Consider the following 57,671-nt stretch of genomic DNA (forward strand, 5'->3'; position numbering starts at 1 on the left):
AATCTCTATCTCTTAGTGTAACCGTTTCATCTTCTAATGTTTGGTAATCAATTGTTATAGCATATGGTATACCTATTTCATCGGCTCTAGCGTATCTTCGACCAATGCTTCCTTCTTCATCATAGTAAGCTAGTATGTTGTTCTCTAATAAGGCCCTATATACCTGTCTAGCTATTGAAACCATTTTTTTATGTTCAGGCTTATTACCTGTAACTAATGGGAAAACAGCTACTTTATATGGAGCTATTCTTGGAGGTAATTTAAGAACTATTCTTCCATCTCTTGCAATACTTATAGAATTCTCTAAGACAACATAAAATATTCTCTCCAAACCAAACGAGGGCTCTACAACGTGGGGTATTATTTTTTCTCCATGAATAGTTTCTTCTTTCTCACTTATTATGAAGCATTCGCGACTAAGTTTATAATTGCTGATTTCCACATAATTGTTCTTATTAAGCTCTTCCAGTATTTTTTCAGCAGGTATTTCATTGAGTTTTTTCATAACAGTTCCAATATCTTTTCCCACTATTTCTCTTATTTTCTTGGGGTTAGGAACAATCTTAACAATTTTTTTCTTGATTGGTTTATCGTATTTTTTGAAATATGTAAGGTCAGCTTTTGAATACTTAATATGTCTGCTTAGATCATATGTTGTTCTATAACTATATCCTGCTACTTCTATCCAGCCATACTTCTCTGTATATACTTCTTGGTCGAATGTTTGCTCTGAATAATGAGCTTTTTCCTCGGGAAGTTTCTCGTCGAAACGTATTTTTTCAGACGAGATTCCCAGTTTTCTTAGGAAGATATTTCCTAGCGCCATCCAATAAGCCATCCATGGATTCTTGACTATTTTATTCTCAATTAATTCAATAGCTGTATATTTCCTAGTTTTTTCTTCTCCTCTCAACTTGTCCTCAGCGGTGATAATGTTTAGTTTTTCATTTCTTATCTCATCCGTCATATACTTCATTGTTTCTTCAAAGGCTTTTTCAGGATCAAAGAAGAATTCCAGCTCCATAATTGTGAATTCTCTAAGACGCAATAAGCCTTGACGCGGTGAAATCTCGTTTCTACCGACTCTACCTATCTGCGCTATTCCAAGAGGTAATTTATTTCGTGCAATATTTAATACATGTTTAAACGATACAAACATTCCTTGCGCTGTTTCAGGCCTAAGATATGCTGGGCTCCCCTTATAGGGGCCTATTTCGGTTTTAAACAATAAAAGTGCTGGTTTAGGCTTTGTTAATTCTCCTCCACATTCTGGGCATCTAATATTATGTTCTTTAATGAGTTTCCATAATTCATCCATCGATAATCCTTCTGCTCTAATTCCCAGGGCTTCTTCGATAAGATGGTCCGCTCTGAAAACTCTTCCGCATCTAGTACATTCTGTGATCGGATCTGTAAAGTGGTCTTCGTGGCCACTAGCTTTTAATACTATTCTAGGAGTAATTATTGGAGTTTCGATTTCTAGAACAAGCCCAGTATTATAGACAAGATTGTTAAGCCACTCATTAATGATGTTTCTCTTGATTAATACCCCGTTAGGGCCGAAATCGTAGAATCCTGCTACTCCACCATATATTTCGTAGGATAACCAGAATAACCCCCTCCTCTTACCCAGATCTAAAAGTATTTGGTATTTATCAACTTGTTTATTTACCAATATTTTAATACCTCGTTTTATCTGGTTTAAACTATAGTTTTATCTTCTAAATGTGGAATATATTGTTGATGCTTATCAATAAATTAATGTGGAGCTGTATCCAAGTTGACTCTATGGAGGCATTTACTAGAGGAAACATGTGCATTTGCATGTGTAAGAGATGAGAATTCAAAATATATAGTTGTAGGTATCCCCCTAGACTCGACAACAACCTATAAGCCTGGAACCAGAATGGCTCCTAATAAGATAAGAGAGGTATCTTGTAATATTGAATATTATTCGCTGTTTGAAAACCTTAGTCTTGAAAGAATAGGTTTTAATGATTTAGGTAACATTGTTATGGTTCCAGGGTTTATACATGAAAATATTGATCGAATAAAGAATGTTGTTAGAGGAATTAGAGAAGAATATCCTGGTAAAACATATATTTTCCTAGGGGGAGAACACTTAATCACATACCCGATTATACATGAATTAATTGACACTATTGATACGTTAATAGTTTTCGATGCACACCTAGATCTGAGAAATGATTATTTAGGTTCAAAGTTTAATCATGCAACTCATCTCCGCAGAATACTTGAGGAAACAAGTATCCCTATAATTCATTTTGGTGCCAGAGCAATCAGCGAAGAAGAATTAGGATTTGTTCAGAAACAATCCAATATAACAATGCTTTCTCCACTAAATCTCGATAATTATCAACGAATAATAAATAGTGATCTAGGAAACGTCTATATTAGTATAGATATAGACTCAGTGGACCCTGCATATGCTCCTGGAACATCTAATCCTGAAGCCTTAGGTTTACATCCAATCGATATCTTAAAAATAATAAGGAGTATAGTTAGGAATGCAAGACAAGTTATTGGATTTGATATTGTAGAAGTTAATCCGCTAGGTGATATCAATGATATTACAAGTATATTAGCGGCTAAGATAGTATTTGAAATAATAGGTATGATGGAGAAGAAGAGCTCGGTTTAAATAGCTTTTACTAATCGATAGCTTCGAGCAATCTTATATATTATCTCATATCCACAATGCGGGCATCTAACACGTTGCCTACCATAAATACTAATCATTTCCTCTAGATCAAATTCTGCACCACACCTAGCACATTTATACTTAACCATACTCTCACACCACAAGCATTATACAACAGTTTCTTCAATCATATAAGTGGAATATAAATTTTATAAACTACCAATAAACAATAATGTATAGAAGAATAATAAGATTGAATGGTTGGAAAAAGGCATGGAGGAGGACTTTTCATCAATATATGGTGGGCTCCCTCCTGAACTAGTTGAGCAATTGGAGAGGGAACAACAAATAATTAAAATTAGGCTAGATAGGCGAAAATTTGGTAAGGAAGTAACTGTTATTGAGGGATTGACGGGCTCTAAAAATGAATTAAAACAATTAGCTAAAAAATTGAAGTCAAAACTTGCAACGGGGGGAACAGTTAAAGATGGTAAAATAGAGCTACAAGGAGATCATAGACATAGAGTCAAAGATATACTAATAAACGAGCTTGGTTTTCCACCAGAAAACATAATGATAATAGATTAGACAATACAATAGCGGAGAAAAATAGAAGAGTTAAGTAAAAAATATTTATTTATGTTAAGTTATGTAGTTGGAAGATCTATTCCTAACTCTTTTGCAAGCTCTTTATATCTATTTCTTACAGTTACCTCGGTCACCCCAGCTACATGTGCAATTTCTTTCTGCGTTCTGCGTTCACCTGATAATTGCGCAGCTATATATACTGCAGCTGCTGCTAACCCTGCTGGATCATTTCCTGCTGTAACACCTAATGATCTAGCTCTATGAAGGATCTCGGCTGCTTTCTTCATTACACTACCGCTTAAATTTAAAGCATGTGCTATTCGTGGTATGAAATCTATGGGATCGCTTGTCTGCACTTTTATATCGAGTTCTTTGAGGAGTAATCTATAGCATCTAGCGATATCTTTTCTACTACTCTTGGTATGTTTAGCTATTTCATCCAGAGTTCTTGGAATTTTTAATTCTCGGCAAGCAGCATATATTGCAGCAGCTATGACGCTTTCAATGCTTCTTCCGCGTACAAGGCCTTTTTCAACAGCTCTTCTATAAATTCTAGCGGCTTCTTCTTTCACATTTCTAGGTAGGTTGAGCTGGTCTGATAACCGGTCTAGCTCGTTCATTGCTTGTGCTAGGTTTCTCTCAATACTGCTCTGTATTCTTGATCTTGCTTGCCATCTTCGAAGCTTCTGTATTTCTAGTCTTCTACGTGGTTCTAGTCTTTTGCCTGTAGCATCTTTGTTTGAATAATCTATCGCGGTAGCTAATCCTCTATCGTGGACAGTGCTTGTTAATGGTCCTCCTATTCTGCTTCTTCTCTCCCTCTCTTCTGGAGTAAAAGCTCTCCACTCAGGTCTATCATCAATAACTTTTTCTTCGATTACTTCGCCTGTCAATAAACAAATATATTCTCCCATCTCTGGATCATAAATTATTTGATCTTCTGGACATTTTTGTTTATCTTTGGGAGAAGTATTTACTGGATTAGACATATTGTTCACCATAAATAGTTTTAGCTATTAACAGGTATGTTAGAACCCTTATAAATTTTTCCATAAATTATATAAATCAGACAATGAGGGGGTTTATAACTTTAATCACATATTATTTTAAAAATTTATCATCAAATCGGATCCGGCTAGATATCAAAATATAAAAACCCAGAATAATTAATTAAACAAATATGATGAAATAAGTAGCCGGGTCGTCTAGCGGCCAAGGATGCGGGGCTCTGGCCCAGTTGTAAATGCTGGGGAGAACCCCCGTGACCGGGGTTCGAATCCCCGCCCGGCTACCATTCTATTTACAATATATGGGTGTGATGCTAAATGACTACAAAGCTCTTGTACCAATATGACTCGTATTTAAAGGAGAATACTGCAACAATAAGGGAAGTTATTGGTAATAAGATAGTGTTTGATACAACAATTTTTCATCCTAGAAGCGGCGGTGTCGATCACGATACTGGTAAATTAGTTAAAGATAACAAAGAATATAGAGTTGTCCAAGTTTTGTTTGATAAAAATATTGGTGATGTAGTTCATATTGTTGATGGAGAACATGATCTTAAGGCGGGTGATGTCGTTAAACAAGTTATTGACTGGAATAGAAGATATAAGCTTATGAGACTACATACAGCAGCTCATATATTGGCTTCTGTTATGTATAGGGATTATGGAGCATTAATTACTGGCGGCAATATTTCCGAAGAATACGCCTATGACGATTATAGCCTCGAGGAATTCAATAAAGAACTATTTCTAGATGTTGTTGAAAAAGCGAATCAGATTATTAAGCGCAATATTGAAGTTAAGGTTTATTGGTTACCAAGGGAGGAAGCCTTAAAAATACCTGGCATTGTGAAACTAGCTAAACGCATGCCTCCAAATATTGATATGTTAAGAATAGTTGAAATACCTGGTGTTGATATACAAGCTGACGGCGGCCCCCACGTTAAGAATACAGGTGAGATCGGCGAGATTGTTCCATTGAAGATTGTCAATAAGGGTAGAAAGAGGAAGAGGTTATACTATACAGTTAAACCTTAAGGTTAGAATAGCTTGGATAGCCTAGTAGATTATATTTTACAGGGAATAATAGGGCTGCCTCCTACATATCAGTTATTCTTCATTGGACTTATACCGGCCGTGCTGACTTCTATTGGTTCTTTTCCAGTAATTCTAGGAAAGAAGATCAGTGAAAAATACATATATGCTGGATTAGGTTTTTCAGGTGGAGTAATGCTTGTTGCTTTATTCACCAGCTTATTAATTCCCTCATTAGATATGGGTTGTTATCTATGTGTTTATACTGGATTTATAGTTGGCGCTTTAACAATTTATGTACTAGATAAATCTCTTCCGCATTTACATTTTATTAAAGGGTATGAGGGGCCTAAGTGGTTTCGTAGAACATACATGCGGATGCTTCTAGTTGTTCTAGCAATAATTATACATAATATTCCTGAAGGTATGGCGGTTGGTGTATCAACTATTTATGGATTAAAAGATGGAGTACTAGTAGCCTTGGCTATTGGTATACAGGACATACCGGAGGGCTTAGCTGTATCTCTTCCTTATTATAGTGTTTCAAAAGACATGCGGAAATCATTGGCTCTAGGAGTGATTAGCGGTTTTTCCGAATTAGCGGCTGCATATATTCCTCTAGGCGTAGTTGTCTTGTTCAGCAATGTTCTAGAACTACTCATGCCTTTCCTAATGAGTTTCTCAGCTGGTGCAATGATATATGTTGTCGTCCACGAGCTTATCCCGGAAACATATAGTCACGGCCACGATGATTTATCAACGCTCGGCTTCTTTACCGGTTTTATTATAATGTTTCTCCTCGACACTTTTCTCGGCTAATATATAACTTCTATTTTTTGGCCCTTAATTGTTATTATAGAACCCGTTCTAGCCTCACAGTATTTCTCCGGATATTTTTTCTTAACATAGTCCTTGGTTGCTTCGCCGCTACAATGAGTAGGACATATATGTTTTGTAATACGTGCTAAACTATCAATAACACTTCTCGGTGGAGAATGGAATCCTCCGATCACTAAGAATAAGTTTTTACCAGTGATCTTCTTCGTGATCTCCGATAGTTTATCTACACCTGGATGACTACATCCAACTATAAGTATCGGATTTGTTTCTTCATTATAAATAAATAATCCATGCTCATATAGATAACCGTGTTTGAGGGGGCCAGTGCTCCACGTATTTATTGACAATTTTGTTGGTTCACGTATGATTATTGGTATAAGATTATAGTTTTTCAAATAATTAACATCACCAGGTGGTGCATAGATTTTTAGTTTACGTTTCAAATTAGTGAAATATTTGAATCCACCATAATGATCACTGTGGTGATGGCTTAAGAAACAATAATCTAGTTTCTCTAAATTAACTCCTAATTGTTCAGCATTAAACCTTATTATTTCCGGAGAAGTATTGGCATCGAAAAGCAGTTTTTCACCCATAACTTCAATATATATGCTCCACCCCCAATCATTGAGTAGACCAAGCTTACCAACATTATCATTTAACACAATCAACTTAACCGAGAAACTCATCTAGCTTACCTACATATTGTTTTAGGGAAAAATATATGCGGGCCCGCGGGGATTCGAACCCCGGGTCTCCGGCTGGCCCTGCTAAAACACTGTGCTTAGGAGGCCGGCGCCCTATCCTGGCTAGGCTACGGGCCCTTTATTATCTCTACGTTATTTTTGATTAGTTTATGGGAGATATATAGTTTTATCTTATATATCTAATACTTTCACCCACCTCTCTTTAATTGATCAAGTATTCATGTTTGTCTACACTAAAACATTGTGTAAACAATTATTCAGAAAAATGTATTTGAGATGATATAGTATGGTTTTAAAAGTAGTCACTTTTAAAGCGGATGAAGATTTAGTTGAGAAAATAGATGAATACGCATCAATCCTAGGTATTTCACGTAGTGAACTAATAAGAATGGCGCTTGAAAGACTAATACTGGAAATGACGAAAATAGAAGATAGAAAAATCAATAAGGAAATAAATAGTGAAGTAGTAATTGTAATATAAATATAAGCTTTATCATCTAATATTTATAAATCCCATAAATATAATCAAAAAATTGAAGCCGCCGTAGCTCAGCCTGGCAGAGCGCCGGACTCATACGGAGCCACGGGTCCGAAGTCGACTAAGCTCAGGGGAGATCCGGTTGTCCCGGGTTCAAATCCCGGCGGCGGCATTTTTCATCCAACTCTATCATTAGCTAGTTTATCCTATCATGGAAAAATCTTGATAAAGAGTTTTAAAGGAAAATAACATGGATAAATAAGTGATATTGGGGGGCCGTAGTCTAGCCTGGCTAGGATGCGGGGCACACTAGGCTCCAAATAGGACCTAGTGCCCGAGTTGGGCCCCCGTGACCCGGGGTTCAAATCCCCGCGGCCCCACTACTAACTAATCCTAGTATCCACAAATCAATCTCTTAATTTACTCAAGTTGTTTTCAACAATATTTTTAGTCAGAAATAATATGTTGATCACTATATTCTTCATCTTGGTGTAGGTGTATTGGATATAAAAGTATTCCTTACAGGATATTCTCATATCGATAGTGAGTGGCTCTGGCCTCTAGAAGAATCTCTACGTGTTGTTAATGAAACATTTTCTCAAGTTATAAATTTAATGGAGAAATACAATGATTTATTCTTTGTTACGGGTTCTTCTCTTTACTATGAATATGTCGAGAAGAACGATAATGTCTTGTTTAACAAGATCAAACACTTCGTGGAGAGAGGCCGCTGGGAGCTTTCCGGAGGATTTATAGAGTTTGACGCAAACATGGCTTCGGGAGAATCAATTGTTAGACAACTTGTTATGAGCCAGAAATATTTTTATCAACATTTCAACAAGTATGCTGAGATATTGTTTTTACCTGATTCCTTCGGCTTCCCCTCCAGCCTTCCACAACTACTTAGAAAATCCAGAATCAAATACTTTGTTACATCGAAGCTTAGATGGAACGATACAAATGATTTCTCATATCCTATTTTTATTTGGCGTAGTAATGATGGTAGCAAGGTATTAGCGTATATTACTCCTCTAGATTATAATGAGTTCTTAACCAATTATGGAAGAATAATATTTGTTGTTTATGAACAATTAAGAAAACAAGAGATCCCAGCAGTACTGATAATTTATGGTAAAGGAGATCATGGTGGCGGAATAGATGAGGATACTATAAAGAATATAATAGAATGGCGTAGACGAAAAGAAAGATTTATATCAATAAATCCTTCACGAATAAGGGATTTTTTCAAATATGTCGAAAAACACTACACTGATAAACTCCCCATATACATAGGGGAGCTCTACTTAGAGTTTCATAGAGGAACATATACGGTTGGTTCGTTTATTAAGAAGCTTAACAGATATAATGAAGAATTATTGTTAAGCATAGAGAAACTCTACACGATACTCAATATTTTATTCAATATAGAATATCCAAGCATTGTCGAGAAGTTCTGGCGCCTACTACTGATAAATCAGGGACACGATGCTTTATCAGCTACATTATCACCTAACGTATACATAGAAGTTAGGACCAGGGCATACATGTTATTTAAGCAATTACTAAAACTATATCGAAGAGGACTCGACAAAATATTGGAGAAAACTAATGGAAAATATGTATTGTTTAACCCGAATAATTTCCCATTAACTACATATATGAGGGTTCGTGGAAGCATAGAAGGTATATTCCAGGATCTAGGAGATAATGAAAAACTAGTATATGTAAGAAACATTCCGCCCCTAGGATTTAAAGTTATAAATTCATTTAATGATATACCCAGCGATGCCGTCAAGATAAATGAAGATAAAGATTTCATATTTCTTGAAAACAACTATTTGAAAATAATAATCGATAAAAAGAAGTGTTTGGTAACAAACATTTTTGATAAGCGTTTAAACCTTAATATTCTCAGAAAACCTATTCGGTTAAGAATGTATAGCGACCTACCCATGCCTACTAGAGGAAGATTATTTGCTGCAGGATTATTTGATGCTTGGGAAACATATTATCTTGACGGATTAAACAAGTATTTATACAAGGATTTAGAGCCCGTAGAAGTAGAGATAAAACATCGCGGACCACTATATGCATCAGTTTATTGTAGGTACATCTATAAACAATGGTTTAGAAGGGGATATGCTGATATATCGGCTGAGATCGGTTTATATGCTGACAAACCATATGTCGAGATATATTTAGACATGATATGGAGAACAAAACATAAAATGCTCAAGCTTCTCATACCATTAAATATCGATTCAGAAACCGCGGTATTCGAAGCTCCTTACGGAGTTATAGAAAGAAAAGACCCTCTAAGATCAAGTGATCCATTTGATAAGGCAAAATACGAAGTACCAGGGCATTCATGGGTAGATGTATCAAACGGCGAATTCGGTGTATCCATTATTACTGATTCAAAGTATGGATATAGCTGGATGAACGGTGCAATAGGAGTGAGCTTGCTTAGATCACCATTATTCCCTATTAGAGAAGCGTATGCAGGCTATGTGGAAGAATATAGACATGTTCAGAATAAAATGCTTGACTTAAAGTTTTCAAAGCTTAAAGGCTTAACAAAGAAGATACTAAACTTCTTATTAATGATAAACACGTACCTATCATATTTGAGATTTTCTAAAAGACCCCTCTACATGGATCAAGGACGTAGAACAGCGCGGATATGGATATATCCACATAAGGGAACATATGTGGAGGGCAAAACATATCGTGTTGCTAGAGAACTTCTAACAATCCACATGCTTGGTTATAAGAATAATTCAGCGAATAAAAACACTAGTATTTCAGTGATGAATGTTGAGCCAGACAATATAGTGATTACAACTGTTAAACAATTAAAGCCAGGCAAGATATTGTTGAGAGTATATAACCCCATAAACAAAACAATTATTGCTTGTTTAAGAACAAGCTTCAAGTACAATAAGGTCTACGAGACAGATTTCCTAGGAAATACGCTTAATTACTTAGAAGAAGATAATGGATGTATAAAATTATGTTTTAAACCATACGAGGTTAAAACAATTATTTTTACGTAATAGATTAGCTTAAACTATGAAATCAAAATCATTTTATAACATAGATAATTACATGAGTAAATAATTGAATATGGTTTTTTAATAGCTCGAAAGAACTCTATTATAAATGTTCAGTATTGTTTAAATATTCAATAATAGTTAATAATATATTATTTGAAAAAGGAACTATATTGATTATTATAGAAACTATGTGTGAGGTTTTGGAGGCTGTTGAAGAGTCTCCTAGAAAAACTTGATTTTAGCATGGTTCTAGACGATGTAATTAATAAGGCAAAGATTGTTTTATCGGAAAGCATTGTTGAGCGACTAAGAAATGCTAGTAAAGGAGAGCTTGACAATATTACTGAAAAACACAGTACTGGTGTTTATAAACTCGTACTTAAACCTATTGACGGAGAACAATTTATTTTCTACATATATAATGGGTTCTTGATCGGAGCTATTTATGAGAATAAAGAGAAAAAACATGGCATAGAAGCATATAACATTTTTAAATCTGGTCCCGAACAATTATTCTCCTCTATTGAAATATATAGTGTTCCCGAAAACGTTCTTGAAGAAATAATTGGAAAAGAAAAACTAGAAGAACTTAAGAAAACTATTAAACAAGAAACAAGTGTTTCCCAGCAAAGAGAGTCAATTGCATCAACTTCATCTCAGGTTCTAGAAGTAGGAGCTAAGCAAGCTTCCCCGACTACAGAAGCAGTTGTTAAGCCTGCACCAAAAATAGATTTTGAAAGTATTAGGAAAGAAATCTATGAATTAATTGAGAGACTTGGTTTTGATATACTAGATGTTAAACTCGAATTACGCGAAGATATTGTTTATTTAACAATTGAACTCGCCCCTATGTATCAGACAGCTATGATGCTACTAGATCTTGAGAGCACGCTTTCCGCGGCTTTATCATTATATATTGAGAAAACAAGGATGGATGATAAAATAGTTAAGTCACAGATAAGAATGGCTGGTGAAACCAAGACTAAACTGCTGGTTAAAAAAGAGGACTTTATAGCAACCACTATTCTAGGCAAAATAGTTAGAGCACTAAACGAGAACGGTGTACCAGTTACTAAGTCAACATATAAAATATCTAAGGATAAACTAGAAGTTTTTCTCGAGGTTAAAAAACCAGTATACCCAGGTATAGATACCAAAGCTGTTCTACAAAAAGTATATGATGAAGTAAAGAATGAATGGAATGGAAAATCAGAGATATATGTGAAAGCAGGTAGATTCTCCAAATACAAGATCCCATAAACATAAATATAAACCCGTAGAAATAACCACAAATATGAAGAGCCGGGGTGGCCGAGCGGTCTAAGGCGGCGGGCTGCAGGGCCCCATAATTCACATGGACTTTACCCTGTAGGGGGTTCATGGAAACCCGCTTTACCGCGGGTTCGAATCCCGCCCCCGGCTCCAAATTTCTAGTTCGAATCTCATCTAATCCACCACCTCATAAGCTCCAACCCGTATAATCCGAGCTCGCACATTGTTGATAATCTGTTAACTAATTATGCAACGCTTAATCATATATCCATTACTATGCTCTTCTTTCTTTTCTTCTTGGTGTAATAGAATGGTTAGGGAGGTTAGGGTTTTAGCTGTTGAGGATAAGTCTTGGTGAATACAACCCCTCTTCAGCTTTCCATTCATCGGGGACTTAAGCGCTAGACAACTACTAATTATTATATGCTTTGTCATCGCATCTGCATTGGTTACACTATGCAATGGTTTAGGTTTTGGCGGGACAGCTGTTACTGTACTTGTATCGGGCTTTATTGGCTTAGGGATTGCAAAGAAGCCTGTTAAATCAACACTCCAGAGAAACAGTTCTTAGTATTTTTAAGCGGTAAATATAGGCCTGGGATCAGTCGAGCACTTGGAAAACCTGGGGCCGTAAAAAAGAAGTCTCTGCAGGTTCCCGAAACCGTGGAGATAGCTGCACGCGACTCAACAAGGATCCCTACTGTTAAGATTGTCGGGGTTCTCCGCGACCCCCTCGGCATCCCCCTGGCTAACCAGGAGCTTGAAGTATACATTAACAACCGCTTATACTCCAAGATTAAGACGGAGTCTATGGGAGAATATACAGTATATTATTCGCCTGAAGAACCACGGCTGTACGAGGTAGAGATCAGGCTTCAGGGCAACGCTGTTCTTAAGAGAAGGGTAAAGGTGGGTGCTAGGGGTTGAGCAGAAGGACTTCATCCTAGACACATTAATTTATTAGAAGGGGCTTAGGGGCTTCTATGACTATAAATATTATTTGGAGAAACAGGGGGGTTTAGGTAGGGAGCCAATACCTGCGCAACTCTTGAACCCCTCAACACGAGGGGCTTTACCGAATTGTGGACTTGAAGATTTGATCGGAAACCGGGGGCTTCTCGCCGTCCCATGATCACGTTTCACATGCAGAAAGCCCCCTCCAAGCCCCTCAAAAATTCTGTAGCATGCTTTTGCGGTGCAGGGTTGTTGCAGAGGGGGCCTTGGTGAGGAGGTGTTTGCGGTGCTTGTGGTGTGAAGCCCCCTGGTTCCCCTAGAATATATTGAGCGCAGATGAATTAGGAAACAAGCTTACCGATAAACAAGCGAAAAACAAGGAGGACAATGCTGGATATCCATGGTTTAGAACACCAGAATGGATCAGAGAACTATGCATATTCTTCAAAACACTATCAAAACTCGAAATAGAAGCTATGGCAAGCAAAGGCCTCAAATTCCTCGCAGACAAATACATACCTGAAAAAATCAATATAGGAGACTGGATAGATTAGCTTCATAAGTACGCAATTTATTCTTAATTAAATACAATGAAAAGAATCAATCTTAAAAATTATGAAGCGAACGATACTATGAGATTTTGAATATAATAAAATATTCCAAACAAGTATTTTTGAAACAGACTATAAATGATCGAAACGTAGTATAATAATTACATAAGTAGGAAGAAATTAATTTGAATTAGGATTGTTATTCATATTATCGTTTTACCGTTTTTGAATATATGGATTCTATTAATCTGGGGTCTTATTAGGATTTTCTCCCCTATTCTATATTCAAGTTGTCCTTTCATAAGAATTTTGAATATGTAGTCTCCGATTTTCACGTCTATTACTGTTTGTGCTCCTAGGGGCTCAATAACGTATACTTCGGCTTCAATCGTATTCTCTTCTTTTTCATTAACTATGTCTATGTGTTCAGGTCTTATACCTACAATTACATCTGTTTCACCTAGTTTTTCCAAGATAATCCTACCTATTTCCTTATCTAGTTTCAGTGTGAACTCGCCAGCATCTAGTATATATTCATTATTTACCACTTTGAAGGCAGCGTCAAAGAAGTTCATTGGTGGTGAACCAATGAATCCAGCAACGAAGAGGTTTGCGGGTTTATTGTAGAGATCATAAGGTCTGCCAATCTGCATTATTTTGCCTTTATTCATGACTGCTATTCTATCACCCATAGTCATAGCTTCTGCTTGGTCATGTGTTACATAAATAGTTGTTATTCCTAGTTCTTTCTGCATTCTTTTAAGTTGTGCCCTCATATATACTCTTAGTTTAGCGTCAAGATTGCTGAGAGGCTCGTCCATTAAGAAGACGCTTGGTCTTCTAACAAGTGCTCTTCCCAAAGCAACTCTCTGCTGTTCTCCTCCTGATAACTGAGATGGTTTACGATCAAGTAGGTGGCTTATATGAAGCATCTCCGCAACAGCTTTAACCCTACGATCAATTTCTGTTTTGCTTAAACCCATGTTTTCTAGTGGAAAAGACAAGTTCTTATAAACAGTCATATGTGGATATAATGCATAGTTTTGGAAAACCATAGCAATATCTCTCTTATGTGGCGGAACATCATTTACAACTTTACCATATATTAAAACATCTCCTTCATCAGGATCTTCGAGCCCAGCAATAATCCTAAGTGTTGTTGTTTTACCACTACCACTAGGACCTAACAATACAAAGAATTCTTTATCATATACTTTAAAGGATACGTTGTCTACAGCAATTGTTTTTCCAAACCTTTTAGTCACATTCCTTAACTCTACATCGGCCATTTAAAACCACCCTAAGCACCCTTAAGTGCTCCAGCTAAGAGACCGCTCACAAAAAATCTCCCCAGAAGAATAATAATTATTGTTGGAGGTAATATAGCTATTATAGAGCCAGCCATTAGAGTATTCCATGAAACGGTAGTTGTACCTCTCAAATTAGCTATTTCCGGCTGAACAGGCCTAACTACGGGAGTCGTGGATAATGCAACAGCTATGAGGAACTCGTTCCAAATATTCATGAAGATTATTATCGTAGTAGATATTATTCCCGGAATAGCTACTGGGAAAACCACTTTAAAAAATGTCTTAATAGGCGAAGAACCATCAATAAATGCTGCTTCTTCAAGCTCCTTGGGTACAGTCATGAAAAACGCTGCAGATATGAGAGCAGCCCACGGGCTGAAGAGTAAGGTGTAAGCAAGTATTAAACCGGGAATTGTTCCCATTAAGTGGATAGTAGAAAATATTCTAACTATAGGTATCAATACAATCTGGTAAGGAATAAAAGAAGCAACCGCTATTGAGAAGAATAATGCTTGTGCACCCTTAAACCTATATCTTGACAAATAGTATCCAGCCATAGTACCAATAATAACCGATAAAGCAGTGGCGGATAGAGATATAATTATGCTGTTAATGAACGCTCTACTTATCCTATTCCATGCCTCAACCCAAGGATCTACTGTTGGATTCATAGGTGGTTGTAATACATTAGTGGAATAAATCTCTCTATTACTCTTAAAACCCGCTATAATGGCAATATATACAGGCATTATCCATGCAATAGCTAGGATTACTAAGAAGAAGTACAGAAGAATTCTTTTAATAGATGATTTTATCTTCATCTACCAAACCACCTTCTTAACGCTGTTAAGGCATAGGGGATAACTATTACAAGCGATAACCCGAATATTACAACAGCTATAGCTGCACCATACGCGAAGAATCTCATAGAAAATGTTGCATCCCACATATAGTTTGCGAGAACATCAGTTGCAAGACCTGGACCTCCACGAGTAGCAACAAATACTAGATCGAATAGTTTGAGAATAGCTAGAGAAAGCAATGGTATAGAGACTAGAAAACCGGATCTAGATAATGGTAAAATTATTCTATAAAATATTTTAAAATCAGATGCTCCATCAATTTTAGCTGCCTCTATTATAGATTTATCAATACCTTTAATTGTAGCCTCGAAAATTACAACTGCGAAGCCTAGATAAAGCCATACCGTTACAAATATTAATGCATACAATGCCGTTCTAGGATTATCTATCCATCCATATGAAACCTTAAAACCTAAAGCATTAAGTATGGTATTTATAGCTCCCTCCCTACCATACATCCATATCCATATAGTTGCAGATACAACCATCGACATAGCTGTAGGAATTAAAAATATGGTTCTAAAAATCGTTTCTTTACCTGATATCATCATTAAATACGCTATTACTAACCCGAGAAAACTGGTGGGGATAACAAATATAAGTATCCAAATAACATTATTTCTAAAAGCGATCCAGAAGCGCTGAGTACTAATCACTCTCCGAAAATTCTCTAAACCAACAAAGTTAAAACTCGGCTTCATACTCCACCAATCACTCATAGAAACATAAATCGTTTCTCCAATCATATAATAGAGAACAGCTGTTATCAAAATTATTGGTCCGAGAAATAAAATGAAATCCTTAATACTGACTAGCTTAGGCATTCATATTCACCTAGCTAGACAAAATCATGTATAAAAATTTTGTTTTTGTGATTAAAAAAAAATTATCTCTTAGTTATGAAATAGTCTATTGTGTATCCCTTCCAGAATGAGGCTAACCCGCTAGTTTTGACAGACTGTAGAATCTGTGCCAAAGCAGTGTTTACAGCGTTATCCACGGGTGTTCCAACACTTACTGCTGTCAACATACTTGTTAATATATTATGTAGATCAGTCATGAAAGCTTCCTTAGCTATACCTCCATGAACCGCACTTGGTATGAGCGTTGATTTCTGGAAGTCTTCAGCTGTCTCAGGCCTATATGGGTCAGGATATTTGGGCGATACATCGGTTCTAGCAGGTATTGAACCTTTTATTAAATTAAATTTCTCCTGTGCCTCCTTTGAACCAACAACCATTAACCAGTCTTTAGCGGCTTCAGGATGAGGTGCATTCTTTGGAAGCTCGAAGGCATCCGATAATAATATGAATATGTTCTTGGGGAATGGTGCTGCAGCCCAGTCTTTTCCATACTTATAATTATTGGCTATATAGTATCCTGCAACCCAATCTCCATGAATAAACATAGCAGCTTTTCCTTCAGCAACTAATGCGGCTGCTTGATCCCATGTTAGCTCGGGGTGGTTTGAATTAAATAATCCCTCTTTAGCCATTGTAGCCATGACTGTTAATACCTTTTTTACTGTTTGTACAACTGGATCGTTTGGATCATTATAGTTGAATTTACCTGTGAAGAATTTTACATAAGTTTCTGGACCGCCTGCGTTCGCTAATAATACTTCAAATAAATGAGTCACAGGCCACTTATTTCTAGAAGCTAATGCGATCGGGGCTATATCGGGTCTTTGTTGTTTAATATATCTTGCAACCTGTAATAATGTATCAACACTCCAGTTTCTAGGATCACCAAATTTATTGATTATTCCAAGCTCATTAAAGATCTTTGGATTATACCATAAGACATTAGATCTATGGACATCTATTGGAACAGCATAATAATGTCCGTTAAATTTACACATAACCTGTAATGTTGAAGGAATAACTTTGTCGAGACCTAGCTTACTCCATATATCATCTATTGGAGCTAAGTAGCCTGCATCAACATATTCTTTAAGCTCGGCTCCGGCGTGAACTTGGAAAGTATCAGGAGGAGTTCCCGCTGCTAATAATCCTATAATGACAGATTTCATTACACTTCCTGCACCACCTGCAACCGGGTTCTCAACAATCTGAATGTTGGGATACTTCTGTTTAAACACTTGAAACACAGCATTTATAGCTTCACGCTCTCCACCAGCTGTCCACCAATGATATATTACTAGCTCAGCTTGGGGAGGAGTGGCTGTGGTCGTAGTAGTGGTCGTAGGAGTGGTTGGTGGTGTAGTAATGGTTGTGGCGGGTGCAGGTGTTCTAGACCAGCCCCACCAAGCAATTCCAGCAAGGATGCCTATTATAACTAGTAGAGTAATAATAATAGCTGTGGATTTAGTTATAGCTGAATAGGACATGTAATCTCACCGACCCACTTATATTCTATACTAATCATATATGATACTATGAAATATATATTTTTTTATTCATATAAAGACGCACCCGCTGAAATGCAGTTGCACCATTTACGAAGCCCCCTGTAGACCGTTTTCTGCTTAAAAAGAAGAGACTCGAACTCGGAAGTTATAACCCGCCCCGGCTCCACTCTTTATTCTAACTGCTATTGCTCTACTAAACTATTGTACAGTATCTATAAGCCTGTAAGAAATAATTAAAATCATGATTTCACTGTTCTCTCAACTAATAAGAGAATAGGTATTGCTGATAAGAATAGTATTAAACTTACTAGGTATGGTAGTGTTGGATATATTGAGGCTAATGCTCCAGCTATAAGTGGTGCTACAAGACCTACTAGTGGTTGCCCATGCTTTATTTTTTGGTTATTTTGGATATTATGGATACTTGCATGGGTTTCCCCCTCTTTGGTTGGGTTTTCATCCCTTCATCGTGGGGGCTATTGGGGCTCCACATAGACCACCTGGAGCCCTTCATCTGCAGGTATTTGAGTGCTAGGTTCCATGAAGCAACAATGTCGCGTGTAACAATAAAGCCATTTGGTAGTTTAACGTATTTATAGTTTAAGAAAATTAGTTTTCCTCCTATAGGTGATTTCTTAGATGTATATTTTGGATCAATAAATACTACAGGAATACTCTTCATCAATGCTTTATAGTAGATGTATTCTTGTATTCTGCGGTAAGCCCAGAAATGTATTCTCCAATTAAACTTTTTACTTCTATTGTTTTTCTTAATGTTTTCCAGATCCTCCAGTACTATTACTGAATCATGTTCATCAGCTATCCCTACAATTTTCTTGGCTACATAGTGTGATGTATCCCTCAATATGTTTTTGGCTCTCCTCAACCACCTACCCCTAACCCTTCTAACCCACTTTACAAACCTCCAATTCCTAGGATATCTTCTCTGCAATTTCTCAGCAAGCTTCTTATAATGCAGAGCCTTCCTCAAACCTTTAAACGGTATAGTACCCATAGACATTAGTCTACCGTTCATGTCCAGAATAGTATATGTTATGTTGTCAAAATTAATATCAACACCCATAACAGTTCTAGGCTTCCTAAAAACAACTTCTCTCTCAAAAACCAAGTATATCCATATATTATTGTTTCTAAAAGATACAAGTATTTCCTTAAGCTTCCAATCACTATTAAGATACTTGTTTATGTAACTATACCATTTCAGTTTCAAAACAACACATTCATTATTTAGCATAGCTATTTTTAACACTTTATTCTCAAGATCCAATTTGTAGTCTTCATAGTCTATCCTGGCTGTTAATTTTCTTAATACTGGTTTTGAACCATTATTCTTCTTAACACCTTTAACAATTTCTTTGGCACGACGCTCAATTTTGTGACAGTGATGTGCACGAAAACCCATGCTCCTCAACAAACCATAGAATCTACTGTGTAGCTCTCTCATAGATGGAGTCTTATCTTCAAACCATATCTGATCTATAACATACTGTGTCCAGTCACGATATGATTTGAGGAACAAGTATAGTCTATGGTGGGAGCTGGGATCGGGGGCAACCGCTTCAACCTTAACGGTTGCATAAACCCTCACCCCCAACCCTCACCAATAAAACACTATTTAAAAATATATAAAGAGAACACATAAATATAAACACTACAAAACAATTATAGTTTTCACAGTTTCCAAAATAACCATAGTATCCAAATAAGTGAATAGTCTCTCAAAACTTGAGACTCCAGCTAGGATACTGCTCGCCTTATTACTGGGTACTTTGCTGAACAGCCATGACCTGTAGAATGGTAGTGATAGTGTGTTGCCGAATTCTGCTAGAATATTAGCTAATAGTATGGCGTAGAAGTTTGGGATTAGGAACATTATGAGAGCCCATAGCATCATTAATACAAAGTATAGGGATATGGCTTCAAATCTATGCCTAGGATCTATGTGTTCGGATAAAATAGTTGCCGGCAGCGATGCAAGTGTTGATAGGGCTACTACAAGCATTACTTGGAAGAAAGACATCTTGAGAACTATCATCATATAATTTATCAATACTATACTAGGTGCTAAATATAATGCTAGAATATCTAGAGCCTCAAGAGCTAGTATGGCCTTAAACTCCTTATCAAACTTGAATGAGAATGCATCACTTATTCTCTCTCTAACATCAAGTCTAGGCAAACACTTCACTAGGTATGTGATTGTGAAGATCGATGATGATCCTATAACTATAAAGCCTAAACTATAATGTATAGGCTTAGAATACAGCACTCCGAAAATGTAGCCTAGTATAATGAATCCTAAGGCTTGGCTTAGTAGTGGTAGCCTCATATGCCATGAATAGACTTCTTCAAACTTATCCTTAGGATATAAGAGTTTCTCAGCAACTTGGTATAAGGGATAGAAGATCCTAGAAATCCTACTCACGAGTAGTCCCAGAGAAATCATTAGGGGGCTAAGGAAGCTATATGATAAACCATAGAAGATATTCTCAACACCATCTAATGCATCAATTAAAACAAGCCCGTGCCTAATAGCTATTCGATCAAACAATTTACCGATAAGATAGGTTAGTGGGACTGATAATATGTTTATAACTGTAAAGAATAGTCCTACCTCGAGTATAGAGTATCCGGTTAATAACATGTATGCTGGCAACATATACCATGTTATTAGGAGTGGAGAAATAATTGTATGGTATAGAATATATTTACGAGCATCTAAAGATATATCTCTCCATTTCATCCCTCATAACCGTATTGAATGAGATATTATATGATCCATACTCGTATTATGGGGGCTTGTCAAGTATTTTCTCAACTATTTCTACTACTCCATATCCGCTTGGTTTTGTTGTTACTATATCTGCTTTCCTTCTCAGCTCCGGGTCTGCATTTGCTACTGCAACTTTTATCTTTGTCTCTTTGATGAATTCCCAATCCATAATGCTGTCTCCTACTCCCATTGTTTCTTCTCGTCTTATCCCGTGCTTCTCCATTATTTGTTTTAATGCTTTTCCTTTCCCGGTATCTTTAGGTGTTAAATGTATTGCGTATCCACTGTATCCTACTTTTATATATGGATACTTGTTTTCAACATATTCTTTTATTAATGAATATATTTCATTGTCTTTGCTCAAATATTGTTTTCGTATCTTTAAAGCATAATCGTGTAGGCGGAACATGTTCTGCCATGATCCATAAACGTATTCATTATATTTCTCTAATACGTCGAGATATGCTTGTTTCGCAGAATACTTTGTTGTAGCAACTATTTCTTCTTCACCATAATATATTAGTGCGCCTGTCTCACCAATAGCTGGTCCCGATAAACCAATATATTTCTTCAACCCAACAACCACAGGCAATGCATTACTAGAAACAAGAACTACTATAACACCGTTTTTCTCAAGCTTCCTTAAAGCATCAATAGCTTCTAAGCATAAAACAGTGCTAGACCTATTAATTGTTAAAGTACCATCTATATCGAAAGCTGCTAAACGAATCATAGGCACTGCGAACACCTATATAAACTACTAATATAGCTCTGCATCATACATTAAACAACAATAATAGCTCCATGAATATTCTAGCTAAAAATATATAAGTACACAGGTTTTTATCAGATATTATCGATGAATAAAAACGTTGCCGCCGTAGCTCAGCCTGGTTGGAGCGCCGCCCTGGTAATTATCTCCTGGAAAGGCGGAGGTCCCGGGTTCGAATCCCGGCGGCGGCTTTTAACTTCTAATTATGAATCAATATTTATAATTGAATGATAATTAGCTATGTAATTCTCTATAATTCTAGCTCTTCTCTTATCAATGAGCATACAGTATTCCTAATATACATTGTGTTCGAAGACAATGCTATAAGTTATCTTTGGAGCTGGCTTGTTAAGCCTGTGCTCGAGCTTATACGTGTTCATGCTAATAGTTTATGGGATATAATGTAGGCGGTACTGATTAATAGGCTTGAAATAATATGTTTAGAGCCTATTAATCCATGCTGGAAACATTGAGGAGAGCGCCATCCGAAACTGTTAAATATTATATAGGCTTTTATAAATGTTAGTAGGATAAATCTATATCTAAGGATGTGGGGTTTTCCTCCCTCTCCAAGCACCTTCTACCGTGTGGTGATTAGGAGGATGATCCCTCGGTTGAAGGTGTGGATGAGGAGAGGGAGTGGGGTTACCCTGAAAGGGTGCGAGACCGATGATATGCTCTCCGATGAAAGGGGAGCTGAGGTTGATGTGCACCAAGGCTTACGTAGGTCTTGATAGACCTACGTAGGCTGAACCCCTTATATTAGGCTGGTTATCTAAATATTATTTTATGGCCCCGCGGCTTCCCGGCGGCGGCATCGCCCCGACTCCGGGCTTAGCCCGGGAGGGTGGATGAGGGGGCGGTCTCCTGCCGCGGGGACATTCTCGTTATTTTTTATGGGATAAACATATTTTTCTGTGTAGCATATGTTTATTATGGACACGGTTATCCCACTTGTACCATTATGTTTTAACATATGATTAAATGATCATGAGGCATAATATATATAAATCCCGAAACACCCAATAATCATACAGACGCTTACCAATCACCAATGGAGACCCAAGCCCCCCAGGGGCATAGCTGATAAATAGAATAGTTAAGCTTACACCTACCCCTGGGACGCTTGGGTCTGACGAGGGGTCGAAGCCGAGGAGAACAATACAACTCCCTCCCCGGAAAACATACCCCCTTCTCAACACGGGGGGTTGGGAGAACACCTGCCCCCGAACAGCATATGATATGCTCTACGGGGAGAGGGGCTCCACAAACTCCACGACCCCTAAAAAGGAGCCCCGCCCCCTTGCGGCCGCAACTCCGGTTGATCCTGCCGGACCCGACCGCTATCGGGGTGGGGCTAAGCCATGGGAGTCGTACGCTCCGCCGCTGCGGAGCGTGGCGGACGGCTGAGTAACACGTGGCTAACCTACCCTCGGGAGGGGGATAACACCGGGAAACTGGTGCTAATCCCCCATAGGGGAGGATGCCTGGAAGGGTTCCTCCCCGAAAGGGTGCGGTGGGGGTTATCGCCGCCGCGCCGCCCGAGGATGGGGCTGCGGCCCATCAGGTAGTTGGCGGGGTAACGGCCCGCCAAGCCGATAACGGGTAGGGGCCGTGAGAGCGGGAGCCCCCAGATGGGCACTGAGACAAGGGCCCAGGCCCTACGGGGTGCACCAGGCGCGAAACCTCCGCAATGCGGGCAACCGTGACGGGGTCACCCCGAGTGCCCCCTATATGGGGGCTTTTCCCCGCTGTAGGAAGGCGGGGGAATAAGCGGGGGGCAAGTCTGGTGTCAGCCGCCGCGGTAATACCAGCCCCGCGAGACCGGGGGATCTTAGGCCTGGTATATCGATGTTTAATCCAGGCTAGGACCTCCCGGCGCGGATGGTCGGGACGATTATTGGGCCTAAAGCGCCCGTAGCCGGCCTGGCAAGTCCCCTCCTAAATCCCCGGGCTCAACCCGGGGAGTGGAGGGGAAACTGCCAGGCTAGGGGGCGGGAGAGGCCGAGGGTACTCCCGGGGTAGGGGCGAAATCCTATAATCCCGGGAGGACCACCAGTGGCGAAGGCGCTCGGCTGGAACGCGCCCGACGGTGAGGGGCGAAAGCCGGGGGAGCGAACCGGATTAGATACCCGGGTAGTCCCGGCTGTAAACGATGCGGGCTAGGTGTTGGGCGGGCTTAGAGCCCGCCCAGTGCCGCAGGGAAGCCGTTAAGCCCGCCGCCTGGGGAGTACGGCCGCAAGGCTGAAACTTAAAGGAATTGGCGGGGGAGCACCACAAGGGGTGGAGCCTGCGGTTTAATTGGAGTCAACGCCGGGAACCTCACCGGGGGCGACAGCAGGATGACGGCCAGGCTAACGGCCTTGCCCGACGCGCTGAGAGGAGGTGCATGGCCGTCGCCAGCTCGTGCCGTGAGGTGTCCGGTTAAGTCCGGCAACGAGCGAGACCCCCGCCCCTAGTTGCGACCCGGAGCTCTGGCTCCGGGGCACACTAGGGGGACTGCCGCCGTATAAGGCGGAGGAAGGAGGGGGCCACGGCAGGTCAGCATGCCCCGAATCCCCCGGGCTACACGCGGGCTACAATGGCGGGGACAGCGGGATCCGACCCCGTAAGGGGGAGGCAATCCCTCAAACCCCGCCGCAGTTGGGATCGAGGGCTGCAACTCGCCCTCGTGAACGTGGAATCCCTAGTAACCGCGCGTCATCATCGCGCGGTGAATACGTCCCTGCTCCTTGCACACACCGCCCGTCGCTCCACCCGAGGGAGGGGGTGAGTGAGGCCCGGTCCCCCGGGGAAACCCGGGGGGTCGGGTCGAACTCTCCCCTCCCAAGGGGGGAGAAGTCGTAACAAGGTAGCCGTAGGGGAACCTGCGGCTGGATCACCTCCCGCCTGCGGGCAAGGGCCGGGGCTCCGATAAGGGGTCGTGGAGGTGGATAATTCCCCTCTTCCCATAATAGAAATAGTATTGTTACGCTCATTCTAGATGAGGGGGCCTAGGTGTTCTCCTGTATAAATACTCCTCGAATGGGGCTTGGGTCTTTAACAAGACACTTAAATAAAGGGGGATGGGAGTTGTATTGTTCTCCTCGGCTTCGACCCCTCATATATTTGCCCGATGCAACACGGAACCATGAATTGGTTCCGTGTGAAGGGCGCGAGCCCCCGATTGCCTAGATCCCCTGTGATTCAAATATTTAGGCGGGGATCTAGGCGGGAATAATATGTTATAATTAATGGGGGCGATGCGCGCCATGGATAGGTAGCCCAGGGGCCCTGTGCCCATAACCCCCATTATAGGGGGCACTGGTCGAAACCGGGCAGGGGCTCCGCCCCTCGTCCCCGGGCCTGCGGCACCGACGCCGCCCGGTGGATGGCTCGGCTCGGGCGCCGAGGAAGGCCGTGGCAAGCTGCGATAAGCCCGGGGTAGGCGCATGCAGCCGTTGAACCCGGGATCGCCGAATGGGACCTCCTGCCACGGGCGAAGAGCCCGTGGCGTCCGGGAAACCATTCCTCTCCCCCTCGTGGGGGGAGGGATGGGAGTACCGGACGGGAACCCCCCGAACGGAAACATCTTAGTAGGGGGAGGAGGAGAAACCACCACGGGATCCCCTGAGTAGGGGCGACCGAAAGGGGGAGAGCCCAAACCAATCCTCCACGGGATAACCGTGGAGGGATGAGGGGTTGATGGGTCTCCGGCTAGGGGCCTTTGAGCCCCAAGAGGGCCTATCCACGGTAGCCGAAGTGGCCTGGAATGGCCCGCCGTAGAGGGTGAAAGCCCCGTAGGCTAAACCGTGGAGGCCCTCGCCGGAGACCAGAGTACCACGGCTTGGTTTTGCCGTGGGAAGCCGGGAGGCACCGGCTTCCAAGGCTAAATACGTCCCGAGACCGATAGCGTACTAAGTACCGTGAGGGAAAGCTGAAAAGTACCCTGGAAAGGGGGTGAAAAGAGCCTGAAACCGGGCGGCTACATACGGCGCAGCCTGGAAGAGATGAGGTCCTCCAAAGGAAACCGGGGCGACCCGGGAGTACGAGGAGGACTGATCAGGGTTGCGCCGTCCGTCTTGAAACACGGGCCGGGGAGTCCACGGCAGTGGCGAGCCTAAGGGGGACAAAGCCCCGTAGGCGTAGGGAAACCGACAAGCCCGCAACCGGGCCGCAAGGCACCGGTGAGGGGCGGGGTCCTCATAGGGCCCGGAGTCACTGCCGTGGGACCAGAAACCGGGCGATCTAGGCGGGGGCAGGGTGAAGCCGGGGGAAACCCCGGTGGAGGCCCGCAAGGGTTCTGACGTGCAATTCGTTCCCCTGACCCCCGTCTAGGGGCAAAAGACCAATCTAGCCCGGTGATAGCTGGTTCCCGCCGAAGTGGCTCTCAGGCCAGCCCCGCCAGAGGCTGGCTACGGGGTAGAGCTACGGATTGGGGGTGCAGGGGGCGAAAGCCCCCGGCCCCCTATCCAACTCCGAACCCGTGGCCGCCGCAGAAGGCGGGAGTGGGGCTCCCCGGGGTAAGCCCGGGGGCCGAGAGGGGAACAACCCAGACCGGGGTTAAGGCCCCAAAGTGCCGGCTAAGTGCCAAGCCCAAAGGGCGTCCCGCGGCTTAGACAGCGGGGAGGTGGGCCTAACAGCAGCCATCCTCTAAGGAGTGCGTAACAGCTCACCCGCCGAGCCGCGGGGCCCCGAAGATTGGTCGGGGCTCAAGCCGGCCGCCGAGACCCCGGGGCACGGCTCCGATGGAGCCGTGATCCGGTAGGCGGGCGCCGGGTCGGGGCAGAAGCCGGGCCGAGAGGTCCGGTGGACCCGATCCGGGTGTGGATCCCGGCGGCAGTAGCAGCGAAGAGGGGTGGAAATCCCCTCCGCCGGAAAGGGCCAGGGTTCCTCGGCAACGGTCGTCGGCCGAGGGTTAGCCGGCCCTAACCCGGGCCGTAACACGGACCCGGGGAAGGGGAAACGGGTTAATATTCCCGTGCCGCGGGGGTAGACGCGGCAACGCAAGCCCGGCCTCCGACGCCTCCGGATAGGCGGACCGGGGGCACCCGAATGGGTGCGACCCGGCTAACCGGTGAAGGCCCTGGAGAACCGTAATGGTGAGAAGGGGCCGAAGCCGGGAATGGGACCCCGTATGGGGTCTTCCGCTGACTCCGGGGGCCCATGAAAAGGGGGCCGGGAACGATCCCCCGCGTCCGTACCGAGAACCGACACAGGTGCCCCTGGGTGAGTAGCCCCAGGCGTCTGGGGGATAACCCGGGCCAGGGAACTCGGCAAATTGGCCCCGTAACTTCGGGAGAAGGGGTGCCCGCGGTCTGGAGGCAAAAACCCTCTGGACCGCGGGTCGCAGTGCCTAGGGGGGCCTGACTGTTTAATAAAAACATAGGTCCCCGCAAGCCCGAAAGGGTGTGTACGGGGGCTGAATCCTGGCCACTGGCGGTCCGTGAAACCGGGGTACAACCCGGCGAAGCGCCGCTGAAGGCCGGGAGTAACTCTGACTCTCTTAACGGGAGAATCCCGTTGACCCATATATATGCTGGGCAACGGGACCTCCCGGGAGAAAGGTAGCCAAATGCCTTGCCGGGTGAGTTCCGGCGCGCATGAATGGATCAACGAGGTCCCCACTGTCCTGGCCCGGGGCCCCGCGAATACACGGAGCCGGTGCACAGGCCGGCAACCCCCCGCAGGGCGATAAGACCCCGTGGAGCTTCACCGCAGCCTGGCGTTGGCCTCCGGGCTGCGGCGCGTAGCGTAGGTGGGAGCCAGTGAACCCGCCCCTCCGGGGGCGGGGGAGGCGCCAATGAAACACCACCCACCGCAGCCCGGAGGCCTTACCCCCGGGGAGATCCCGGGGGGACAGCGTCAGGTGGGCGGTTTGGCTGGGGCGGCACGCCCGCGAAAAGGTAACACGGGCGCCCAAAGGTCGGCTCAGGCGGGTCAGAGCTCCGCCGTAGAGTGCAAGGGCAAAAGCCGGCTTGACCGGACCCCGGAACACAACGGGTCCGGCCGGGAAACCGCGGCCTAGCGAACGCTCGTGCCCCCCTCGGTGGGGGCCGGGCATGACAGAAAAGTTACCCCGGGGATAACAGAGTCGTCGCGGGCGAGAGCTCCCATCGACCCCGCGGTTTGCTACATCGATGTCGGCTCTTCCCATCCTGGGAGTGCAGCAGCTCCCAAGGGTGGGGCTGCCCGCCCATTAAAGGGGAACGTGAGCTGGGTTTAGACCGTCGTGAGACAGCAGGGACTGGGGTCGGGGAAATTAAAAACCCCGACCCCACCCCTGCCTCAAAAGGTCGGACTCTACCCGCGGGGGGTGTGGGCCGCCTGAGGGGAAGGTGCCCTCAGTACGAGAGGAACGGGGCGCCGCGGCCAATGGTGTACCGGTTGTCCGGCAGGGCATAGCCGGGCAGCCACGCCGTAGGGGGTAACCGCTGAAAGCATCTAAGCGGGAACCCCTCCCCGAAAAGAGGCGGCCGTCCGCCGAAGGGGTTTCCTCTTCGGCGGGTAGGGCTCCCGTAGAAGACGGGGTTGATGGGGCGGGGGTGTAAGCCCCGAGGGAGCATTGTCTCCCAAGGGGTTTAGCCCGCCGCTCCCAAAAGCCCGACGCCGCAGGCTACTCACCCGGGGACGAGCCGGGCAATAAATGATTGCATTGCCCGGGACATTGAGGCGGAGCCCCTTGACCCGGTTCGAGTGTAAACTCCTATAATGGGGGAGCAGGGTTTCTGGGCTACCTATCCATGGCGCGCATCGCTTAGGAATATATGTATAAATATGTGTTCTCCTTATGTAGAAACTTATGTGTTCAGAATTATCTTTCCCTTCTCAGCCCAGAATCTATATCAACAATCCATCCGCGAACAGCTCCATTGTTCAAAGCATTACTCAACACTCTCCTAGCAGTTTCTCGATCCCTTGTGAGAGCTATTAGTGAACCCCCCAATCCTGCTCCAGAGATCTTGGCTCCTAAAGCACCAGCTGATAATGCTACATTACGTATTTTCTCTATTTTAGGCAAGCTAACATCGTATAGGTCCCTTAATAAGATGTGTTGATAATTCATAATTAGTCCTATAAGGCTTAAAACAGGATCACTGCTTCTCATAGCCTCTAATATTTTATCTCTCCACTCCAAGCCAAACACTGAAACCCATTTCTCAAAACAGGGAATATTATTTCTCAATACTTCTAATGCGAGACTAGTTGAATCATTCATTTTAAGTGTAAATATTATTCTTTTCCTAGGAATATCGGGTAATCTGTTCAAATAAGGTTTTATTTCATCATATTTTATCATATCCCATTTAACAGCATAGTATGTACTGGCCAGTTTCTCTCTAATCTCTCTACTTAGATCATTCATTTGGAGAAGAAGCCTTAAACCCATATTTATTTCAGCTTGTCTTCTAGGATGAATATCTCCTGTACTATGCTTTATTCCTGAATCTAAAACAACAAATACACCGTTAATACCTGGTAACTCCTCAATATTATATGGTGGCTTAGTCTCTATCTTAACTATACCCCCATAAGCTGATCCATACTGGTCTAATCTACCACAAGGTATATTCATAACATCATGTTCTGCATGATAAGCTAGCTCAGCAACATCTTTCTTATCCAAGCCTAACCCATAGAGCTCGTTTACACTACCAATAAACGAGACAAGTAATGCAGCACTACTAGCTAATCCAGCAGCAATAGGTACATCACTATATATTAAAGCCAAAACATCCCCGATGCCTTCACAGCATTGTTTCAAAGCAATTATTGATGCTCTAATATAGTTTCCAAACCATTTATTCTCTCTTAAATAGACGTTTTCGACACTGAAAATATCTTGGAAACTCCTTCTTTCCCTCAACATGTTTAATGATATAACTCTAGAATATTTATCGGGGGATCTAGAGATTGCAACATATGTTCTCAAATTTATACCGACAGATACAACAGGTAATCCCTTATAGTCTTGATGAGTATTTAGAAAATCTAGTCTTCCTGGAGCAGACACTATTACTTCAGGTTCTACATCATAGAACCTCTTATATTCCGAGACTATATATTTAATTAAATCATTATCAACCAATGCATTCACCTAATACTTTATCTAAGCGTTTATCTATGGCTTCACTACATGCTTTTTTCAATTCAGCGGCTTTCTCTTCTGGGACACCATCATATGTGAAAACACCAAAACCCCACTCTATCCCAGCAGCATATTTCAGTTTATTCTTCTCCCTATATGGTTGATAAAACTCTATATGCATATGATAATAATCAAACTTCTTCTTAGTAGGATTCTGGTGGAAAACCATTATGTATGGAGCATCTTTTTCAAGCAAAACATTATATGTAGCAGTAACAATTCTCAAAGCATCAGCTAAGTATAGAGAATCTTCACCACTGAAATCCATCAAGGAACCCAGGTGTTTATGAGGAATAACATGTACTTCATACGGCCACATAGCATAGTAGGGGAGTAGAACAGTAAACAATTTATTCACATAAACAATTCTCTTACCAAGTCTGCGCTCCTCAGCTAAAATATCACATAGTAAGCATCTACCAGTTTCCTCATAATATTCCCTAAAAGACTCTATTTCAGCAATGATTTTCGGAGGAATAAAGGGGAGAGCATATATTTGTGAATGAGGATGAGTCAGTGAAACACCTATTTCTTTACCTTTGTTCCTAAACTCTGCAACATACTCAACATATGGTAGTCTAGATAATTTCTCATATTCCTCTCTAAACATATTAATTACTTTAACCATATGCTCCAACGATAAATCATATAGGTCCCCTTCATGTTTAGGAGTCTCAACAAGAACTTCGCAAACACCCCTAGCTTCTCCTACTCTGAACAAAGAACTCCCAGGATCTCTGGGTTTTGGAGGATTAGGTGTTAGAGCAGGGTACTTGTTAGGTAATACAATAATATCCCATTCTCCCAGATCCTTTGTTTCGGGAGCGCCTGGACAAAATGGGCAAAAATGTTTTCCGCTCTCTTCTGGTCTCCAAGGTCTTTTACTTCTATGTCCAGCAACAATAATCCATTGCTTCAATAAAGGATGCCATCTTATCTCATTTATTCCCAATACATGTCACCCTGAATAAATTAAAACCTAACATAGCATATGCGGCGAAATAAATCATTTAAGTAATATTTTTCGTATTTTATAAAAAATAATATCAGGTAGGAGAACGGTCCTCATCCCCGCTTTGACGAGTATGGTTTACCGTCGTTTCATCATCTATTTAGATATGAATTGTTTTGAGAGAATTATTTTATTTACTCAAAATATTTATTGTTTCATTGATTAAGAATTGCTAAGTTAATATATTATAGGGTGCTCTATATCTTGGGTTGGCTTAAAGAATTATTTATTACGACTAGACCCATTAACTCGTTCATGACCAGTATTGGTGTTGTTTTCGCATATCTCGTATTTACAAATTATAGTTTAAACTGCCTACAATGTATAATTATTGGTTTCATAACTGGTTATTTAGGAACAGCATCATCTATGCTGATAAACGATTATGTTGATAGAGAAGTGGATGCTGTTAATAAGCCTTGGAAACCAATACCTAGTGGGAGAATCGATCCTAGGATAGTATATTATTCCAGCATATCCATGCTAATCATTATACCTCTAATCAATATTTTCTTAGGCATAGCCCCCCTAGTTACCGCGTTAATATATAGTGTAGTGGGATACATATATAGTTATTTGAGAAAATACTGGTGGAGCCACTTCATAGTATCAATAAGCACTACTGGACCAATAGTTTATGGCTACGTATTAGCTGGTATGCCGAATAATAAGCTTGTCTTCACAATCCTATTCTCCACAACAATATTCATAATAACTACTGGGCGAGAAATATTGAAGGCAGTAATGGATATTGTTGGCGATAAAAAATATGGATATGTAACAATACCTATAAAATATGGTGTGGAAACTGCGAGAAAAACTATATTATTAGCTAGTATACTAGGCTCATCAATAGGTATTTCAGCTGGAATACTTGGAGGAGCCAGTATATTATATATCATATTGATAACTATTGCCGCAACACTCTATACAGTATGGGCTTATAAGAGTTATAAGAAAATAAATGATAAAACAATATTGGAGAAAGCCAGAAAAAACATGTTATATGCCATGATGATCGGGTTACTGGCTTTTTGGTTATCAGCGCTCTAACTTCTACCAAATATTTTGGGAGCATCCTTCTTATATAATGTAATATTCTCAGTAACCAATGGATCAACTCCTCTAATCCTAGCCAACTTAACACTTGCAAGACCAAGTACTAGGCTTCCATATAGTAGTTTTTCGAGAAAAGTTTTACCATGTAGTTCCAACTCATATATGGGTATGTTATTGTTAATATAGATCTTCTTCATGAAATCAACTAGTTTAGAACCAACATCATCGCTTGGATCACGAATTATTATTGCTGAATATTTGTTCTCAAATGGTTTCTCCCATCCAACAATATCGTTATGCATCCATTCAGGAGCAACCTCTACTTTAACAGGGATCTTAGAGTTCTCGTTGAACTCGTTCTTTCCCCTCACAACTAATGCTTCAAATGGTGTATGAGTTGCTAGAATAGGTAATCCTTTATGTTCATCGATAAAACTTGATAACTCATATGCTTTATCAACTGCTTCTTTCATATTATTCTTTAAATTCTCATATGCATCAACAGCTTCATCGCGACTCACTATACTGTACCCGGAAGAATCGAGAACTCCTAGTATAGCATATAACATGTGCGGCAACGCTGTTCTCGGAGCAATACCTTTAACTATTGGGATAAAAGGCAGATTGTTTTCGGTAGCAATACTTTCTAATAAGCCATTGCTTGAAACAATAACTATTCTTGACTTTTTCTCAGCAATTTTTTCATATGCAATCCTGGTTTCCAATGTATTTCCACTATAACTAACAATAAAGACTAAATCGTCTCTGCTAAGGAAATTTGGGACTAGATGACTTTTAGAAACAAGAACAGGTATAGAACCCTTAACATTGCTTAGTGCAGCAACATAGTCTCCAACAATACCGCTACCACCCATGCCAGCTATAAATACTAGTCTATACTTGCCTGGAACCTTAACACTACCCCATTGCTCCAAGCCTTTTCTTAATTGCTCGATCCATCCAAGATAAAGATCCTCCATCTCTAATACACCAATCAAAACTTATGTGGGACACGAATAAAATATAGTCTGGTCAAAAATAAAACTAGTATCATAGCGAACTATAGGGTTCTTAGAAATGATTACAGAGATATATGAGAAATTATTAACTAATAAAAAAGCGTTAATCAGCCATTATATGAATGCAAAAATCATACTAGTGTTGAACGCTGTAAAACATGTATCTAGGAATAAAAAGATCCTATTAATTGATCCAGGAAATATTCTTAGAGAAGAATACTTAGTCGATATCCCTGAGAACATTATTATAACATATAAATTCCTGGAACCGCCACATGATACGGTAGTGATTGTATTTGAACCAGAAATACTTCCATATAGATCAAAAATTGAAAATGTACTGATAACACTAACCCCGGGCAATTATAGCTTTAAAATACCACGTGAATACACTAAGATATTCCTTAAGCAAATACAGCATAATATTTATGAGTTATTATTTACTGGTAGCAATGAGAGATACCGTGTCAGGATTGAGGGGAACAAGGTATTCTTGGTTGAAAAACCGTCTGGAATACTTGGTAAAGCATATGAAATTCTCAGAGAATCAATGATTGAATACGGTGAATTAACTGTTAAAGACGCAACTATTATTCTCACAAAAGAGCTGGGAGTAAATAAGGTGGAGGCTAGAAAAATATTGTCTGAATTAGTGATGAGAAAATATATTAGAATTATTCATGGATTCATAAATTTATACTAGAAACTAGAACTTATTCTTTAATTCTTCGACAAAGTATATTTTTAGTAATCCAAGCTTCTTCATAACAATATTAATGTAATCCATAATAATTTCTCTACTAACACCCATTCTCTCAGCTTTATTCAAAACAATATTCTCTACAATACTATACCTCTTATATCTCTCATTCAAATCCTTCCATGGAACACCTGTGACTGCTTTCATAACTTCTTTATCTATAGGTATAATACCTTTAATAATTAGAAAAGCAATTATTGGATAACCAATGTAGCCTCTGAAAATTGTTCCATTATCACTACTATATGCATGGTAAACATTATGCTCAACCGGTTCAACTATAACTTTGTAAACCTTGTCTCCACGACTAGAAACAACTTCTGCTCTATGATCATCTAATACCTTGACTCTCTGATCACCTATACTACCAATAGCTTCTAAAACTTTTATACGAGGAGGTTTACGTAGGAGACGTATATTACTCATTTTATTCTTCATCTCCAATCAATTTTATTACAAGGGGTTCGGATGAAACAATTACGCCTCTACCACTAATTATTTGTCCAACTCCTAACCTCATGTATTCGTCGTGCTTTTCTCTTGGAACCAATAGGTAAAAAGATGTTGTTTCATTATTTACGGATCCCTGAATAAACAAGGCTGGATCAGAGTATCCCGGCGGAGATTCAAACCCTACAATCACTCCCTCAAACAATACTTTCTTACCGGACACTTTTCACCACACTATAGTTTTTTCTTATGAAATACTATAGTCTTTTGGAGAAATAAATTGTTTTATATAAATCATAATATAATAGTATAATAGTAATGGTCGGGTGTATATTTATGAGTGAGGAAATAGGAAAAATTGAGAACGAGTTAAGTACTGGATTAGTAATAGCTGGTGCTTATGCAAATAAGCTTAGAAGAACGCTTTTCGCACAATTAAAGGATTTAGTTAAAAAGAATAAGGAGTTTGCAAGAGAAGTTGCTAGAGCATCAGCCGAGATAAATAGGCTACTATACATTATACTCGTAGAGAACCTTGGCTGTGATAAAGGCGATGTTGTTAGAGTAAGAGTTAAATATGTTGTTGATCCTTCTGAGTGGAGAATAAAATGGGATTATGATACACTTAGAATAGAGTATTTTAAGAGACAACCAGACGAGAAAGTGTTGGAAGTTGTTAAGAAAGTATTAAAGGAGAAACTAGCTGAGATACAGGAGCAGTACCGGGAAGCACCTACACGTGAAGAAGCAGAGAAGATTCTTAGGGGAGAAATAAAAACACCTGAAGAAGAATGGGCTGAGGAGAAGGAGGAGAAAACACTCGAGGTAATGGGGTCTACTCAGCCAATAGTCGAGAAAGCGGAGAAACCGGGTGTTGTAGATGTAAGAAACGAAATAGTAACAGTTGATCCTATAGGAGAAACATTGATGGGCGGAGCAATATTTAGGATAGCTAATGATAAAGGAGAAAACATTGGTATTGCTTCTTTAGAACCACATGCTGGAGGATGGATAATTGATGCGATAATTATTAAAGAAGGAAAAGCCTATCGTGCACATTTAAAGGCTCAACACAATAAGGAAGAATACATGAGCAAACCAGATCTCTTAGCCGAGGAACTGAGAAAAGCATCACTTATAGAAATTTCGAAGAAAGACGCAGAATCAATTATTAAGGCTAAAATGGAGGAGATCACCTGAAAAGAACCATTAATCTAAACAAGAATACTTAGGTTTTTCCAGAACCATTGTTTTTGTTTATATACTTATTTAATAGTTCTAGAAACTCATTGAACCTATTAGCTGGAATCCTAGCACCAGCTGCAAAAGCATGTCCCCCACCTGTCCCTCCTAATAAGACTGTTATTTTCCTCAGAATAGTGTTTAGATCAATTCCCCTAATAGCTCTAAGACTCATAATCAACATATTACCTTTGGTCTCATATGCTAAACCAACTTTGCAACTACCATAAACTCTAGCATAATTAGCTGCACGACCAATGCTTCCCGGAGGATCAGCTACATACGAGATTTCTCCTATAATACGTTTATTTTTCTTAACCCATATTCTAAGTTCTTCATCATTATGGCTTTGTATAAGTGCTCTTAACAATAACTCTGAGTTCTCACTAGGCAACCTATTATCTGCTAATAAACGAATAATTCTCCTTTTGAAATCATACATTTTACGTGAACCCTCTAAACCCTGTACAAGAACGCCTGCTTCGAAATAAATGCTTCTCTTATCCCACTCATCAATTGTTTTCTTTACCCATTGGGTCTCATCCAAATAATCGCCTATAGCACCATACAATGCTATGCGACTATATTCTTGTATAAGGCCTTTTTCTTCGAGAAACCTATATGTTAGTTCTGAAGCTGAACAACATGTATCATGAACTATTATACCTGGTAATTCATGTGGTTTAAGCCTTAAAGGTTCTGGATGATGATCTATATATATTATTTCACCGTATCTGCTTCTCTCTTGTAAAATCTTCTCAATATCATAGAGGTGATGTTCGCTTAAAGCTATATCAGCTATAAATATATTGTCTCCATTACTGGTAAACTCCGCTAGATCATTTGCTAAACCTGCTGGATGTGTAAAAAATATTTCTACAACATTATTTTTCAAGGAAAGATATCTATATATGAGTGCTCCGCTACAAACACCATCACTATCTCCATGAACTAGAATAACCCATCTAGACAACATTATACACCATCAGATCAAACAGATCAAATAATAGATGAAGAGGGGGTCGGTCCCGCGCGGATACCCCATCTCTATAAGTAAGGGTTCTGCCTAGCATCTTCATCCCCCCTACATATATATGTTGTTGGGAGTATTACGTCTACTCCCCGAATATAAACTGTATCTAATACTATAATCATAGAAGGGAATAGTATGCCTCCAAAAATAGATTTGGGCAAAGCTCCAGATGGTATTTTGGAACTAGATAATAAGGATATTTTAGAAGAATTTATATTTACATTGGAAGCAGCTGGAGCCAGTGAAGATACAATAAAAGCTTATAGATCAGCTATTAAGGATTTCTTGGAATTTCTAGGAGAGAAACCCCTACGCGATATAACGTTGAGAGATATTATATTGTGGAGGAATTATAGGTTAAAACATGGGTTTTCCAAAGCTAAAACAAAAGATAAGAAAAAATGGCAGACAACTCTTCATTACTACTCAATGTTTCTGAACAGATTCTTTGAGTGGCTTGGATTAAATTTTAGGATTCCACGTATTAGAAAACCTCCTAGAAAAATCCATGTTTTAAACGATGAAGAAGTACATAAATTGCTGGAGTCAATAAGGGATCCGTTGGATAAGCTGATATTATCTATACTACTAGATACAGGTCTAAGAAGTAAGGAGCTCTTAGGTATTAGGGTTTCAGATATTGATTTCGAGAATAGAACGATAACGATAACATCAACAAAGTATGATAAGGAAAGAAAAGTTCTAGTAACATCTAGAACTATGGAGCTTATTCGTTCATGGATAAAACTAAATAATCTGGAGAAGGAAGATAGATTAATTCCATTAACATATAGTGGATTATATAAGCGTATTAAGAGGCTCGGTAGGAGAGCCAGTATACCGGCTTGGAAGATCAGACCACATATATTAAGACATACTTTTGCAACACAAGCTTTAAGGAAGGGATTGAGTCTACCTTATCTTCAAAGATTACTGGGTCACTCGGATATTAAGACTACACAAATATACTTACACGTTACAATTGAGGATATTAGGAGCGAATACGATAAGATAATGGAAACAAACACGTATAGATGCCCTAATTGTGGAAGAGAAATACCAGCTGATGCACATTTCTGCCCATACTGTGGATATGTTCTCACTAAAGAAAAGAACTCAACTTCTATATCTACTTAATTCATCTAGTATTCTAGCAAGTAATAGTCTTGGAATATATTTGTATTTGGGATTCCTGCTTCTATAATGATCTAGTAGTTTATCAGCGTCTTTAACAGGATAATCATCTTTGTATTCATTGATCATTCTAATCAATTCCTTCTTATCAGTCATGACGACCCCAATTACTGGATTAACCGGTATTTTCCATTTCTCACCGCTATGCTTGATTTTAATAAGTTCTTTCAGATACTCGTCTTCATCACTAATATTCATTGTTTCAGCTCTATAATATGGTGTTATGTAATGGACAATAAGTATTAATTCTATAGAGTCCTCTTTCTTAACAGTAATACTTGTCAACTCGCTGTGATCGAGGAGAACGCTATGAGCGCCAAATTCTATACTATAGCCTAGCTCTTTAAGCTTTTCCAGAAAACTATCAAGATTTCTTATATGAAAACTTATGATCTTCAACTCTATTAACCCTTAAAGACATGAATTGTTAGTAGACCTTAATAAAACATTATGAGTTGAAAACAATATGGAGTATTATGTCTTACGCAAGGATAAGTTCCATAGAGAAGCTATTGCCGGCTCCGAAGCAGAACACCAAATAGCTAGTGCTATCAAGGAATATTTTAAAGAATATAGCGATTGGGTAAAGATACTAAAAGTTCCCCTAGATACATGGGAGGAAATAAACTGTACTATAAGCTTTCATGATAATGTATTAGATTGTAAATCAATGCCGTTTACATTATCTGGAGAAGTAGAGGGAGAACCCGTTTTTGCTGATTATTTAGGCAATAAAATAGTTTCTAACAAACAAGTTTCAGACAGTATTGTTTTTATACCGTTCCCAGATGATCCTGATGATTCAAAATATGTTGTATTAAAACTTTACGAACATGGTGCTAAAGCTGTTGTTTTCTATGATATTCTTCCAGGAAGATATAGGAGAATGGTGATTATAGGAGATGAAGATTATAGTTTTAGTCATGGAGCACCATCGCCTATACCAGTTGCTTCTATAAAGAAGGAGGATTATCTTAGAATATATAAGGAAATGCCTCGGAGAATAGTTTTTAGATCCAAGACAAAGATAACACATAACGTACATGGCTATACTGTAGTTGCTGGTATAAATGGGCGTGGAGATAGAGAAATACATGTAACAGCTCATCATGACCACTGGTTTAATGGATTCAGCGATAATATGGTCGGTGTTGAACTCCTTATCCAACTCATGAAGAAATATAGGAAAAGCTGGAATGGATATAACCTTGTCTTCATCTCTTATACTGCTGAAGAATCAGGCTCACCCTATTTTACAAGCTGGTACTGGATATGGGGTAGTAGATATTATCTTGAATTATTAGAGGCTAGAAACGATACCTCGAAAATAATTGCCGATGTAAACGTGGATGCTATATATACTTATCCACTACATTTTAACGCTAATCCATCGCTTACGGATTGTATAAACAAACTAGTAGAGGGTGGAAGAGGAATCTATGATGGATATGATTACACCGATTTCGACAGCTACTCTTATACTCTTCACGGTATACCAGCAATGACACTTCACACCTTTAAGGAGATGAAACACATCTATCATACAAACCTTGATGACGGTAGCGAGGTCTACGATCATATAATAACTAATGCTTTAGAAACATTAGATGACACTGTGAGATGCATAAATAATAATATGCCAAAGTATAAGCACATAACTAAGTATATTAAAGAAAAACTCGGTGATAAAGCACCTCTTGAAGCAAGGAACCTGGTATCAAAACTTGAAACAATAAATAACAAGATAAATGAAGAAGCTTCTATACGGATTATTACTCGAGAACTTAGCTCAATAATATATGTTCCCAGCCTAGATGGATTATTCACATCCGACCTCCTCGCAGACATTATTGAGATAATAGATAAACTAGATAAAATAGATCAATATATTGGGAAAAGAATTAGAGTAAAAGTCGTTGATCGAGAACAGTTCCTAGATATATCGCCAACTAATCATAATAAAGAAGAATTATTGAAAAGCTTACAGTATGCATTAATTCAACGAATTAATTCGTATAATAGAAGAATTGAAGATGTTATAAAAAATATTGTTCTACGCAAGAAATGCGAGAAACAACTTTAATTCAGAAAATTAGCTGTTAAAAACATATTTATTCTATAATTATTGAACTAATGTTAAGAGAAATAAGTTTGTTTGGAGAAATGGGTGGGATTTTGAGTCTAGAAAGATTTAGACTAGATAAGTACGCTGATTTTCCTAAATGGTATCATGAAATATTGAAACATGCAAAAATAGTTGATACAAGATACCCTGTTAAAGGAATGAATGTGTGGATGCCTTATGGATTAAAAGCTTTGAGAATGATCCAAAAAATAATGATTAATCTTCTCGAAGAAACTGGGCACGAAGAAGCATATTTTCCAACAATGATACCTGAATCAGTGTTTTCAAAAGAGAAAGATTTTCTCCAAGGATTTGGTGGTGAAACATTTGTTGTTGAGGGAACAATGACTAAAAAATTTAATGAAAAACTCTTTGTTCGCCCTACTAGTGAAACAGTCATGTATTATATGTGGAATATATGGATTAAGGGAAGAAAAGATCTTCCTCTGAAAATGTATCAAGTGGTCAATGTATTCAGATATGAAACAAAAATGACGCATCCTATTCTAAGGGTTAGAGAAATAATGAGTTTTATAGAAGCACACACAGCCCATGCCACCAGTGAAGAAGCTGAAAAACAGATCAATGAAGCCTTAAGCATATATAAAAAATTCTTTGACTCTCTCCTACTACCCTATTTCATTGTTAAAACCCCGCCTTGGGACACCTTCGCTGGTGCAGAATATAACTACGACTTCATAACAGCTATGCCGGACGGTAAAGGTTTAGAACTGGGTTCAGTTATTAATCTTGGACAGAAATTCGCTAGGGCATTCGATATAAAATTCATGGATAGTGATGGAGTGACAAAGCATGTTTATCAAACATGTTATGGTGTAAGTGAGAGAACATTAGGAGCTGTTATTGCAATACATGGTGATCAAAAAGGATTGTTTCTTCCACCTATAATAGCTCCTATCCAAGTTGTTATAGTGCCTATAGCTAGAAGGGATGAACAAGATATAATAGAATATGCTAAGAAGATCAGTGAAAAACTCAAAAAAGCCGGTATAAGAACGTTTTTAGATGATGACCCAGAGCATACGCCTGGTTGGAAATATTATTTCTGGGAAATGAAAGGTGTACCTACAAGGATCGAAATAGGTAGAAGAGAACTCAACAATAATACTGTCACAATTGCTAGAAGAGATGGTGCTAAAAAGATTACTGTAAGCATTAATGACATGGTAGATAAACTAAGAAGCATTTGGATAGAGATCAATGATTATCTAAGGAAAAAAGCAATAGAACATTTGAAGAAAATGACCATTATAACTTATAAACCAGAAGAGATAGGTAAAGGTGTGAAGGGATTAATTATTACGCCATGGGATGGAACAAAGGAGTGTGCAGATAAATTAGAAGAAATTACTGGAAAACAAGTTTTAGGCGAAATAATTGAGTCACCTATAAAACTGCCGAGTCTTCAAGGAAAAACTATTTGTAATAATAAACCTGATAGATATGCGTTAATCGGCACAACATATTAACGGTTCTTATTCTGAACGAGTAGTTTTTAAAGGGTTAAAAATGTATTTGTAGGTATTGATTCAGTATTTATTCGAGGTGTGGATAAGGAATGAGCGACTATATTAAACAGCTTAAAACAATGTTATTAGCAAAGCTAGCTGGATTCAAAATATTAGAGAAGAGCCCTAGTGTTTTCGCTATAGTTAAGGATAACAAGATTCATGCACTAGTGAAGGATCAGGGAGAATATGTTATTGTAACTATAGCTGGCAAAGACTATAAATATGATAAATGGTATACTAAGCCAGAGCATTTAACCAATGTCCTAGTAAATTATCTATCTCAACAACAATAAATAACAGCAGTATAGCAGTAACTATTGCTATAAAACAAGGTTGTTTTTTAAGGGTTATTGGAAACCATAATTCTCAATAATAAAAAAACCCTCATACGGGGACTTAATTATCTTTCTTCCAGCAACTCTTATTTTTTTCCTAAACAATGGACTGTTTACAACAAGTGTTTCTGCCTCTCCTCCCTCAAAAGCGGGATTAAAACCATATTTTCTTGACCTATTAATTATTTCGTAGACATCTTTCTCAGTTATAATTTCACCCAGAAGCTTCATTGGTAATCCATAAGTATTAATACTGATTAATATGAATTCAATACCATGCTCGACGAGTTCAAACATATATTTTGACTGATCAATTCTCCAGAGAGGAGTATAAGTCTTTAATCCTAGTTCATCACATATCATTGAATACCTCATTCTCTGATAATCGCTGAGAACAGCTCCTGAAACAACTACTTCTACACCATAATTTTCCTTCACTCTCTTCAACAACTTATAAAGAGCTGAAAGCTCATGTTCTGGAGAATAAACAGCTATACTTTCTAGGGGTAAACCTAAACTTTTTGCTTGAAGTCTTAATAAATCAAATATTGGTTTATGATATAGCATTGAGTATTCATATAATGGATAAATAGTGGATAAAACAACTATATCAAATCCTTGAAGATAAGCTAGATGTAAAGCGTATGTTGAATCTTTACCTCCAGTAAACAGTATTGTTGCCTTCATAATGACCTTGTCTCCTCTTAGCCCTGATCTAAGGGTTTATACCTATATATTCCAAATAAACATTTTATATAAAGTATAAAGATTATGGGGGTATATTTGATTAGAATAGCTGTATTAGTTGATGATCGACCTTACATGGAAGGTTTAAAGACGCGTAGAGGCTTATCTATATATGTTGAAATAAACAATAATTTCCTCCTATTTGATCTCGGCCCTGATAGTGGTATTTTACAGTATAATTCTGATAAATTAGATATTAGCTTAGACCTTATCGATGCAGCTATAATTTCTCATGCTCACAGTGATCATATGGGTGGATTACAATTATTGGGGTGGGTAGCTCCTTTCCTGAAAACATTCATACCATATGATAGCATGGATAGTGTTGGACGCATAGTTAAAAACAATGGTTTAACTCCTGTAGAAGTAATTGATTGGGTAAAGCTGTGGGAAAACACATATATTACAAAACCCATACATGGTCCTCCATGGGAGCATTTCCTCGTTATAAATACTTCTAAGGGCATTATTGTTTTCTCTGGATGTATGCATGCAGGTGTAGATAAAGTATTAAAAATAATATCTATGTATCTAGGCGGCCGTATAAGAGGTGTTATAGGGGGTTTCCACTTGGAAAATGCTCCTAGAAAAGTGGTTGAGGCCTCAGTAAAGTTGCTAATAGAGAAGTATGGAGTGGATTTCGTTATACCTCTTCATTGCAGTGGCGAATTGTTTAGAAGAATTCTTAGAAATAACTATAGTGATAAATATATTAATGCAGGTGCGGGTTTCATATATGAGTTATGAAGCTTGTTAATGGTGGTATTTAATGAATGAAGCCGAAATGCTTGTTCATTCTATGAAACTCCTAGTTAGTCTTGGCTATACTAATCCGAAAGGTGGGAATGGAAGTATTAGGGTTGATGATCACCATATATTGATAACTCCTAGCAGTATTCCTAAGCATTTGTTGAGAACAGATGATCTAGTATTATATAATATTGTAAATAATTCGTATACTGGTAAATACAAACCAAGCATAGAGGTTAATGCACATGTAAAAACATATAGGGTTCGAAACGATATTCACGCAATACTACATGCACACTTACCATTAGCTACATCACTAACAGATATAGGTTTAGAAAACTGGTGGCTTGCAGGCACCGTTGAAGCAGAATATAGTCTTGAAAAAGTATACGTATCGGAGTATGCGCCTCCAGGCTCCATAGAACTTGCTGAGAAGATTGCAGAAGGTTTTAGGAGTGGTGCAAAAATAGTTATTATACCTAAACATGGAGTATTTGCCGGCGGTAAAGATGTTGCAGATGCTTTAGATGCTATAATAGCTTTAGAGTCGACGGCGAAATATGTATATGTAAAACTTGTTGTTGAGGAACTAAGGAATATAAAGAATAAACTAATACATTGAAACTACCTAGATGTTTTTCCTCTATATTTTGGATGATATTTCCTTATATGCTCGATTCTTACATGTTTTAATTCATCTTCTGGGAGAATAGCTAATAGTTCCCATCCTTTATCGAGTGTTTCCTCAATTGTTCTCCGCTCATATTCTCCTTGCCCAATAAATTCTTTCTCGAATCTATCAGCAAACTCTAAGTATTTACGATCCCTAGCAGATAAAGCTTCTGTTCCAACAACAACTGCTAACTCTCTCAACCTGACACCTTCAGCATATGCACTATACAGTTGCATAAAGACTCCGCGGTGGTCCTCTCTAGTTTTACCGGGTCCGATACCGTCCTTCATTAATCTAGACAGGCTCATCAATATATCGAATGGTGGATAGATTCCCTTTAACCATAGTTGCCTAGATAATACTAGTTGGCCCTCAGTAATATATCCTGTAAGATCAGGGATTGGATGCGTAATGTCATCGTTAGGCATGGTTAGTATAGGCATTTGTGTAACACTGCCCTTCTTCCCCTCAACACGTCCTGCACGTTCATAAATTGTTGCTAAATCTGTATACATATATCCTGGATAACCTCTCCTACTAGGAACTTCTTCTCGTGCAGCACTTAGTTCTCTTAGTGCTTCACAGTAATTAGTCATATCAGTAAGTATTGCTAGAACATGCATATCATGTTTCCATGCTAGAAACTCAGCAGCTGTTAAAGCAATTCTTGGAATAGCTATTCTCTCTATCACCGGTGAATCAGCAGTGTTGATAAATGCTACTGCGTTTTCTAGAGCACCATAGTTCTTGAAGTTCTCGATAAAGAACATTGCATCATCATAACTCACACCTATAGCTGCGAATACAACGGCAAATTTTTCCTCCTTACCCCTAACCCTTGCTTGCCTAACAATTTGTGCAGCTATACGGTTATGTGGTAGTCCTGAACCACTAAATATTGGAAGCTTTTGTCCACGAACAATACTGTTTAATCCATCTATAGCTGAAATCCCTGTTTCAATGAATTCGGATGGTGGAAGCCTAGATGCTGGATTTATAGGGCTACCATTTATGTCTAAGTAATCTTCTGGAACTATTGGCGGCCCCCCATCTATTGGTCTACCAAGTCCATCAAATATTCTGCCCAACATATCAATACTGACAGGTAGTTTTAGTGTTTCCCCACGATATCTAACCTTGGATATCTTCAGATCAATATCGCTGACTCCGCCGAAAACCTGTATAATGGTAGCATCTCTACTGACATCAATTACTTGTCCAAGCCTTGTCTCTCCCGAACCCAGAACTACTTCGACAACTTCTCCATAACTAACCCCCTTCATAGGCTCCGCTATTAATAAACTACCCTGAGCCTTAAGGAGTTTGGGAGATTCGCGGATAGCTAAGCTAGAGCTCGGCAATAGTCTCAGCCTCCTTCATTAATGATTCGAAATCTCTCCGAATATCTTCGAATAAGGATTTAAATGCGTCTTCAAAATCAATATTGGGGATCTCCTTCATTCGAGCTATTTTAACACGTGATTTTAATTCTCTAATCTTCTCCATACTAATACCTCTCTTAATAGCCTCTAATCCTAACTCGTAGAATAGCATTATGGCTTTCATCATTAATACTGCTTTCCTGGGTGGACAATAAGTATCTATCTCGTGAAAAGCATTTTGCTGGAGAAAATCTTCCCTAATCATTCTCGCAACCTCTAACAATAATTTATCCTCTTCAGGCAATGCTTCTGCACCGACAAGCCTCACAAGCTCTTCGAGCTCAGCTTCCTTCTGCAATATCGCTAGAGCTTTTTCCCTCAACTCTCTCCAGCTTGGATCAATGTTTTTATGCCACCAATCAGTTACATTATCAACATATAAGCTATAACTTATAAGCCAATTAATGGCGGGGTAATGACGACGATAAGCAAGATTAACATCTAAAGCATAAAGTGCTCGTACAATTCTCAATGTTGCCTGCGTTACTGGCTCACTAAAATCTGCGCCTGGAGGAGATACAGCACCCATTATTGTTAGACTACCTGTTCTATCCGGTCTGCCCAGAGTTTTCACATAACCACTTCTCTCATAGAAACTTGCAAGTCTAGAACCTAGATATGCAGGGTATCCTTCTTCTCCCGGAAGCTCTTCTAATCTACCACTAATCTCCCTCATTGCTTCAGCCCATCTACTTGTCGAGTCAGCAACCATTAATACATGGTATCCCATGTCTCGGAAGTATTCCCCAATAGTTGCTCCTAGGAAAATACTTGTTTCACGAGCTGCTACAGGCATGTTGCTAGTATTAGCTATGAACACACTTCTCTCCACCAATGCTTTACCCGTTCTTGGATCAACCAGTCTTCTGAAACTATGTAGTGCATCAGCCATTTCGTTTCCTCTCTCACCGCATCCAACATAGATTGCTATATCTACAGCGCTCCACTTCGTTAATTGTTGTAATGTAACAGTTTTACCTGTTCCAAATCCTCCGGGGATAGCAGCTTTACCACCCTTTGCTAGTGGGAAGAAGAAATCAATAACTCTTTGCCCGGTTAATACTGGTTCTCGATGTTCTAGTTTTTCTCTGTATGGACGAGGTTTTCTAACGGGCCATTTCTGCAGCATAACTATTTCTTTTCCATTAATCCGAGCAATAGGGTCTACTATTGTATATTCTCCCTCACCAACTATTTCTTCAACAACACCATGAGTATCAGGAGGAATCATAATATAATGTTTAATAACAGGGGTCTCTTCAACGTATCCAATAACATCGTCAGGCCCAACTTTCTCTCCTTGTTTAACAAGTGGTTTAAAATGCCATTTCTTATTCCTCGGTAAAGGTTTAGCTTTCACACCCCTCTTTACAAAGAATCCTACCAGCTCCTGTAGAAGAGGTAATGGTCTCTGAATACCATCATAGATTGAGCCAACGAGTCCTGGCCCAAGCTCTGCTGCTAACGGATAACCTGTACCATATACGGGGTCTCCTACTCTTAACCCGCTTGTATCTTCATAGACTTGTATAATGGCTTTATCTCCCTCAACACCTATGATCTCGCCGATTAATCTATCACTACCAACCTCTACTACTTCATAAACTTTCGAGCCACGCATGTTCTCAGCTATTACTAATGGACCCGACACCCTATAGATCTTTCCAGTAATGCCCAAGCTCATTTTTAATCCTCCGAATATATACTTCTATAAACATGCTGTGTAAAAACCTTTAATCCACGTTAAAAATTATTGTTTTGTACATGTTTTTAGAGAGGAACATGTATATTCACCTTATTACTATAAATTGATTTTCATTCCAACATATTTCATCATAAGTTCTTCATAGTATTCCTTGGGCTTAATCTTTTTGAGTGTTTCTGGAGAATCAATAATAACTATTAACGCATCAAGCTTGTTAAGTTCTGAACTAATATCTTTACATTTATTGATTACGTTACGGGATACAATATATACACCATAAATACCTATATTTTCTCTAATATAATTCAATAGTTCCTCACAGTTATCTCTAAAAATGTAAAAATCCGATCCCGCTGCGGCACCGATTAAACAAATCGCGGGATCTCCTATTACTAGAACCTTTTCTTCTTTAATAGCTGTCATATAATCCACCATTTATTCACAATATTTTTCAAGTATTCAATATTTGTATTAAACCAAAGATTCGTTAACACAGTCTTTAGCATTAAAGCTTCAGTAATCATTAGAATGTATGTTCTAGCAATAACTTCTTCATAAGAATAGATCAGATCTCTCGAAATATGTGAAGCATACAATAATATGGCGAAATCAACTATTCCCAAATTCTTTGATATATTATATGCTTCACTAAATAATTCGCTGAAACCTTTATATAACGGATTAATTTCACCCAACATTCTCATTAACTGATCCAGATCTTTTGATCTGCATAGATTAATAAAGTCTTCATGACTCATAGTCAGTAAGGATGGTAGCTTAACAGGCTCCTGCTTCATTAACAGACAGGTTTTAATCAAGTTAGAATCACGTATAAAACCATATATTCTCTTTACTTTATAAGGCAATAATAAATGATCTTTTAATGTGTTTATTGCTGAAAACAATAGATTATAGTCTCTGAAACCATCCATCATCACTAGATCTAAGAGTTTACCCAGATCCTTTCCAAGAATGTTCTTTAATTCTTCTAAACTACTTATACTGGAGAGATCTAGGATCGCCACATTACCTACAGGATATATTATGGAGGGCTTACTTCCATTAATAAGGTTTAAGACAATATATGCGATATTTATTGAATCAAATAATTTCTCAATAGAATCTATTATGTAGACCTTGTCTTTTCTACATGTTTGCTTAAAAATACTTAGTCTCTCCAAGTTAAACCGATCTATTTCTGATTCTAAATCAGTGATACTATAGGTCTTGCTCCTAATTATTTGATACAAGCGAGCACCAATTGGTTTATCAGCTATAGTTTTTATAGCAGTTTCAATATTTCGTGAGGAGAGAATTGATATAAGATCCTCTCTACTAAGTAATCTTGTTAAAACATTTTTTGCTACAGAATATTCATACATGGACATTTTTATTTACCCCATAAAATAATGTTTAACTCCGCTAACACAATACTTTTTGCTCTTTCCAACCTAGTATTATATGAGTTATCAACTCTTTCTCCATCAATTGATTCAATAATTAATCCACCCAATATATTATCCGATTCCACTATTTCTATGTTTTTTAATCCTTTTTCTTTCAAAACCTTTTTTATAAAATCTCGATCACGTGGATTAATAATTATTTTTGAAGGATTCTCAATGTAATATAGTGCTTCATCTAGTAGTTTCTTCAATGATTCCTCGATATCAAATCCTATTCTATTAGTTAGCCTTATCTTCGCTTCTTCTAATATTTTATTTATTACTTCAGCTTTTGCTTTACTTATTGTGATCCTATAGTTTCTGCGTGCCTCAGAGATTATTTTTTGTGCTTCTAATCTAGCATTAGTTATTATCTTTTCTCTTTCCTGTTCAGCTTTTTCACGCCATTTCCTCTCAGCTTCTTCAATGATCCTCTCAGCTTCTCGTTCTGCTTCTCTTATTATTTCCTCGCTTTTCTTTCGAGCATCCTCTAATAGTTTTTGTCTTAGCTCTTCTACTTCGTGAGTATTCAACTAGTTCACCCATTGCGGAAACATTAGCCTATAAGTGATAAGCCTAAGAAGCCGAATACCATTCCAAGTATTCCTATAAGCTCAACATATACTGCTAGTATCATAGTACTAAAGGTTACGGCTCCCTTAGTACGAGGCAATTCAGATATACCAGAAGCACATATTACTCCTTGAAACCATGCCGAGAATAACTCTGCTCCAGCAACCGCTAGACCTAGTCCCAAAATAGCTAATCCTTTACCAAGTGTTAATGTTTCAAGATGCCCATTAATATAACCAATATACTGGATAAGTATGATTAACCCATAAAATGTCTGCGTCATCGGTAATGATGCTAGTAGGAAAACGTTTCTAAACTGTTTAGGATCCTCTGCTAGAGTAGCTGATCCAGCAGAACCAGCCTTACCCATACCTATAGACGAACCTATTAATCCGCCCATTAAGGCAAATGCTGCACCAGCATATGCGAGTCCTACAGCTAATGGATCCATAACGTTCACCACATAAACATGTTTTAGTCAATACTAAAAACATGTTACTGAGGATTTAAAATATTGCTTCTTAATAAAAATCCTACTCGATCACCAATCTTTTACGCATAACTATTCTCAGTGGCTCGAACGGATAACCTGTTCCTTCATAGAACTTACTCAGAAACTCTACGAAGCATAATCTAATAGAATGTATAAATCCTCCGAGAGCGGAAAGTCCTGTATTGATTAAGTGTCCAAACACTAAAATAATAGTAGTCATTAATCCACCAATAATGACTCCTGCTAATGGAACTGGGATTATGGATTCTAACCCTGTAAAAGCTAATAGTGCTAATCTGTTAAAACTTGCCCCCAAAAATATAGTTGCTAATCCTACACCGGCGAGCCTACTATAGCTTAGAACATCTCCTAATAAACCTGTTAAGTTAAATAACCACATCAACAATCCTAAAAATCCCATATTCTTTAATGAACCAATAATTAAGAATCCTATACCAACAAATGCTCCATATAATAAATAACTATACATTTCTGCGGGTATGTTAAGTATTGGAGTATTCAGCATTGTGTAAAGAACATATGGAATACCAAATATTTCGGAAATAAATATCCCCATCTCATTCAGTATATCACCTGTTTTCTTCTCCTTCAAGGCCTTCGCCAGTGTTAGAGCATGTGAAATATTAACATGTATGAGACCGATAATTAGAGCTAAAATAAGGAATTTTATTGGATCACTTAAAACAGTTGTTAGAACATAAAGCTGAATTCCAAATGCATAACCACTCAATGCACCTATTATGAATCCTACAATACTAGAAACTATTATCATTTTCTTAAAGAACACATAATCTCTACTCTTCGGATCAGAAACAAATTTGTCGAGTATGAGCATGGCAGATAATATTATAGCTATAGCATAACCCATATCAGCCAACATTATACCATAGAATAAAGCAAACGAATAAGCAATTATAGGAGTAGGATCCCACTCCCAATATCGTGGAAGACCAAGAAACCTCACAATTGACTCATACCATTTAATTATCTTTGGATTTCTAAGTAAGGTGGGAGGCTCATCAACACCCTTAACGGGTTCTCTAATCTCATAATAGAATGGTATACCTTGGTTTTTAAATAAATCAATAACTTGTCTCACATTATTCTTAGGTATCCAGCCGGAGAGGAGGATAAGATACTTGCTCTTGTATATGCTAAGCAAAGACTTAATTTGCATGATCTTGTTCTCAACAATTAACAAATACTTTCCTAGATCCATCAGATAATTATTTATCTTGTCTCTTAAACGCTTCCTAGTTTCACTTATCATAGCTGAGTATTTCATATATGATTCATTAATTTTTTTCAATGCTTCCTCTATAGTGTCATTTAAAGAAACTATGTCGGCTATTTTATTATAATCAATGAAAGAAAAACCTAGCAAAGACAATTTCTCGATCAAAGACTTATGTATATCAGAACTATAAACTAGAATAGCTACAATATTTTGTTCTATTTGCATCTTGAATATAACATAAATCTCCTTGAAAGAACTAACCAGCTGGTTAAACCCGTCTATACTGCCCCTAATAGCAACACTTGAAATATATTTTCCATTAAAACAAATATTTTTGATGGAATAGTTTTTAGGTATAAATTGGAGGATACTTTTTAATCCTTCTAGTTCTCGTAGATTATTTTCGAGCTCAGCTATTTTCTGCAACATGCCTTCTACTTCACTATAAATACTATTTACATCCTTTTCGATCTTATCAATGCTTAATGATTCCAATTCTAGCTTAGTAACTGTTATCTCTAAAGAAACTCCAGATACTTGATTCATGATATGATTTATTTTATTAAGAATATTGTTGATTCTATCATATTGTTTAATATACTCTTCTATACCCTGCCCTGTTTTTTCGATATGAACAGTGCCGGCTTCTTGTAGTATAGTTGATGCTTTTTCAACTAATTGTTTGGGAACTATAATATTTATTCTATACATCTCAACGGGTTTATTCACTATAATTGGTGGAGCCATTACTCTATCCCTGCAACTATGTTGACAACCCTATTTACTGCTTTCTCGAATTTTTCTTTATCAATATTTTTTATTTCTTCAGCTTTTCTCTTTGCTTCCTCCAATATAGTCTTAGATTCTTCTTCCGCTTCCTTAATAATCTTTTCTGCTTCAAGCTTGTATGTATCTATGGGTATAGGTCTAGAGAGAATTTCTTTTGCTTTCTTCTTTGCATCACCTATAATTTTCAGCTTCTTTTTCTTCGCCTCATTCAATATGCTCTCGATTTCTTTCTCTAAGGCTTCAATTGCTGGATTACTCATCTTTAAACGCCACATTAACTAGTTGTCTTATACTGCTTTTCTACATTATTTATTAAATTGATAAGAGGGAATAAAAACTATAGTTGTCACTGTCCGGAGCTTAAGCCTAACCATATATAATTGGGGTCTATAAAGAATCAATGGCCCATTCTCATATTTTAAGCCTAACAATTTAGCCAAAGTTTTAGCGGCAACTTTATCTCTAACAACATAAGCTGATTCTCCAAGGGAAGGATTATACTCAATGATTATGGGCAGCATTAGTTTACAAGGATCACCATCCACGAGATTCTTTAATAATTCGAGCTCCTTACGGTCAATGAGGCTTTTAGATCCATCTCTAAGAATAAGATACGGTACATCCATAGATAATAGATCACACAAGCTCTTCTTACTGTAAACAATGTGTTTATTCACAATTCTAAGCTCCTCACTCAAAGCACGCATTATAAGATCATTGAAATAGTCAGACAAGGAAACTATTACCTCCTCTTCTCTAAAACACTCTTTATACGTTTAAGCCTAGCCTTCTCCTCCCTCTCCCTCTCCTCAAACTTCATATTCAAATACCTAATAGTGTTGGCAAGCCTAGGTATTATAATATATTTCAAAGCATTAACTTTCCTCTTCGTCCTCTCAATCTCCCTGCCCAAAGCAATCAAAGCTTGCTCAGCTCTTCCAAGCTCAATTATAGCCTCAATAAGCTTCCGAGCCCCATCCCTGAAAGAATCAAAACCAGGATAAACATATTCTATCGTTTTAGAATGCTTAACAACAGCTGAACGAGTCTTAACACCCATAATATTCTCAACACCAATAACAGCCCTAAGCCCCTCAACAGTAATAGATCTAAAATACTGAAAACCATACTCTCCATAAACACTATTCAACAAAACAGAATCATTATACAAATTAAAAACCAAATCATTAACAGTCCTCCTAAGACTATAAGCCTCCCTAACCCTAACCAAAAACTCATTAACAAGAATAGTCAAACGCTCACGCAAAATACGATGAACCTTCTCAGCAAGAGCCTTCCTCCTCTTAAGCCTAATAAGCTCAATCTTCGTCGGTCTAACTCTCAAAACACTAGACATAGCAAACCACAACATAAACCATTAATTAACCCCTAGAAAAACAAAACTAAATAATAATTAATAAATTCTTTCTGTCTGTTTAGCTAGTAGCGTATTTAAGAATTGGAAGGATAAAAAAAGTCTATTTCATAATAAATATATAAAATTTCTTGATAACTCTCATTGTTTCATTTAATATATAACTGTTGACATTGCCATTTTTATATGGGTACAGGATCTCCATCTATTGGATCTCCTCCCGGTTCTCCAGCTGAACCAGTTGGAGATACTGTGTTGCCGCTGGCTAGAGTTACAGCGATTGATATTATTGGTGCGATTAATGCGAAGATCTTTATGAGCTTTAATAGTTTGTTGATGCGTTTGATGTTCATGTTTTTCACCGAGAATAGTTATAGAATTGATCTTATCTGTATGTTTGCTTAATAAAGAGATAAATGATCTTGAAGAAAAAATATAAATAATATCATTATTAGTTATGCTTGAACTAGGTTCTCGAGGAAAAACTCATAAGTGTTATCGCCTTTTCTATACCTATATATAGCATAGTAGGCGGGTTTGCTTGTTCCTGCAACATATAATGCAATAACTAATGTGTTTTTACATGAAGGGGTTTCACCGAGAATTTCGCAAGCTGTTTTATCTTCTAATATAGATGCTTCCATGCCATATGGTTCTAAAGCATTATTGATCATTACTGGGAGTCTCTCCATAAAGTATTCGTCAACAATGTCTATTAGTTCCCTAGTGGTCCAATCGCTTGGCCCCTCGAAATATAATTTAATTGAGAGCGCTCTCTTGATGATTTTTGGGTCTTGGCTCAATTTAGTCTTCTCCCTCACTCTTCTTCCACATATAATGTATATAATATAGTATTAGGAGAGCTGTTTTCAAGTCTTTGATTTCGTTTGATTTAATCATTTCTAAGGCATCCTTAACTGATATAACATATGGTTTTATAACCTCGTATGGTTCAGGCTTCATGCCTACATATTCTAGGTTTCTCGCTATAAAGAAATGCATGTTTTCAGTACTATAGCCTGGTGTAGGGTAGTATATTCCAATCTCTATAAGTTCTCCCGGCTCATATCCTGTCTCCTCTATAAGTTCCCTCCTAGCTGCCTCTCTAATAGATTCTCCCGGCTCAACTACTCCAGCAGGTACTTCGTATATGTAGTCATTGATAGCTGCTCTATATTGTTTAATCAGAATTATCTGATCGCTTTTAAGAACTGGAAGAATTATTACACTATCCGGGAAGACCACTACATCTCTCTCAACAACACGATTATTAATCCTAACTTGTCGACGCTCAACAGAGAATCTTAAACCACTGAACAACTCCTTTTTACCTACAAGTTCTACCTCCATACGAATCACCGATCATTTTAAATATTATTAAGCCCATTGGCAGATAAAATTATTATGTCATGTAATATTCATAATAAATAATTATTTAATAACATGGTCATTAACATTGAGAATCAGATCAAAAGAAACACGAATAATAAAAAATTTAAAGAAAATATTTTCAAATAAAAAAACAATAGAGCTAGTCAATGCTTTAACGAGAGTCCGTAAATTAGGATACTATAGCTATGTTGGAAGAGAAATAGGATACGATCCCTATAAGCTTTCAAAGATTGTTGGCAGATTTTACAATAATAATATAGAGTTTACTGCAGTAATTGATTATTCAAAAATAGGTCTAGATATATTACTAGTATTTGTCGAGAAACACATTGTAAAGTTTCATGAACTGCCTTTTATCGAATGGATTAAAAGTTATGGATTAACAAAAGATATATTTGGTACTTATATACAATACTATATTCCGTTTGAATACAGCAAAGAACTAGTACACAGTATACTAGAAGAATTAAAAAAGAAAGTTGATCAAAAACATGTTTATTATTATTATTTTGACACTAACATTCGTAGACAACCAAAGTTAACATTAAATATTGATAGACATCCATTAATAACTGGATATAATTTTAATAAGCTAAAGGAAATGATGGAAATATTCATGGAAAACAAATATGTAATTAAAACTAGTACTACGGAACACTCTAAACCCCATGATATAATAGATCTTATGCTTATTAAGGAGTTTGAGAAAAACGCGTTTACAACTATATACGATCTAGCAGATAAACTTTCTATACCTGTTAGAATACTTAACAGGCACTTAAACAATCACGTTCTTCGTTTTTCTTTAATTAAAGGAATTTATATGAAAACAGGTATTTTTGTTAGATACTTCGGCGATCCATTAGTAATTATTGTTAAAGCTAAAAATTATAACTTATACAGAGCCTTAATTCTTCTATTTGAAAATTTGGAGAATTTAATTGGTATCTCGTATTCTGTTAATAGCAACGAAGAAATAAGTAGGGCCAAGTATGTTATTCAAGCTATAATGTTTGAAACACTAGGCAGGAAAGATGATATCTATTATTTTCTATTATCATTGCTTAACGATGGATATATTGAGGAAATTAAGACCTTGAGGTTTATATTGAAATCTTTCAGGAAATTCACTATACCTTATCAGAATTTTCTGCAAGAGAAGAGGAATTGGGATTTAGATACTGAAAAAACTCATAAATTGTTTAAGAGAAGATTTATTTATAAATCTCCTTTTTGATTGTTTTGTTAAAATGGTTTAAACCTAATATATTCTTAGTGAGTGTATTATTATATATTGAGTGTAATAAGTGTGTTTAGGTGTGTTGTGTGAATAGTAAGTTGTTTATGCCGGTCTTTTCATTGGTTGTTAGGGGATCTATACTGGCTGTTTTAACAGTTATTTCGGTATGGGTTTATTTTGGTGCGTTAATTAATACTGGTACTGATATATTTACTTATTTAGCTTCGACTACTGGCTTGATTGGTTTAAGGTTGGCAGAGCTTTTAAAGATCTCTGTGATTATAGTGTTTCTCCTGGTTATTCTGGTTTATAGTTTGAGGAGGGATAGGTTAGGTATTGGTTTGTTAAGGTTTATGAGTTTATATTCGTTATCATTGTTGACAATAGTTGCAATCATTGAAGCTGTTGTGATAGCTTTTTTATTTATTCGTGGTATGAGTGTTTTTAGTGCGGGCGCATCATTAGTTATAATAGTTATTTTAGGATTATTGATTGTTATTTTTTCTAAAAAGTATCCATTGGTCAGTATTACTTTGTCCACGTTGAACAAGGATGGTAGTGAATCATATGTATTCCCTGAAATCTCACCCTTAATTCTGGACAATGAACAAGTATTAAGAATAAAGCTATATAGTTCGAAAAATGTGAAAATAATTACTGAGCCCTCAGAGAATTTTCAAGTATCTAGGCTAGTTAAAGGCCTTATGTATGATTATGTAGATATTAAACCTTTGACAACTATTGGTGGAAAAGTGAAGATATACGTTGATGACATACTCGTTTATAATATGAGTATTAAGGCTAGAAATGTTGAGCTTAAAAACATGTTATTCACTGTTTTCTTCAACGATGATCCGGTTTATGAACAAGAATACCGTGTTGGATTAAATGAGACCATTCTTGATGCTTCAAAACAAGCAGTTAATGCTGCTTTAGCAAGGCTTGGATTATCATTTGATGATGTTAAAGAAATACAGTTCTTTACAGGGGAGAATATACGTATTCCACATAATGCTAGTATTAAGGATATCGCTAATGTTGATAAAGTATTAGTTAAGATATACTCTGTCGAGAAACATTTAGAGTTTCTCAAGTATTATAGGAAAGCCGATGTGTTCAAGTTATGGGATAGTTTAATGAAGCGTTTAGAAGTTCTAGCTGAGAATATGATGGAATTAGATTCTTTAATCGATTCAGTTGTTTCAGAACTGAACACTATTTCTGGGAATTGGTGGTAAGATAGTGCTTATACTATTATATGGTATGATGGATAAAGCTCCTATCTCTGGAAAAGATATAAGAAAACTCATCATATCTCCTAAGTATTCTAAAAGATATGATAGAAACGAACAAATAATTATAGAAGACGTTGGTTTTCCAAGATACCAACCATTAACAACAAGAGGATTCGATAGCATAGCTTACTCTTATAAACTGTCTAGTTTATTTCTAAAAGGAGTTAAGTTTTATGATGAGAAAATAGAAATATTAGTTAATGGTTCAGAAGGCTTCGATCTTGGTACTACTCTAAGTATTCTCCAAAATATTAGTAAATATGAGAAAATACCCGAGATCTATTTATTCATAGAAACACCGGGGTTGAAGAGTAGTTCATTTATTCTGGGAAGGTTTTATGCTTGGTTAAAAACCTTGTTTCTATACGATATATTTTTTAATTCTATTAGAGAAGGAGCTATGAAAATAGTTTTTCTATTACCTGATCAACCCCCTCAGATATATAAGTTATTAGTTGATTTAGTTGAGAAGGCATATTTAGAAGATGGTATTTATTCATTAATTGATTTAAGAATTAAGCGCTTCTTATTTCCTCTACTGGATTTATTATCGTTAGCTAAGATCTTAAGTATTAAGGGTAAAGTTGAAGAATTAATAAAAGAATACAAAACAATTCTCTTACTAATAAATCACCTATTAAATGAAGCTTCTCCTGATCTCTGGGATATTGCTAGAAAAGACAAAAAAACAATATGGAAAAGCATATTCCCATATAAAAAATTAAGTAGTAGAATTAATTATTTAGATGAAAACCTACGTAAAATAATAGCTCTTCTAGAGAATAAAGATAATAATTATACTGTTCCAGCCATAGATCCAAAGTTGTTATTTGAGAAGTTATTGTCAGGCATTAATTTATCGAGCATTTATAGATCACTAAATCTAAATGATCTGATAGAGAAAATATCGAATATCCCATCAGAACAACTCATTAGATTATATAATGAGGGAAGTAAATCTGCTATTAAAAGTATTTGGAGAAAAATATTTGTCAGCGAAGATATTGCTCGTGGATATACAAAGAGAGAGAACATAGTTGTAGTTTACGGTAGAGTTAACGAGATAATTGTGGCTGATTATGGATTAGTAACAATATGTGAAGACTGCGATCTTCCAAGTTATCTACCAATAGAGTATAGAAATGCTTATTATGAAAGAATAGGAGTATTCATGGATACATATTATCCAGAATTCGTCAAAATAAACAATGTAGAGTTTAGTTCAAACGAAATACATAATATGAAATTATTGAATTACCTAGGATATCAATTGCTCAGAGAAAAAGGGAAAGAAAACATGTATAAACCATTATTCGATAAAATCAAGGAAGCAACATACTGAGAA

The 57,671-nt window shown here is 38.4% G+C and carries 52 protein-coding genes, 6 tRNA genes, 2 rRNA genes and 1 pseudogene (1 of these 61 only partly in view); 28 read left to right on the plus strand and 33 right to left on the minus strand.

Going from position 1 to position 57,671, the window contains the following annotated elements; genetic code table 11:
• Positions 1–1,675: the 5' portion of a glycine--tRNA ligase gene (gene glyS, locus SMAR_RS05880; RefSeq protein WP_011839420.1), read on the minus strand. It extends 92 nt beyond the left edge of the window; 1,675 of the gene's 1,767 nt are visible here — the first part of the coding sequence; it begins with the start codon at positions 1,673–1,675; its stop codon lies beyond the left edge, outside the window.
• Between the two features lie 105 nt (positions 1,676–1,780).
• On the opposite strand from glyS, the gene speB reads away from it, so the two are divergent.
• On the plus strand, positions 1,781–2,662 hold the full coding sequence (gene speB / locus SMAR_RS05885) for an agmatinase (protein ID WP_011839421.1): 882 nt from the start codon (positions 1,781–1,783) through the stop codon (positions 2,660–2,662).
• On the opposite strand, the gene SMAR_RS05890 is transcribed toward speB, so the two are convergent.
• The gene (locus SMAR_RS05890; protein ID WP_011839586.1) at positions 2,659–2,811 is read right to left on the minus strand and encodes a TFIIB-type zinc ribbon-containing protein; all 153 of its coding nucleotides are present in this window, start codon (positions 2,809–2,811) and stop codon (positions 2,659–2,661) included. The genes speB and SMAR_RS05890 overlap by 4 nt on opposite strands.
• Positions 2,812–2,935: 124 nt before the next feature.
• On the opposite strand from SMAR_RS05890, the gene yciH reads away from it, so the two are divergent.
• Entirely contained in the window at positions 2,936–3,250 is a 315-nt protein-coding gene (yciH, locus tag SMAR_RS05895) for a translation initiation factor (RefSeq protein ID WP_052833849.1), read from the plus strand.
• Between the two features lie 59 nt (positions 3,251–3,309).
• Here yciH and SMAR_RS05900 read toward each other — a convergent pair whose 3' ends face one another.
• Positions 3,310–4,239, minus strand: coding sequence for a transcription initiation factor IIB (locus SMAR_RS05900; RefSeq protein ID WP_011839423.1), 930 nt, complete (start codon positions 4,237–4,239; stop codon positions 3,310–3,312).
• Positions 4,240–4,444: 205 nt separating this feature from the next.
• Here SMAR_RS05900 and SMAR_RS05905 point away from each other — a divergent pair.
• The 3 genes from SMAR_RS05905 to SMAR_RS05915 all read left to right on the plus strand — a co-directional run bounded on the left by SMAR_RS05905 (position 4,445) and on the right by SMAR_RS05915 (position 6,111).
• Positions 4,445–4,544: transfer RNA gene (locus SMAR_RS05905), tRNA-Gln, on the plus strand.
• Positions 4,545–4,575: 31 nt separating this feature from the next.
• Positions 4,576–5,295 carry an alanyl-tRNA editing protein AlaXM gene (gene alaXM / locus SMAR_RS05910; protein ID WP_011839424.1) on the plus strand — a complete coding sequence of 240 codons (720 nt, stop codon included), beginning with the start codon at positions 4,576–4,578 and terminating at the stop codon, positions 5,293–5,295.
• Positions 5,296–5,307: 12 nt separating this feature from the next.
• On the plus strand, positions 5,308–6,111 hold the full coding sequence (locus SMAR_RS05915) for a ZIP family metal transporter (RefSeq protein WP_011839425.1): 804 nt from the start codon (positions 5,308–5,310) through the stop codon (positions 6,109–6,111).
• On the opposite strand, the gene SMAR_RS05920 is transcribed toward SMAR_RS05915, so the two are convergent.
• Together SMAR_RS05920 and SMAR_RS05925 are read right to left on the minus strand one after the other, a co-directional pair.
• Positions 6,108–6,821 (minus strand): MBL fold metallo-hydrolase, encoded by a 714-nt coding sequence (locus SMAR_RS05920; RefSeq protein ID WP_011839426.1) that lies wholly within the window; start codon positions 6,819–6,821, stop codon positions 6,108–6,110. The two genes, SMAR_RS05915 and SMAR_RS05920, sit on opposite strands and share 4 nt — an antisense overlap.
• 38 nt (positions 6,822–6,859) lie before the next feature.
• A tRNA-Arg gene (locus SMAR_RS05925) sits at positions 6,860–6,956 on the minus strand.
• Positions 6,957–7,125: 169 nt separating this feature from the next.
• Between SMAR_RS05925 and ccr1 the strand changes: the two genes are divergently transcribed.
• The 8 genes and pseudogenes from ccr1 to SMAR_RS05965 all read left to right on the plus strand — a co-directional run.
• Entirely contained in the window at positions 7,126–7,320 is a 195-nt protein-coding gene (gene ccr1, locus SMAR_RS05930) for an aCcr1 family cell cycle regulator (protein ID WP_011839427.1), read from the plus strand.
• Between the two features lie 57 nt (positions 7,321–7,377).
• Positions 7,378–7,489, plus strand: a tRNA-Met gene (locus SMAR_RS05935).
• Between the two features lie 100 nt (positions 7,490–7,589).
• Positions 7,590–7,697, plus strand: a tRNA-Pro gene (locus SMAR_RS05940).
• A gap of 120 nt (positions 7,698–7,817) precedes the next feature.
• On the plus strand, positions 7,818–10,373 hold the full coding sequence (locus SMAR_RS05945) for an alpha-mannosidase (RefSeq protein WP_011839428.1): 2,556 nt from the start codon (positions 7,818–7,820) through the stop codon (positions 10,371–10,373).
• A 210-nt stretch (positions 10,374–10,583) separates the two neighbouring features.
• Positions 10,584–11,633: a hypothetical protein gene (locus tag SMAR_RS05950; RefSeq protein WP_011839429.1), complete on the plus strand. Its 1,050-nt coding sequence runs from the start codon at positions 10,584–10,586 to the stop codon at positions 11,631–11,633.
• 41 nt (positions 11,634–11,674) lie between these two features.
• Positions 11,675–11,798 (plus strand) — tRNA-Cys (locus SMAR_RS05955).
• A 510-nt stretch (positions 11,799–12,308) separates the two neighbouring features.
• A complete protein-coding gene (locus SMAR_RS05960) occupies positions 12,309–12,572 on the plus strand; it encodes a hypothetical protein (protein ID WP_011839430.1) in 264 nt (87 codons plus the stop codon).
• A gap of 377 nt (positions 12,573–12,949) precedes the next feature.
• A pseudogene (locus SMAR_RS05965) lies at positions 12,950–13,153 on the plus strand (DNA topoisomerase IV subunit A); the annotation flags it as partial.
• Positions 13,154–13,353: 200 nt separating this feature from the next.
• On the opposite strand, the gene SMAR_RS05970 reads toward SMAR_RS05965, so the two are convergent.
• The 7 genes from SMAR_RS05970 to SMAR_RS06000 all read right to left on the minus strand — a co-directional run bounded on the left by SMAR_RS05970 (position 13,354) and on the right by SMAR_RS06000 (position 21,221).
• Complete coding sequence (locus tag SMAR_RS05970) at positions 13,354–14,439, minus strand: ABC transporter ATP-binding protein (RefSeq protein ID WP_011839432.1); 1,086 nt, start codon at positions 14,437–14,439, stop codon at positions 13,354–13,356.
• A gap of 11 nt (positions 14,440–14,450) precedes the next feature.
• Entirely contained in the window at positions 14,451–15,281 is an 831-nt protein-coding gene (locus tag SMAR_RS05975; protein ID WP_011839433.1) for a carbohydrate ABC transporter permease, read from the minus strand.
• Positions 15,278–16,147, minus strand: a complete 870-nt coding sequence (locus SMAR_RS05980) for a carbohydrate ABC transporter permease (protein ID WP_011839434.1) — start codon at positions 16,145–16,147, stop codon at positions 15,278–15,280. The genes SMAR_RS05975 and SMAR_RS05980 overlap by 4 nt, the downstream gene beginning before the upstream one ends.
• Positions 16,148–16,209: 62 nt before the next feature.
• The gene (locus SMAR_RS05985; protein WP_011839435.1) at positions 16,210–17,673 is read right to left on the minus strand and encodes an ABC transporter substrate-binding protein; all 1,464 of its coding nucleotides are present in this window, start codon (positions 17,671–17,673) and stop codon (positions 16,210–16,212) included.
• A gap of 412 nt (positions 17,674–18,085) precedes the next feature.
• Positions 18,086–19,303: an RNA-guided endonuclease TnpB family protein gene (locus SMAR_RS05990; RefSeq protein ID WP_011839436.1), complete on the minus strand. Its 1,218-nt coding sequence runs from the start codon at positions 19,301–19,303 to the stop codon at positions 18,086–18,088.
• Between the two features lie 63 nt (positions 19,304–19,366).
• A complete protein-coding gene (locus SMAR_RS05995) occupies positions 19,367–20,458 on the minus strand; it encodes an MFS transporter (RefSeq protein ID WP_011839437.1) in 1,092 nt (363 codons plus the stop codon).
• Between the two features lie 46 nt (positions 20,459–20,504).
• The gene (locus SMAR_RS06000; protein ID WP_011839438.1) at positions 20,505–21,221 is read right to left on the minus strand and encodes a phosphoglycolate phosphatase; all 717 of its coding nucleotides are present in this window, start codon (positions 21,219–21,221) and stop codon (positions 20,505–20,507) included.
• A 141-nt stretch (positions 21,222–21,362) separates the two neighbouring features.
• Here SMAR_RS06000 and SMAR_RS06005 point away from each other — a divergent pair.
• The 3 genes from SMAR_RS06005 to SMAR_RS06015 all read left to right on the plus strand — a co-directional run bounded on the left by SMAR_RS06005 (position 21,363) and on the right by SMAR_RS06015 (position 27,858).
• A tRNA-Thr gene (locus SMAR_RS06005) sits at positions 21,363–21,451 on the plus strand.
• A 1,123-nt stretch (positions 21,452–22,574) separates the two neighbouring features.
• Positions 22,575–24,147: ribosomal RNA gene (locus SMAR_RS06010) — 16S ribosomal RNA — on the plus strand.
• Between the two features lie 454 nt (positions 24,148–24,601).
• Positions 24,602–27,858 (plus strand): 23S ribosomal RNA (locus tag SMAR_RS06015).
• Together the 16S and 23S rRNA genes form the textbook arrangement of a ribosomal RNA operon.
• A 195-nt stretch (positions 27,859–28,053) precedes the next feature.
• Here the strand turns inward: SMAR_RS06015 and SMAR_RS06020 are convergent.
• Together SMAR_RS06020 and galT are read right to left on the minus strand one after the other, a co-directional pair.
• Complete coding sequence (locus tag SMAR_RS06020) at positions 28,054–29,328, minus strand: GHMP family kinase ATP-binding protein (RefSeq protein ID WP_011839439.1); 1,275 nt, start codon at positions 29,326–29,328, stop codon at positions 28,054–28,056.
• Positions 29,321–30,340 carry a galactose-1-phosphate uridylyltransferase gene (galT, locus tag SMAR_RS06025; RefSeq protein WP_011839440.1) on the minus strand — a complete coding sequence of 340 codons (1,020 nt, stop codon included), beginning with the start codon at positions 30,338–30,340 and terminating at the stop codon, positions 29,321–29,323. The genes SMAR_RS06020 and galT overlap by 8 nt, the downstream gene beginning before the upstream one ends.
• 264 nt (positions 30,341–30,604) lie before the next feature.
• On the opposite strand from galT, the gene SMAR_RS06030 reads away from it, so the two are divergent.
• On the plus strand, positions 30,605–31,453 hold the full coding sequence (locus SMAR_RS06030) for a geranylgeranylglycerol-phosphate geranylgeranyltransferase (protein ID WP_011839441.1): 849 nt from the start codon (positions 30,605–30,607) through the stop codon (positions 31,451–31,453).
• On the opposite strand, the gene SMAR_RS06035 is transcribed toward SMAR_RS06030, so the two are convergent.
• Positions 31,450–32,439: a bifunctional phosphoglucose/phosphomannose isomerase gene (locus SMAR_RS06035; RefSeq protein WP_011839442.1), complete on the minus strand. Its 990-nt coding sequence runs from the start codon at positions 32,437–32,439 to the stop codon at positions 31,450–31,452. The two genes, SMAR_RS06030 and SMAR_RS06035, sit on opposite strands and share 4 nt — an antisense overlap.
• 97 nt (positions 32,440–32,536) lie before the next feature.
• Between SMAR_RS06035 and SMAR_RS06040 the strand changes: the two genes are divergently transcribed.
• The gene (locus tag SMAR_RS06040; RefSeq protein ID WP_011839443.1) at positions 32,537–33,181 is read left to right on the plus strand and encodes a hypothetical protein; all 645 of its coding nucleotides are present in this window, start codon (positions 32,537–32,539) and stop codon (positions 33,179–33,181) included.
• Positions 33,182–33,184: 3 nt separating this feature from the next.
• On the opposite strand, the gene SMAR_RS06045 is transcribed toward SMAR_RS06040, so the two are convergent.
• Complete coding sequence (locus SMAR_RS06045) at positions 33,185–33,664, minus strand: hypothetical protein (RefSeq protein WP_011839444.1); 480 nt, start codon at positions 33,662–33,664, stop codon at positions 33,185–33,187.
• Between the two features lies 1 nt (position 33,665).
• Entirely contained in the window at positions 33,666–33,911 is a 246-nt protein-coding gene (locus SMAR_RS06050) for a hypothetical protein (protein ID WP_011839445.1), read from the minus strand.
• Between the two features lie 113 nt (positions 33,912–34,024).
• Between SMAR_RS06050 and SMAR_RS06055 the strand changes: the two genes are divergently transcribed.
• A complete protein-coding gene (locus SMAR_RS06055; RefSeq protein WP_011839446.1) occupies positions 34,025–34,888 on the plus strand; it encodes a DUF2258 domain-containing protein in 864 nt (287 codons plus the stop codon).
• 28 nt (positions 34,889–34,916) lie between these two features.
• Here the strand turns inward: SMAR_RS06055 and SMAR_RS06060 are convergent, their stop codons facing one another.
• Entirely contained in the window at positions 34,917–35,906 is a 990-nt protein-coding gene (locus SMAR_RS06060) for a DHHA1 domain-containing protein (RefSeq protein ID WP_011839447.1), read from the minus strand.
• A 192-nt stretch (positions 35,907–36,098) separates the two neighbouring features.
• Between SMAR_RS06060 and xerA the strand changes: the two genes are divergently transcribed.
• Positions 36,099–37,100, plus strand: coding sequence for a site-specific tyrosine recombinase/integron integrase (gene xerA / locus SMAR_RS06065; RefSeq protein WP_011839448.1), 1,002 nt, complete (start codon positions 36,099–36,101; stop codon positions 37,098–37,100).
• Here xerA and SMAR_RS06070 read toward each other — a convergent pair.
• On the minus strand, positions 37,080–37,556 hold the full coding sequence (locus SMAR_RS06070; protein ID WP_011839449.1) for a hypothetical protein: 477 nt from the start codon (positions 37,554–37,556) through the stop codon (positions 37,080–37,082). The genes xerA and SMAR_RS06070 overlap by 21 nt on opposite strands.
• Positions 37,557–37,623: 67 nt before the next feature.
• Between SMAR_RS06070 and SMAR_RS06075 the strand changes: the two genes are divergently transcribed.
• The 3 genes from SMAR_RS06075 (at position 37,624) to SMAR_RS06085 (ending at position 41,107) form a co-directional block, all read left to right on the plus strand.
• Entirely contained in the window at positions 37,624–39,240 is a 1,617-nt protein-coding gene (locus tag SMAR_RS06075; RefSeq protein ID WP_011839450.1) for a M28 family peptidase, read from the plus strand.
• 80 nt (positions 39,241–39,320) lie between these two features.
• Complete coding sequence (gene proS / locus SMAR_RS06080) at positions 39,321–40,772, plus strand: proline--tRNA ligase (protein WP_052833941.1); 1,452 nt, start codon at positions 39,321–39,323, stop codon at positions 40,770–40,772.
• 89 nt (positions 40,773–40,861) lie between these two features.
• Entirely contained in the window at positions 40,862–41,107 is a 246-nt protein-coding gene (locus tag SMAR_RS06085; RefSeq protein ID WP_011839452.1) for a hypothetical protein, read from the plus strand.
• Positions 41,108–41,161: 54 nt separating this feature from the next.
• Here SMAR_RS06085 and SMAR_RS06090 read toward each other — a convergent pair whose 3' ends face one another.
• Entirely contained in the window at positions 41,162–41,836 is a 675-nt protein-coding gene (locus SMAR_RS06090) for a diphthine--ammonia ligase (RefSeq protein WP_011839453.1), read from the minus strand.
• A gap of 96 nt (positions 41,837–41,932) precedes the next feature.
• Between SMAR_RS06090 and SMAR_RS06095 the strand changes: the two genes are divergently transcribed.
• Both SMAR_RS06095 and SMAR_RS06100 read left to right on the plus strand, forming a co-directional pair.
• Positions 41,933–42,643: an MBL fold metallo-hydrolase gene (locus tag SMAR_RS06095; RefSeq protein ID WP_011839454.1), complete on the plus strand. Its 711-nt coding sequence runs from the start codon at positions 41,933–41,935 to the stop codon at positions 42,641–42,643.
• A gap of 22 nt (positions 42,644–42,665) precedes the next feature.
• The gene (locus SMAR_RS06100; protein ID WP_011839455.1) at positions 42,666–43,268 is read left to right on the plus strand and encodes a class II aldolase/adducin family protein; all 603 of its coding nucleotides are present in this window, start codon (positions 42,666–42,668) and stop codon (positions 43,266–43,268) included.
• Between the two features lie 2 nt (positions 43,269–43,270).
• On the opposite strand, the gene SMAR_RS06105 is transcribed toward SMAR_RS06100, so the two are convergent.
• The 13 genes from SMAR_RS06105 to SMAR_RS06160 all read right to left on the minus strand — a co-directional run bounded on the left by SMAR_RS06105 (position 43,271) and on the right by SMAR_RS06160 (position 53,749).
• Positions 43,271–44,680, minus strand: coding sequence for a V-type ATP synthase subunit B (locus tag SMAR_RS06105; RefSeq protein ID WP_011839456.1), 1,410 nt, complete (start codon positions 44,678–44,680; stop codon positions 43,271–43,273).
• Positions 44,667–46,445, minus strand: coding sequence for a V-type ATP synthase subunit A (locus SMAR_RS06110; protein ID WP_011839457.1), 1,779 nt, complete (start codon positions 46,443–46,445; stop codon positions 44,667–44,669). Before SMAR_RS06110 ends, SMAR_RS06105 begins: the two co-directional genes overlap by 14 nt.
• 117 nt (positions 46,446–46,562) lie before the next feature.
• Positions 46,563–46,889 carry a hypothetical protein gene (locus tag SMAR_RS06115; RefSeq protein WP_011839458.1) on the minus strand — a complete coding sequence of 109 codons (327 nt, stop codon included), beginning with the start codon at positions 46,887–46,889 and terminating at the stop codon, positions 46,563–46,565.
• Entirely contained in the window at positions 46,886–47,854 is a 969-nt protein-coding gene (locus tag SMAR_RS06120) for a hypothetical protein (protein ID WP_011839459.1), read from the minus strand. The genes SMAR_RS06115 and SMAR_RS06120 overlap by 4 nt, the downstream gene beginning before the upstream one ends.
• Before the next feature lie 2 nt (positions 47,855–47,856).
• On the minus strand, positions 47,857–48,444 hold the full coding sequence (locus tag SMAR_RS06125; protein WP_011839460.1) for a V-type ATP synthase subunit E: 588 nt from the start codon (positions 48,442–48,444) through the stop codon (positions 47,857–47,859).
• Between the two features lie 23 nt (positions 48,445–48,467).
• Positions 48,468–48,935 carry an ATPase gene (locus SMAR_RS06130; protein WP_011839461.1) on the minus strand — a complete coding sequence of 156 codons (468 nt, stop codon included), beginning with the start codon at positions 48,933–48,935 and terminating at the stop codon, positions 48,468–48,470.
• Between the two features lie 82 nt (positions 48,936–49,017).
• Positions 49,018–50,982 carry a V-type ATP synthase subunit I gene (locus tag SMAR_RS06135; RefSeq protein WP_011839462.1) on the minus strand — a complete coding sequence of 655 codons (1,965 nt, stop codon included), beginning with the start codon at positions 50,980–50,982 and terminating at the stop codon, positions 49,018–49,020.
• Positions 50,982–51,284 (minus strand): hypothetical protein, encoded by a 303-nt coding sequence (locus tag SMAR_RS06140; RefSeq protein ID WP_244372349.1) that lies wholly within the window; start codon positions 51,282–51,284, stop codon positions 50,982–50,984. Before SMAR_RS06140 ends, SMAR_RS06135 begins: the two co-directional genes overlap by 1 nt.
• 45 nt (positions 51,285–51,329) lie before the next feature.
• Positions 51,330–51,758 carry a DUF61 family protein gene (locus SMAR_RS06145; protein ID WP_011839464.1) on the minus strand — a complete coding sequence of 143 codons (429 nt, stop codon included), beginning with the start codon at positions 51,756–51,758 and terminating at the stop codon, positions 51,330–51,332.
• Between the two features lie 8 nt (positions 51,759–51,766).
• Positions 51,767–52,381, minus strand: a complete 615-nt coding sequence (locus SMAR_RS06150) for a V-type ATP synthase subunit D (RefSeq protein WP_052833942.1) — start codon at positions 52,379–52,381, stop codon at positions 51,767–51,769.
• A gap of 200 nt (positions 52,382–52,581) precedes the next feature.
• Positions 52,582–52,752 carry a hypothetical protein gene (locus SMAR_RS08575; protein ID WP_169696943.1) on the minus strand — a complete coding sequence of 57 codons (171 nt, stop codon included), beginning with the start codon at positions 52,750–52,752 and terminating at the stop codon, positions 52,582–52,584.
• A gap of 102 nt (positions 52,753–52,854) precedes the next feature.
• On the minus strand, positions 52,855–53,202 hold the full coding sequence (locus SMAR_RS06155) for a hypothetical protein (RefSeq protein WP_011839466.1): 348 nt from the start codon (positions 53,200–53,202) through the stop codon (positions 52,855–52,857).
• Between the two features lies 1 nt (position 53,203).
• Complete coding sequence (locus tag SMAR_RS06160; RefSeq protein ID WP_011839467.1) at positions 53,204–53,749, minus strand: NUDIX hydrolase; 546 nt, start codon at positions 53,747–53,749, stop codon at positions 53,204–53,206.
• Between the two features lie 106 nt (positions 53,750–53,855).
• On the opposite strand from SMAR_RS06160, the gene SMAR_RS06165 reads away from it, so the two are divergent.
• The 3 genes from SMAR_RS06165 (at position 53,856) to SMAR_RS06175 (ending at position 57,668) form a co-directional block, all read left to right on the plus strand.
• Entirely contained in the window at positions 53,856–55,028 is a 1,173-nt protein-coding gene (locus SMAR_RS06165) for a hypothetical protein (RefSeq protein WP_011839468.1), read from the plus strand.
• Between the two features lie 89 nt (positions 55,029–55,117).
• Positions 55,118–56,269: a hypothetical protein gene (locus tag SMAR_RS06170; protein WP_011839469.1), complete on the plus strand. Its 1,152-nt coding sequence runs from the start codon at positions 55,118–55,120 to the stop codon at positions 56,267–56,269.
• A gap of 4 nt (positions 56,270–56,273) precedes the next feature.
• Positions 56,274–57,668, plus strand: a complete 1,395-nt coding sequence (locus SMAR_RS06175; protein ID WP_011839470.1) for a hypothetical protein — start codon at positions 56,274–56,276, stop codon at positions 57,666–57,668.
• The last annotated feature ends 3 nt before the right edge of the window (positions 57,669–57,671 follow it).

This window comes from Staphylothermus marinus F1, assembly GCF_000015945.1.
In the GTDB taxonomy this organism is placed as follows: domain Archaea; phylum Thermoproteota; class Thermoprotei_A; order Sulfolobales; family Desulfurococcaceae; genus Staphylothermus; species Staphylothermus marinus.

Bases quoted from the DNA above. Each gene is read 5' to 3' on its own strand.
- SMAR_RS06100 (WP_011839455.1), top strand. From the start codon at position 42,666: ATGAATGAAGCCGAAATGCTTGTTCATTCTATGAAACTCCTAGTTAGT.
- yciH (WP_052833849.1), top strand. From the start codon at position 2,936: ATGGAGGAGGACTTTTCATCAATATATGGTGGGCTCCCTCCTGAACTA.
- ccr1 (WP_011839427.1), top strand. From the start codon at position 7,126: ATGGTTTTAAAAGTAGTCACTTTTAAAGCGGATGAAGATTTAGTTGAG.
- SMAR_RS06045 (WP_011839444.1), bottom strand. From the start codon at position 33,664: ATGAGTAATATACGTCTCCTACGTAAACCTCCTCGTATAAAAGTTTTA.
- SMAR_RS06040 (WP_011839443.1), top strand. From the start codon at position 32,537: ATGATTACAGAGATATATGAGAAATTATTAACTAATAAAAAAGCGTTA.
- SMAR_RS06115 (WP_011839458.1), bottom strand. From the start codon at position 46,889: ATGACAGCTATTAAAGAAGAAAAGGTTCTAGTAATAGGAGATCCCGCG.
- SMAR_RS06130 (WP_011839461.1), bottom strand. From the start codon at position 48,935: ATGGATCCATTAGCTGTAGGACTCGCATATGCTGGTGCAGCATTTGCC.
- alaXM (WP_011839424.1), top strand. From the start codon at position 4,576: ATGACTACAAAGCTCTTGTACCAATATGACTCGTATTTAAAGGAGAAT.
- SMAR_RS06090 (WP_011839453.1), bottom strand. From the start codon at position 41,836: ATGAAGGCAACAATACTGTTTACTGGAGGTAAAGATTCAACATACGCT.
- SMAR_RS06085 (WP_011839452.1), top strand. From the start codon at position 40,862: ATGAGCGACTATATTAAACAGCTTAAAACAATGTTATTAGCAAAGCTA.
- SMAR_RS06060 (WP_011839447.1), bottom strand. From the start codon at position 35,906: ATGTTGTCTAGATGGGTTATTCTAGTTCATGGAGATAGTGATGGTGTT.
- SMAR_RS06055 (WP_011839446.1), top strand. From the start codon at position 34,025: ATGAGTGAGGAAATAGGAAAAATTGAGAACGAGTTAAGTACTGGATTA.
- SMAR_RS06140 (WP_244372349.1), bottom strand. From the start codon at position 51,284: ATGAGTAATCCAGCAATTGAAGCCTTAGAGAAAGAAATCGAGAGCATA.
- SMAR_RS06000 (WP_011839438.1), bottom strand. From the start codon at position 21,221: ATGATTCGTTTAGCAGCTTTCGATATAGATGGTACTTTAACAATTAAT.
- xerA (WP_011839448.1), top strand. From the start codon at position 36,099: ATGCCTCCAAAAATAGATTTGGGCAAAGCTCCAGATGGTATTTTGGAA.
- SMAR_RS05890 (WP_011839586.1), bottom strand. From the start codon at position 2,811: ATGGTTAAGTATAAATGTGCTAGGTGTGGTGCAGAATTTGATCTAGAG.
- SMAR_RS05995 (WP_011839437.1), bottom strand. From the start codon at position 20,458: ATGAAATGGAGAGATATATCTTTAGATGCTCGTAAATATATTCTATAC.
- SMAR_RS06120 (WP_011839459.1), bottom strand. From the start codon at position 47,854: ATGTCCATGTATGAATATTCTGTAGCAAAAAATGTTTTAACAAGATTA.
- SMAR_RS06075 (WP_011839450.1), top strand. From the start codon at position 37,624: ATGGAGTATTATGTCTTACGCAAGGATAAGTTCCATAGAGAAGCTATT.
- SMAR_RS06160 (WP_011839467.1), bottom strand. From the start codon at position 53,749: ATGGAGGTAGAACTTGTAGGTAAAAAGGAGTTGTTCAGTGGTTTAAGA.
- SMAR_RS08575 (WP_169696943.1), bottom strand. From the start codon at position 52,752: ATGAACATCAAACGCATCAACAAACTATTAAAGCTCATAAAGATCTTC.
- SMAR_RS06135 (WP_011839462.1), bottom strand. From the start codon at position 50,982: ATGGCTCCACCAATTATAGTGAATAAACCCGTTGAGATGTATAGAATA.
- proS (WP_052833941.1), top strand. From the start codon at position 39,321: ATGGGTGGGATTTTGAGTCTAGAAAGATTTAGACTAGATAAGTACGCT.
- SMAR_RS05985 (WP_011839435.1), bottom strand. From the start codon at position 17,673: ATGTCCTATTCAGCTATAACTAAATCCACAGCTATTATTATTACTCTA.
- SMAR_RS05900 (WP_011839423.1), bottom strand. From the start codon at position 4,239: ATGTCTAATCCAGTAAATACTTCTCCCAAAGATAAACAAAAATGTCCA.
- SMAR_RS06110 (WP_011839457.1), bottom strand. From the start codon at position 46,445: ATGAGCTTGGGCATTACTGGAAAGATCTATAGGGTGTCGGGTCCATTA.
- SMAR_RS06035 (WP_011839442.1), bottom strand. From the start codon at position 32,439: ATGGAGGATCTTTATCTTGGATGGATCGAGCAATTAAGAAAAGGCTTG.
- SMAR_RS05920 (WP_011839426.1), bottom strand. From the start codon at position 6,821: ATGAGTTTCTCGGTTAAGTTGATTGTGTTAAATGATAATGTTGGTAAG.
- SMAR_RS05975 (WP_011839433.1), bottom strand. From the start codon at position 15,281: ATGAAGATAAAATCATCTATTAAAAGAATTCTTCTGTACTTCTTCTTA.
- SMAR_RS05970 (WP_011839432.1), bottom strand. From the start codon at position 14,439: ATGGCCGATGTAGAGTTAAGGAATGTGACTAAAAGGTTTGGAAAAACA.
- SMAR_RS05980 (WP_011839434.1), bottom strand. From the start codon at position 16,147: ATGCCTAAGCTAGTCAGTATTAAGGATTTCATTTTATTTCTCGGACCA.
- SMAR_RS06150 (WP_052833942.1), bottom strand. From the start codon at position 52,381: ATGTCTAGTGTTTTGAGAGTTAGACCGACGAAGATTGAGCTTATTAGG.